Origin of the sequence: Legionella sp. D16C41, assembly GCF_048541585.1 — a bacterium.
Lineage (GTDB): Bacteria > Pseudomonadota > Gammaproteobacteria > Legionellales > Legionellaceae > Legionella_C.
In genome coordinates this window covers 959,043-1,016,713 of record NZ_CP183303.1, presented here as the reverse complement: position 1 = coordinate 1,016,713, position 57,671 = coordinate 959,043, and the positions used below count along the sequence as shown (strand labels likewise).

Below are 57,671 nucleotides of genomic sequence, written 5' to 3'. Positions count from 1 at the left end.
AAAGCAAATGAATTTTCTGATAGTGCCCGCTCTGTACCAATCCAATTCTTGTGTTGTAGCGGGGTTATAGTTTTTTGCGTAAAGCGCCAGGATTTTATTTGTTCCCAAGCAATTATAGGAATAAAGCGCCATGCTGAAGGATTCGTGGTATTTACCATACCCGCAATTCGATTAAGGGGCAGTGGCTCAAAACCACATAACTGCCCTATTGAAACACAAAAAAAATCAGCAATAGGCTTTAAAGTGTTAGCCCGGGGATCAGTAGTTCCGCCTAATAGTAACCGATTAATAGTTGTTTGCGGTAATTGAGTCTGTCGGGCTAGCTCTGCTTCAGTAATCCTGCATTCTTGCATCAATGATTGAATAATACTGCTAGCTTGATTTAACTTCTTCTGATTATTCATCGCTATTTTTATCAGTTTAATTTTTATGCATGATAATAAAAATGGCTAATATTTGCAATATTATCAGCCAAAAAACGTTAAAATGAACGTTTTAACGTTGACATTTGTTGCACTGATCATCTACGATACAGTCCTCTGTAAATAAATGGCTTTTAGTTGTGAGCAATAAAATAGTTATTATAGGTGCAGGAATTTCAGGGTTAGTAATGGGAATTTTGTTGCGTCAGCAAGGATTTCAAGTAGAAATTTATGAAAAACAGGCTGATATTGCGCCCATAGGCGGCGGATTAGGTATTTGGCCTAATGGTGTTGAAGTGCTTATGACACTTCCCTGCAAAGAAAAAATTAGTTTGCTCCCCGCAACTATTACGTATGATATATTTGCTGACGCAGCTGGCCATAAATTAATGGACGTACCTAGAGAGCTTTTCTTACAAGTGAATGGCTATCCTATTATGAATGTCTGTCGAAGTGAGCTGCATCAGCTTTTAGCGCATGAATTTGGTATAGATAATATTGTATTTGGAGCAAAATGCATCAAGATTCAGCAAAAAGATGCCAAAGTAACAGCCTATTTTGATAATCACCGTGAAGTTAAAGCTGATCTTCTTATCGGTGCGGATGGCACTTATTCTGCTATAAGAAAAATCATCTTTCCTGAAACTAAATTGACTTATTCTGGTTATCTTCATTTCTTAGGTGTCTTAAGATATCCACCATCGCAACAGATAGCACATAATTTTATTATTGGAAAAAATCGTTATTGTTTACAATTTCCTATCTCAAAAAATCGTCATATTTTTTATCAAGTACTTCCCTATAAACAAGGAGAAATTCAGCATTTAATTAATCGTCAAGAGCGCCTTTGTTTGTTTAGGGGCTGGTCAGCAGAAGTTGACCAATTATTAGATGCCTATGAGCAATCACTTACTGAGGCCGATTTTAATCAGCATTTTTATTGCGAAGAGGCCTATACTATGTCTAAATTACAAAATTGGCATAAAGAGCGCGTTGTTTTAGTTGGTGATGCAGCTCATCCCTTAGGTAGTATTTTAGGTTTAGGTGCCGGCTGTGGTTTAGAAGATAGTTATTGGCTAGCTGCAAACCTAAAAAATAAGAGTTTTTCAGAAGCTATTACCGCCTACGAACAAAGGCAAATCCCAAGAATTGCTAAATTTTATCAGCTTGAAAAAGCAATGACAGATTTTATTCTTAATGCTAACGATGAAGAATACACTCACTTTATTTCTGAGTTTAAGAGAAAAACACCTTTTGAAGCTAATCAAGAACTCATTAATGTTTTAAAAATTAGTTAATAATTTAAAGTAAAACCTGGGTGTAAGTTTACACCCAGGTTATGAATTACTAATAATCTTCACATTGAATATAACAGACTCTATTATCCCATTTATTTCTATAACATGATTTCATACATTGACGACCATGCTTCCAGAAATATACATCAGGATACCAATACACATCATGCCAACCTGGATACCAACCATGTCCGAAGTGTCCATGATGTCCTCCACCCCAACCACCATAGCCACCATGTCCGCCATGTCCGCCCCAACCGCCACCTTGGCCGCCGTAGCCACCATGGCCACCCCAATTACCACCTTGACCACCATTACCGCCGCCCCAATTACCACCTTGACCCTGTCCACCTCCCATTTTTCCACCTTGGCCACCATTTTGCCAGCCGCCACCTTGTCCTCCACCGCCTTGACCTTGTCCGTTTCCTACTTGCCCACCTTGGCCACCATAACCACCCCAATTACCACCACCGCCTTGTCCTCCACTGCCTTGACCTTGTCCACCGGCTTGCCAATCAGCTAGTATTAACTTGCCTGTTTGTAGCGTATCGGTAGAAGCAAACAACATCGGTGATACTGTCAAAGCTATTGCGGCACCTAAAAGCTTCATTCTTTTGAAAGTTGACATAATCACGCTCCTTGTATAAGAAATAATTGTTATAAGCGACAGTATAAGTATAAGCAATTTGACTAGTTTGCACAAAATTTATAAATGCAGATCTTTTCTCAATCATATAGGGACTGGATTTTTAGGTATTAAAAATTTATTAAGCCTAAGGCTTCAAGGCTAAGATTGACTAAAAATATTGATCTTTAGAAAAGATTAATCAGAAAAATTCTTCGCAGCAGGTTACTACATAAATTAGAAATTTAATTTGGCTATCCACAATTACTTGAAGATACGATAGGTAAAAAATTGGCCTAAACTATGCTTATTTATCTGGATCGGTAAAATTACTTAAAATACCTTCATAAAAAAACTTATTACTGACGGAGATATCACCTGAATATGGATAATTAAAACTTAATGCGATAGCTAGATTAAAGCCTAAAACGATAGAAAAAAATAAGACAGGGGCTATGTTTAGAAAATTCTTCTCTCCACGCATTAAACCTAATATCACAACAAGTATTATTGAACCTATAATAAGTGCTGAGTTTAGTTTATCGGGGATTATGCTCTCTAGGCGAGCCAATCTATTTCTTCTTGTTTCTGAAACAGTTTCAAGATTCCTGACAATTTGTGCGTAATATATCCTTTCTAAATTTGTATGCGGATCAAATGATTGTAACGTTACAAATAAATTATAAATAGTCTCCCAAGCCTGACGGTTATCTATTCCCTGTTTTAATGTTTCCCATTCATGTACCCGAGCTAAATGAATATAATTGCGAAGCTCTGTCATAAGTTTTTCTTTAACAGGCTCTGGAAAAACATTAACATCACGCACTATTGCCGCTAGGGCATCTGCTTCCTTAGCTAAATCATCTTGGGTTTTCAATAAATAATTCCAGGAATTAATAATAATAAAAGCAAGTAATACAGAGAAACCTGCACTTAATATACCAATTAAAGAGTTAGATAATGATCGATGCTCTTTATCGACAGGAAAAGTAATTAATCGAGTAGAAATAACTGCCGATAAATACGTAAGTATAGTAAGAGTCGAAATACATAATAAAACCAATTCCCAGAAGTGAAGTTCATTGATTAATTCCCGGACCATCCTGTTTCCTATTATTAGACTTCATTACTTTAAATAGTTTAGTGTAAAATTATAGTAGTGTAGAATTTAGCTTTTCATTTATTGATAGCGAATTTAAGAATTTGCATTAACACCTAAACACTCTATATAGTCAATCTCTTCTATTGTAAGCTCGAAATCATTGAGATTTAAATCATCTCTCATATGCTCAGCTTTAGTAGTACCAGTTAATGATAAAATATTAATTTGTTGAGCAAATCGAAAAATAATTTGTGGAATAGATTTACTATATTTTTTGGCTATTGAATACATAACTGGAGTTAAAAGGTAAGAAAGGTTGGCGGTAAGTAATGAAAATCCCTGATAAATAATACTGTTCCTTTCGCAAAATAGCCGATTTTCTTTGTCCCATTGGGTATTAGCAAAGCAGCGATTTTGGACAAAAGATGGTTTTATGGAAACCGTGTTATAGAGTGTTTCTAGTTGTTTATTGTTGATATTTGAAATCCCTAAGAATTTAACTTTGCCCTCTTTTACTAGTTCTTCCATAGCTTGCCAAATTTCTAAATCATCCTTAATAATTCCTTGTGATAAAGACGGGCCGTGAAGAATGTAAGAATCAATATAATCCGTTTGTAAATGATTTAATGAGCTTAAAAAAGATTGTTTAACTTGCTTTGTTAAAGAGTCAAATTCATTATAGGGCTTTCGTTCATCTTGGCCTTGTGCTAGCGTAAATTTAGTTTGAATAAATAAGTCTTGCCGAGTTTTTTCGCCAGTTTTTAAAAATTGTGCAAGGCCTGCACCTACGCCTTCTTCATAATAATGTTTACGCTGATTAGCGGTATCAATACCATTAAATCCTAGTTTTAAAGCTTGAAAAACAAGCGACTCAGTTTGTGCTTCTTTCCAGGCTGTGCCGTATAAAATTGAGGGTAACTTTAAAGCATTCTTTGATTTTTTTTCATGCATTGCTATTGTCCTTTATTAGACCTACTTAAACAGCTGACTTAAGAATTAATGCATTATATATCAATCAACTTCAGAATGATTTAATTGATCTTTATATATAAAATATACAAAAGTTAAATGATAAGTTTATGCTATGGAATGAATCGTGACAAACACTTCAAGAAAATGATAATTTAAATACACAAAAATTTTAGTTCTAATTTAGCTAATATTGCTACTTAAAAATAAATATTAATTTATAATTTTAAGCACCTGACTGCAAAATCTCCTATAGTGGTCAAAAGGATTGATTTTCTGTAGACCATTTTACACCTATGTTTATATATGCTCTACAGCCCTCAAAAATCAACCCCTTTGTCTTTCTCTAGAGATTATAAGACAGAAGTTTAACTTAATAAGTAATAATATTATTTAACTTATTTAAAATATTTTCTGCCATTAATAGGACTATTTATACACCGGTCCCAAATCCTTGCGTTTTTTTAGATCCTGGCTCTTCCATAGAATTAATATGAATAACATCTTCTTTTAATTCCTCTAAAAGAGTCTGCGCTGGATGCTGCTCAGGCTCTTTAGATTTTTTCCTAAAAATAGTAAATTTTTCCTTTTTTTCAGGCTTTGGTAACTTTGCAATTTCCTCATCAATTTGCTCAATAAACATACTCTTACGTTTACCAATAAAATCAGGTGGAACTGACGATATTTCTACATAAAGTCGGGCATTTTTTAGTGATATCCTTAAACTATCTAAGATAGTTTGAATTCTAGGCTCTTTTTTACCTTTGTTCTCCCACTTTGCTATAATTTCTGAAACTTTCTCTATATAAAGAAGTATTGCTTGGTGGCTTTGTGAGTTTTTAGGATTTAAATTACGTCCTTTAACTATATCGTCAAATTTTAGTTTTTGTATATCTGGTAAACATAGCTCTTGTATTTTTAGAGGTAGACCTTCGTTATCAACTTTATCAAGCGAATAACCATTATAATAGTATGCATAATTCTGAAAATCGCTATAAGCTTTTCCTTCCGGAGTGCGAGAACGACTAAGAATATCCATAAATCGAGAAGTTATAGCAATATTTAGAGCACCAACCATCTGATTGGCAAAATCCATTACTTTTGTTTGATTTATTGGCTTTCCATAAAACACTTCTTTAAATTCATCTGGCTCTATTTCTAGTACTTTCGCAAAAGTTGCTAACATACCTTCGGTTAACTGTCCATAATAAGGGTTTACATTGCCAGTAGATAAATATTGATTACAGTCAATAAATTCATGCAATAAAAAGCCAATTTTATTAAGCGTATAATCATAAAAATTTCCTTTCTTAATCTCTTCTAAATACTCTATGGCAAATTCATCAATAGATTTTGTATCTAGAGAAGGTAAATCATTAAAAATACGGCTTAATTCTCCTACAGCTTTGGTTCCATATGCTTTCTGAAAGCGACTTTTTGATTCTGGATCAATTAGAATAAATTCCTGTAAGTAAGCCGGTATACTATGCATACCTTTATCACCAAAAAATCTTTTCTTATGCATTTCATAAGTATAAATTTCTGCCTTGTTTTCCATATAACTTCCCCACAATATTTAAGATTAATAAAAAATTTAATTTACTTTTGGTCCGCCTAACTCTACAGTCGAGGGATTTATCGCATTATTATTGATATCTTCTTTTAGCTTTTGTAAATGTGAAATGGTTTGCGCTACATCTGACTCTGTTTTTTTCTTAGTAAAAATAGTAGGTAACTTGTCTAATATCCGACTTAAACTGCTTAATTGATTAGTTTCGCAAATTTGTACAAGACGATCTTTAGCGTTGATATCTACACAAATAAATTCCTGAATGTAGTCAGTCACGTTGTATTTTCCAGGATCCTTAATAAATTTTTGCTTATGTTCTTCATACGTATACTGCTCTGTTTTTGTTTCCATGCTATCCTCAGTCAAATAAGCTAAACGCTAAAAAAATTATGTGGATTTACGATTAATTAATAAACGATCAACTTGTTTAATTAGTAAACAAAATTTTACCATAGAATTATTAAGCAAACCTTAATAAAGTTTAAATTTTATACATTTTGAACATAATTATTAAAGCAAGAAACTTTGCTGAAAGCGCTGTTCGAAAGACCTACGTACCACGACTTGTTTGCGGTATCCAGTCCACGGCTACTTTACTGGATCCTACGAACAAGCCGCAGGACGTAGGCTAACGATAGAATAGGGTGCTCTGATAGGTTGACCTTAAGTCATCGCACCTAAATAAATAAAAGACCTACGTACCACGACTTGTTTGCGGTATCCAGTCCACGGCTACTTTGCTGGATCCTGCGAACAAGTCGCCGGACGTAGGCTGAGATAGATTGGACTTAGGTTATCTCATCTTAAGATAAAAAAGGCCTACGTACCGCGACTTGTTCGCGGTATCCAGCAATCAAACTGTCACGGTGAATCCGGCGGACAAGCCGCAGGACATAGGCTATAGTAGAAAGTTACAAAGAAATTTACATTACTCATAGTGCTGTAAATTTCCACAAAATCTATCAATTACAAAGACTTGTACTATACTAATTAATTATTATTTTCATACCATGGATGGCTATGTGGTTAGTGTGGGTTGCTTTATCTCGTCCTTATACATTCATTGTCTTAGCCTTGATTTTACTCATCATTGGACCTTTAGCTATTCTACGTACTCCCACTGATATCTTTCCAAATATTAATATTCCCGTAGTTAGTGTCGTTTGGAGTTATACCGGGTTGCCACCCGATGAAATGGCTAATCGTATTACCGGTATTTTTGAGCGCGGAGTTACTACAACGGTTAATGATATCGAGCATATTGAATCGGAATCGTTGCAGGGAGTTAGTGTTACTAAATTATTTTTTCAAAAGGGAACAAATATTGCGGTTGCCTTAAGCCAAGTTACAGCTATTGCCCAAACTATGCTTAGGCAATTTCCTCCTGGCACCTTACCTCCTTTAGTGCTTAGTTATAATGCCTCTACAGTTCCCGTAATGTCGTTAGTCTTATCGAGTACAACGTTACCTGAGCAGCGTTTAAATGATTTAGGTAATAATTTTATTCGCACTCAATTAGCGACAGTTCAGGGTGCTGCGCTTCCCTACCCTTATGGTGGCAAAGTCCGACAAATTCAAGTTGATCTTAATCCAAAAGCGATGCAAACCTATGGTGTTACACCGCAAGATATTAATAGAGCCATTAATGCACAAAATCTCATCATTCCCGCCGGAACAGAAAAAATGGGTATTTATGAGTATTTAATAAAACTTAATTCTAGTACGCTTAAAGTTGAAGAATTAAATGATTTACCGCTTAAAAAAATTCCTGGTGGTATTTTATATATTCGTGATGTTGCTCATGTTCGCGATGGATCCGGACCTCAAACTAATATTGTGCGAGTAAACGGTCAACGCGCAGTAATGATGTCTATCCAAAAAACAGGAAACGCCTCTACCTTAGATATAGTTAATCGCATTAAAGCACTTTTACCACAAATGAAAGAAGCTTTACCGCAGAGTTTAAATTTAACTATGTTTGGTGATCAATCCATTTTCGTAGTAGCCGCTATTCAAGGCGTTATTAGAGAAGGGGTTATTGCTGCAGCCTTAACAGGACTAATGATTTTAATTGTCTTAGGCAGTTGGCGCAGTACCTTTATCATTACCCTATCTATTCCTTTATCCATTTTAGCTTCTTTAGTGGTTTTATCAGCACTAGGTGAAACGATTAATATTATGACTTTAGGAGGACTTGCCTTAGCAGTTGGTATTTTAGTTGATGATGCAACAGTCGCAATTGAAAATATTAATTGGAACTTAGAGCAAGGTAAAGACATTGAAAAAGCTATTATGGATGGTGCAGAGCAAATTGCTATTCCGGCCTTAGTTTCCACCTTGTGTATCTGTATTGTCTTTGTGCCTATGTTTTTTATTGGTGGAGTTGCCCAATATTTGTTTGCACCCTTAGCAGAAGCGGTCATTTTTGCAATGCTCGCATCTTATATTTTATCGCGTACTTTAGTAGCTACTTTAGCTAAATACTTGTTAAAAAAACATGACCCAAATGCTAAACCTCGTAATTATTTTGCTAAATTTCATCAAAAGTTTGAAGCTCGCTTTGAGCAATTTCGTGCATTTTATCAGCTGAAATTAGCGCAAGTTTTAGAACATCGAATTTCTTTTATTCTTTATTTTTTAAGCTTCCTGCTAGCTTCTATTTTATTCTTATGGGCCTGGTTAGGTGAGGATTTTTTTCCAACCGTTGATGCCGGCCAAATTAAACTACATTTACGTGCTCCAACAGGAACTCGGGTAGAAGAAACAGCCCGATTAGTCGATAATGTTGATACCTTAATTAGAAAAGTGATTCCTCCAGACGAACTAGAAAGTATTGTAGATAATATTGGTTTGCCTGTAAGTGGTATTAATCTATCTTATAGTAATTCTGGAACTATCGGACCTGCTGATGCGGATATTTTAATTTCTTTAAAAAGCAATCATCAAAACTCATTTGACTATATTAGACAATTGCGCCCGCAATTATTGAAAAATTTTCCAGGTGTAACGTTTGCTTTTTTACCTGCTGATATTGTCAATCAAATTCTTAATTTTGGCTTACCTTCACCTATTAATATTCAAATAGTTGGCTTAGATAAAAAAGCCAATTATCAATATGCTAATCAACTTCTTGCTCAATTTAAACAAATTCCAGGTATTGTAGATGCCCGCGTTAAGCAAGCTACTAATTACCCTACTTTATTTGTCGATGTTAACCGGAGTCGCGCTGAAGATCTAAACTTAAGTCAGGCAGATATTGCAACTAATTTATTAATTTCTTTATCAGGTAGCTTTCAAACCTCCCCTTCATTCTGGCTAAGCCCTGAAAACGGCGTTTCCTATCCTGTGGTTACTCAAATACCCCAATATAATATTATTTCTATACAAGATTTACTTAATATTCCTATTGCAAGCTCTAGTAATCAGAATCAACAAATTTTAGGCGCTGTTTCAACTATTAAGCGCATGATCTCTCCTGCAGATGAATCACACTACAATGCCCAGCCAGTGATTGATATTTTTGCAGCCATTGAAGGACGAGATTTAGGAGCCGTTACCAAAGCAATTAATAAAGTTATTACAGACACTAAAAAAAATCTACCTAAAGGCTCTAAGATTGTGGTTCGTGGCCAAGCGCAAACACAGGAGCAGGCCTTTACGGGACTATATTTAGGGTTGGCTTTTTCAATTTTATTAGTCTATTTATTAATGGTAATTAATTTTCAATCTTGGGTTGATCCCTTTATTATTATTACAGCGCTACCAGCCGCTTTAGCTGGAATTGTTTGGATATTATTTCTTACTCAAACGAGGCTAAGTGTCCCTGCTTTAACCGGGGCCATTATGTGTATGGGTGTTGCAACGGCAAATGGTATATTAGTTATTAGCTTTGCGCGGCAATATATGCGTGAAGGAGGGCATGATGCCATAGCTTCAGCACTTGAAGCCGGGAAAACTCGTCTTCGGCCGGTCTTAATGACCGCCCTTGCTATGATTATTGGGATGCTTCCTATGGCATTAGGTTTGGGCGAAGGTGGTGAGCAAAATGCGCCTTTAGGTCGAGCTGTTATTGGTGGGCTTTCTTTTGCAACCGTTGCTACTTTATTTTTTGTACCAGCTGTTTTTTGCCTAATTCACGGACGCAAAGCTAGAACAGGCACATAATTATGAGTAACCAAAAAAGTCGCTACCGGATAATTTTAGTCATTACCTTGCTCTTTATTATATTAGCTATAATGTTATTTTTTCGGATACAGGCAGAAAAAAATTTACGTCAGGAAACCAAAGCGCAAGCATTAGTTATCGTAAAAACCATGATTGCTAAATCAGGGCCGGCAAATGAAGAAATTATTTTACCCGGTAATGTTTCCGCGTGGCATGAAGCAACAATCTATGCTCGTACAAGTGGTTATATCAAAAAATGGTATGTTGATCTTGGTAGTCATGTAAAAGCTGGCGATTTACTCGCTGAGATTTCCTCTCCAGAAGTAGATGCGCAGTTACAACAAGCAGAAGCTAATTTACAAACAGCGATTGCTAACCGTAATTTAGCTGAGGTGACGTCTGCGCGCTGGCAAAGCTTAGTCAAACAACATTTTGTAACGCAGCAAGCAGCTGATGAAAAAGCCAGTGCTGTTAGAGCACTTAGCGCGGTGGTGGTTGCAGCTGAAAAAAATCGCGATCGCTTAAAAGAATTAGTAGGTTTTGAACGGGTCATTGCTCCATTTGATGGCATTATTAGCTCTAGATCAACAGACGTAGGCGCCTTAATTAATGCCGGTAGCGGCAATAGTGTCGTTCCTTTATTTCATCTTGTGCAACCAGACCCACTTCGTATTTATGTACGTATTCCACAAAATTATACAAGTAGTATCAAACCTGACATGAAAGTCTCATTACAATTTTCTCAGTACCCAGGCAAATACTTTCCAGCAAAATTACTAGAAACTGCAAATGCTATTGATCCTAATACGCGGACTTTATTAGCACAATTTATTACAGATAATAAAAAAGGAGAATTATTAGCTGGTGGTTATACACAAGTTCATTTAACTATTTTTCATCCTCATCCTTTAATCCGCTTGCCTGTTAATACTCTACTTTTTAGAGCAGAAGGCTTACAAGTAGCCACCGTAGATAAAAACAATAAAGTTATTTTAAAATCTGTCACCATTACGCGAGATTTTGGTAATGAAGTGGAAATCGGAAACGGCTTACAGCCGGGCGAGCGTATAATCCTTAATCCACCAGATGCGTTACAAAATGGCCAAGAGGTGAAGCTTGTGAATTCGTCACAATAAAAAGCAACAGAACGTGATAAGAGATAAGTAACAGTTTACTTATTTTTAAATAAATTTTTAATCAAGGTTTGCGGGCTCTTAGGCCCGATTTACTTTAACTATTGAGGGCGAGGATCTTCTTTTAGAGTCTTATTTTCTTGATTAACACCATTTTTTTGGCTTGAACTAAAAATACCTGTAGAGGAAGGCACGCCTTGATAAGTTGGTGGCATACGTGGCAAGTAGTTAATATCTAATTCTGGTGGTGTACGTTGAAAGTCACTAGTATCTAATGAGGAGTGCCAACTTGGCGGCGTTGCTTCAAGCTTATCAAAGCTATTATCTTCTGTTGCTTGGTTAGTACCAGGTATAATAATGGGCTGTGTTGCATCTTTGCGCGGTAAATGTGGATCTAGTCCTGGATCATGTTCGGGGGAATCATTCTTTTCACTTACTAACCCTTTTTCTTTAATTTTATTACTTGTATATTTTTTGTAGCCCAATTTACATAATTCCACGCATAATTTCACCAAGGTTGGAACAAAGCCTATAGCCGCACCAACCCCTGCGCCAATCAATGTACCGGCGCCTGGGAAGAAGATAGTTCCGATAAGGGCACCAATACCGGCACCCAGACCCATACTACCAAAGGTGCCAAGTGCCCAACCAGCCACGGAGTAACCTTTAACTCGATTAATAATACCTGAAGCCACCGAGCTTACGGCAAGACCGACACCGGCACCGAGAGCGGTTCCAAGGACCGTACCAACACCAGGAAAAACAACCGAGCCAATGATAAAACCTATCGCGGCCCCTAAACCGGCACTTCCTGCTAAAGTCAACCCGGTGCTAGCTCCAGCGCCGAGTTTAGTATTGCTTTTCACTAAATTAATTATCCCGCTGGCCGCAAGCCCCAGACCTGCGCCCAAACCCGCACCAAGCCCAAGACCAATAAGCGTACCTACACCAGGGAAAATAAAGGTGCCAATAATAGCACCTATGGTCGCGCCTAAACCAGCACTTCCTAATAAGGTCAATCCGGTAGCCGCTGCGGCACCGACTTTAGTCTTGCTGGTAACTAAGTTACCCAGCCCACTGGTGATGAATCCTAAGCCTGCACCCAAACCCGCACCAAGCGCAATACCAATAACGGTTCCTACACCGGGGAAAATAAACGTTCCAATTAACGCACCTAGGCCTATACCCATGGCCGTATTGCCTAACACAGTGACCGAGGTACCTAAAACAGGCGAATTTTTCCATACGTTATAAAGACCAACGCCTGAAAAGCCAAGCATGCCACCTGCCCCTGCGCCAATTCCTGCACCAATAGCCGCACCAAGTGCTGTGCCTACGCCTGGAATTGGGAAAACAAAGGTACCAATAATGGCACCTATTGCTGCGCCTAGGCCAGCTGTACCTAATACAGCTAATATTTGATAGAGTATATTTCGCCAAGTAATTTGCTTTTCTTCTTCCTTTAGCTTTTCTTTTCTTTGATTTTCCTCTTGAATTTCTTCTTTCCTTGGATTCTCCTCTTCCTGAATTTCTTGTACTACTTTAATTTCTTCTTGCAGATTTTCCTCTTGATTTTCTCCTCTCCTTGGATTTTCTTCTCTCCTTCGATTCTCCTCTTCTTGAATTTCTTCTTGCTGCTTTTCTTCTCTCCTTCGATTTTCCTCTTGCATTCCCTGTATTACTTTAATTTCTTCCTGCGGATTTTCTTCTTCTTGCAGAATTTCTTCTTTCTGCGGATTTCCTCCCTGGTTTTTTCCTTCCCGTGGATTTTCTTCTTCCTTTGAATTTTCTACTTGAATTTTTTCCTGCCGCTTTTCTTTTCTCAACTCTTCTTTTTCGATTTCGTCTGCAAAAACTTCATTAGTGAGTTGCTCAAAAGCTATCTCTTTTTCTTTGATACTCTGCTTTTCATCTGTACTTTTTAAATAGCTTAATCGCATATTTACTAATTTTCTAAGCTTTTCGATTCTCTCTAATAAGTAAATGCCCTCCTGTAATATTTTTAACTCATCATCCTCTCTTTTTTCAGCTTGATGGTTATAAAATCTTTTAAGCATTACCTCTCTAAATACGCCTCTTAATTCTGTAATTAAATATTTAGGTAAATGTTGTTTTAATAATTTTAAAGTATGTTTTGTTGAGAGATCTTTTTCATCATTCAGCTCAAATTCATCCCGTAAGCCCATTATAATGAAATCTAACGGACGTAGTACATGAGCTTTAATATTAGCTTCCTCAGCACCTTTTTGAGGCGCTTTAAATTCTTCAGCCTTACCATAAAAATATTTAGCAGTTGTATATTGACTAAGCTCCGGATCTTTTCTAATTTTATCTTTTAATCTTTTTCCATTTTCATCACTACCCCAAATGGCTTTTGAGCTTAGAATTGCAATTATCATTGTATTTTGATCTACAACTTTCGGCACCCCTTCTTCTAGTTCTTCTCCTACTTCACTTTTTAATGCAGTAAATAAATTTTCTACTGTGCCAATAAATCGAGCTGGATTTATACCCAGGGGGTCTGGAAATGTTTGCTTTTTATCGTAAAAGATACGTTGACATAAATTATTTATACCTTCAAATACAGGTTTTACTTTTTTTAATAGTTCTAAATCCTGCTTTTTATTTCCGGATGATGGTAAAATAACAAAGGCATCTAAATCGCTATACTGTGTGGCTTGAGATTTTGCTAAAGAGCCAGAGAAATAAACTTCCATTCCAGCTGGAGCAATTTTCCCATAGTAAGCTTTAAATGCATCATAGATCATTTCCTTATAGAAATTATTAAAGCCCATTTCCCAGACAATCCATGGAGCTAAAGTTTTAGCTTTCGTAGATTTATTACCTTCTTGAGATTCATTAACTTCTATAGATTTTGGAATTTTTGTTTCTAAAATGCTTAAATAATAATTATATTTTTTTAAAGCTTCGCCATGTAATTCTTTCTTAGGATCACTATATAATAATGGTACTGGTAATTCATACTGAGTTACTTTTTCGACTTTTAATTCCATTAAAAACTCATATACAAGCTTGATTACATTTATTATACTTTTAGATCATTAAGATAATATTAAGTTTAATTTTCGCACAAATTATAGTTTTTTCTTGGTGAAATTTAATCCTTACAGCTCTTTTAAGCTTTTGTTTAAATATTTCTTAAGTCCTTATTTTGATTAAAAAAGAGCTTAATAAATAAACTTACGAAAGTGAAAAAGCCAGTTGATTAATCCTAAGCAATATTTCATTAAACCAATTCCTTACACCAATCATCAGCTATTTAATGCTCCCTTAATAAACCAACTGTATAATTTAATCCCATTTGTTGCTGGATTTCTTGCTACATGCGGATATTTTTAATTTAGGAAGAATTAGCAAAAGAAGTTTTTGCATAGTAAGCAAGTATTCCAGCTTATTAAATATTAAGTTGGAGTTGATATTGTTATGCTTACTCAAAAAGATGCTAAAAAACTAATAAAATCGGCTTATGAAGGTTTACATGGTTTTTTTTCTGCAACTTCTACTGAATCTAGCCAATCTGAAGATGTAGCGTTATCAACTCAAATTCATCCAGTACAATCAGAGCAAAGCCAGTCTGCAAAGTTAAACGAGTTACAACAAACATCTATTGAGCAACTTGCATTTATTGAAAAAGGAGTAGAATACTTAGAGGCTTTAAGAGATAAACTTTATATTTATCATTTTGAAAAACATCCCTTTTATGAACGCATAGAGGTAGGCATTAACCATATTGTTATTTATCCTCATCCAACTCAAGCTGGCCGAAAATTACTGGCATGCATGGTAGCAACCATGTGGGATAAAAGAAATTATGATTATTTTAATGTTTATAAAGATTTACTTGAACCAGGCACTGAACAAGGCGTTGAGTTCGTTTTAGATCACGCAGGTAATAAATATTCAAATCCTGTTTTTAATTCCTCTTTAAATAGTGCCGCCGAACATCCTCATTTTCATCCAGTAAAGTCTGGTGGTTACCATACTCATTATAGTTACGGGTGGCAATTTTCAGGCCTTATGGCAGTTCATTCTATTTTAGCATTAGGCGAAGTTTTTTTAGAAGAAAGTGAACCTAAAGACTTATTTAAGCAAGAAACTGTTGCCTGTTTAGAACATTTTAGCCGCTATATTGCTACCATTTTATTAGCTACCCTTCCATTTGATAAGCTGCAAAATGAAAAAGTAATGCAGGATTTAAAACTTACATTAGACTTTATTTACAACAATAATCTTTTTAAGCTTGTCGATAGTAAATTCTTAGACCATATTAAAAGTATGCAGATTACAAGTCAAACAATACAATTAATTAGAAGAAACTACACAGCTATAAAACACGATGACTTAACTAATATTCTAAGAATCTTTATTTATGATTTAAAGCATTTTGCCAATAATTTTGAACACATGCTTAAAGTTGAATTTACAAGCACAGCCTCACTATATCGCTTTGGTGATCAACAGTCTATCGAAGAGCTCTTTAGACTTGCATGCTGCCTACACCATCCTGATACCTCTATTGAGTTTATCGACTATGACATGCTAAAAGAAAAACTTGATAGCCTTGACCAACAATCCAATTCTGTCCAAAAGCAACAAGAAGTGGAATTCATTTTAAATGAATTAAACTTAAGGGAACTTAGACATCAAGCTCATTTAGATAATAAAGAGCAGCTAAAACAGTTACGATTAGAATTTTACAAACTATTAAATAGTAATGGAAGTTCAGTAGCTGATTATACTGAAGTTGATGAAGAATTGGTTGGTTTTCGTGAAAGAGTAGCAGCGAGGCTGCATAATAGCAGTTTAGCATTTACTAGTGCTGAAATTAAAGAAGATAAGGAGCATGTAAAAAACGTCAGTCGACCAAATACCCATAACGCGCTAGCAGAAATAACTAAAAAACATAGAAAAAATCAACGCGATCAAATTGCTGCAAAGCTTTTTCTTGAAACTGTACTTTATGTTTCTGCCGAAAGTGTTAAACAAGGCGAATTAAATTCTAATATTTGGCTAACTCTTTATGATGAAATCATTCATCTTACTTCATTAATTAATGAGCCTCTCAAAACAACTTGTAAAATCCATAGTGTCCTAGAACCAAACGCAAAGCTTAATTTTTCTCTTATACTTCCTTCAATTACTATCGTAAAAGATATTATGGAATTAGATGGTGGTAGTAACCATCCTAATGAGCCTATAGATGATAATTTAGTGCCAGAATTAAAAATAGCTGCCCGTTGGGTTCCAGCTAAAGAATCAGTTTTATCACCTTTTAACCCTAACAAGACTTGTAAATTGGATACATTTCAAATCCTTAGCGACATTGAAGAAATTGATTTTCCCGTTGTAGATCCTAGAACAGTTAGTAAGGCACTTCTAACAACATATGGCGTTTCCTTACATTCTATATCAGAAGAATTAAATCATCAGGATAATGTTACCTTATATGCAACTGAATACGAATTTAATGAAAATTATCTGAAAAATTATATTTTAAATGAAAAATGTGGCGGTGGCCTTCCGATTCAAATGAAAAATTTTAGACATTATTTTATTCCTATGGAGTCAAGCTGTCGAGGCGGACTTATTATAGGGCGCCAAGTCGAGCAAGATGAATGGTCTTTTATTGCCCTTGAAGTACCATATGGCTATGTATTACAAATTGAGCCAGGGGTTATACACAGTGATGCATTTTGTAAAGGTAGATACACCATTACTTTAGCAGCTCCAACTGAAGAAAATATAGCTTTAATTAAGAAAAATTGTGATGCTATACAGCTGGTTAATCAGCATTTAGCTGAAATTGATAATGTCTCTAAGCTTCTTTCAACATCGCGTAATTAATAATCCTATTACGAGTAAATAACAGGTTATTTACTCGTAATGTATCCTCTCATATCGTTAAAATTTTATTTTGAAGTGGCGTACCAATTTTTCCCTGCCATAAGCTTATTCCACCATTGCTCAGTTGTTTCATGAGTCATTATCGACCAATTGGGTGGGTTGGCTACCAGCGCCTCACCCATTAACCTTGACTTAACTGTCTCTTCAGCTATAACGCTTGCCTGATATTTTTTCCATTCGGCAATCATAGTACTACTTAAATTTTTACTTTGATTATCCTGTAAAAGATTGTAGATTTTAATAGCATCGCCCAAGGCTTTAAGCACTCCTGAGCCGCTATGTGGCCTTAATGTTACGGCCGCATCTCCTACAAAAATCACTTTATTAGTAGTATAAGCTGGCAATTGGAAATCAAAAACAGCTTGAATAAAAGGCTCTGCAGTTTTATTAATAAGCGTTGCAATCGATTTAGGCAATACTTTATTTGCAAATGCTCTAATGTAGGCAATTTGAGCATCTGATAAACTTCCTAAAGGTAGCGATTGTGCATGTTTTTTACCATTTTTATCAATTAATAAATCGTTTAATGGTTTCTCTGGGCTTTCATAAATAACCCAATTTAATAAAACTTCACCGGTAGCTTGATAATTTTCAGTTGGAATTTTATATAAAATAAGATGACCACCCGGATAGAAGTAATAATTTACTTCCTCTTTAAATAAGTCTTTATTTTCTAAGTAAGTTTCCTTTAAGAGGCCGCGCCAAGCAATATAACCTGCATAATTAAGTCGAGAAGAAGGTAATAATTGCGAACGTACAAAAGAATTAATTCCATCTGCGCCAATAATAAATTGCGTTTGGTAGCTATCTTTTGAAGTCTCTATAACAAATTCATTATCTGTATGCTTAATTGCAAGCGCTTGGGTCTTTGCGCAATAATATTTTTCTTTAACGCGCTTGCGTAAATTTCTATAAACACTACTCCACTCAACTGCTCTAGAATTAATGGGCTGTGTCCAGAATATAGCCTCCTCTCCATTATTATCTTTTCTAATAAAATGACGCACTTTCAAGGGTATTCGAGAAATATCTTCATCAAATAAATCAAGCGCTATACATTGATCGATTAAGCTTTCAGATAAGCTGATCCCAGCGCCTTGATTCTTAAAGTTGGTAGAACGCTCTAAAATCACAAAGTCTACATCTAATCGCTGCAACAACGCGCCAAGTGCACATCCTGCTACAGAGCCACCTACAATGACGATATCTTTTTTTATCATTGTATTTACCCCTTTATATAAGTTCTACTTTAAATATAGATAATGTTTAGAACAATACTCTATTTAATAGGTCACTTCGCTTTGGTTTATTAATTGTAAATTGCTTTGCTGCCTCTTGCTACGCTCACAAAGTGCTATGGCATTTAAGCCAATAAAAGCACCTATAACATAATAAAGTGCTGGAGCGAGTAAATTATTACTTTTATGAATTAGCCATAGCATAACCATAGGCGCTGTACCACCAAAAATAGATAACCCAAGATGATAGGCAACCCCAAAACCGCTGTAACGATATTGTTTAGGAAACAAAGATACCATATAGGCATTAAGTGGTGCATAAGTTAAAGCAATTAATACAGACATCAATAGCAACCCCCTCGTGATATTTCCTACACTACCTGTCGCTATAAAGTAAAAAATAGGAATACTTAAGAAAGCCATACTAATGATACCAATAATACTAACTTGTATATGCCCTACTTTATCAGCAAATAATGCTATAAACGGCTCTAAGAGCGCATCTAGTGCTAAAGCACAAATAATAATTATTGACACTAAACTCAAAGGTAAACCAAAGTAGGTTGTTAAATAAGTTGTCATAAAAACATAAGTACCAAAAGTCATAATACCCACAAGCCATGCCAGGCCCATAACACCTATCATAGCCAATGGCTTTTCTTTTAATGCGGTAAGAAAAGGCTTTTTTAATTTTTCATGTTTTGCAAGAATTTGAAATTCAGGTGACTCTGACACATATTGGCGCAAGAAAAAAATTAATAAACCTGCCACTAGAGCAATAGCATAGGCTAATCGCCAACCCCAAACAGGCATGAAGGAAGCAGTAAAAAAAGAAGCTGCTAAGCCTGCTAGCATAGAACCAATACTGTAAGCTGAGCTTGTTAAAGAGCCATAGAAAGCTTTCTTATCTGATTTGGCATGCTCTACTAAGAAAATAGTAGAGCCACTAAATTCAGCACCAGCAACAAATCCTTGCATCATACGTAATAAAGTAATTAGCAAAGGCGCTACCAAACCAAGCGTATTGTAACTAGGTATAATACTTATCAAGGCAGTCGGTATAGCCATTGCGAGAATACTTATAGTTAAGGCCCGCTTTCTACCGTAATAATCGCCTAAATAGCCAAAGACCAATGAACCAAGTGGTGCTAGTAAATAACCAACTGCTAATACCCCAAAGGTACTTAGAAGAGAAATAAAATGATTATTACCAGGAAAGTAAGTTTGCGCGATAACTGGCGAGAAATAGCCTAAAAGCGCAAAATCATACCATTGTAAAACAGTACCTAGAATGCCCGCTATTAATGCTTTATTTGCAGCTGATAATTTCATGGTTAAGGATAAATCCCAATATCATACTTATTATTAAGCCAATAGCAACCATAAGAAGTATTGCTTACTCATAACAAGACTATTCTATTTAAACAACGAATTTCCCTTCTCCCCATGGGGAGAAGGTGTCGCGCAGCGACGGATGAGGGGAAATGAAATTTATTCGCTCTGTTCTAAAAAACGTAAAATGGTTTCTAACACTACCTGTACATTAATAAAAATATCATTATTCCAAAATCGCAAAACGTTATAACCCTTTGCTGTTAGATAAGCGGTGCGTTCTTGATCATATTGAGCTCTGTCCATATGTTGTCCGCCATCAATTTCAATAATCAACTTTTTATTACGACAAATAAAATCGACAATGTAACAACCAATGACATACTCTCTAACGAATTTATACCCGCCTAATCGTCTATTTCGCAAAAAGTACCACATGCGGTTTTCTGCATCGGTCATTTCTTGCCTTAAAGCTCGAGCTCGATCCTTCATGATTCCTCTAAAAAATTTGTTTTAATATCGATTTACAAAACCCTCATCCGTCGCTATGCGACACCTTCTCCCTGCAGGGAGAAGGGATACTTATTATTTAAATGAAATAAGGTATTTTTTACTTAAAAATAGCTAATGCTTAACATCTTTAAAGCCACCCTCATCCGTCGCTGTGCGACACCTTCTCCCTGCAAGGAGAAGGGATGTTTATTATTTAAATGGAGCAAGGGTATCTTACTTAAAAATAGTTAATGCTTGCCATCTTTTCTTAATAAATAATCCTTTGTTATAATCTGCTTTTTATGAAAAATTCTCAGACTTATCTATTAGTGCATGGGGCATGGCATGGAGCATGGTGCTGGGAGTATGTCGCTACAGCACTTCAAGCTAAAGGGCAAAACGTTCTTACTCCGGATTTGCCAGGTCGCGATTTAGACCCACAATACTTTCATACTATTAGTTTACAAGATTATGTTAATAGCCTTATCGAAGTTATTCAGCAACAAACACAACCGGTAACTTTAGTTGGTCACAGTATGGCAGGGTTAATTATTTCTGTCGTTGCTGAAGCTATTCCAGAAGCTATTCGCGAACTTGTATATGTTGCCGCTTATGTGCCGCAAGGCACTCAATCCTTATTTTCAATTGCACAAAGCTCACAATCTAATAATTTAACACCTTATTTAATGATTAACGAAACTGAACAAGCTATTAGCCTTAACCTCTGCTATGACTTAATAAGTATCTTTTTTAATCGCTGTAATCTTACAGATATGCAAAAAGCCATGGCTAGAATTAAATCCGAACCATTAAAACCCCTCACTGAATCTATTAATGTTGGCACTAACTTTTCCCGTATTGCTAAGCGCTCCTTGGTAAGTCGATATGATCAAGTCTTGCTGCCAATTGATCAATTACGTATGAGTAAAGCGGTAACTGATAATATTGTATACTTAGATGCAGATCATGCGGCTTATTATTCAGGCGCTAAACAAATCATTGAATTTTTATTAGTTTAAGAGAGTATTTTATGCTTAAAAAAATTTTAAATAGCTATAATGTAGCTACAACTGCCCTACTAGCAAACTACTGGAAATATGAGGCTAAAACAAAAGAAAACTGGCAAAAATTAACTCAAAAACAAGGTAATCGGCAGAACGATTTATTTAAAGATTCAATTATGGAGAATTTTATTAATGAGGAAATCAAAGAAGAAGCAGATGCCCGCTTAGATAGACGTATGCGTTTACCTCTTGCCACTCGAACCCGCTTTTTTAGACATACTATATCTAACGCCGTTAAACATAACGACGTTAAACAAATTATTATTTTAGGTAGTGGCTTTGATACGTTAGCAACTCGTAAAGAAAAATACAGTAAGCAATTTGGGGTGCAATTTTTTGAAATTGATCAACCACAAATTTTAAAGGCGAAAGAAGCGATTTATGCCGAAAAATATCTAAATAAAAATGCTACTTATATTGGCCTTGATTATATTAAAGGTAACTTAATTGAAACATTAAGTAATCATGCAGTTGATTTTACGAAACCCACCCTTATCTTATGGGAAGGTAATACTTTCTATTTAAATAAAGAAGACGTAATAAGAATCTTAAATGAATTAGCAAATAAATTTGCGCACTTAACTATTACATTTGATTACATGCATGACGTTATGCAAACTAAAACTGAGCAACTTGATTCGGTTGCTAAAGAAAACTCTCTCGAAAAAACTTTAACTAATTTTGCTAATAAACAATCACCTTTTAAAGCCTTTTTCGCGCCTGATGAAATTGTAAGTGTTTGTGATAAGCTAGGTATTCGATGCATAGATCATAAAACTGCAGCAACACTTGCTAAAGAATATCATGTTGATGAAGAACCTTATTATACGGCTGAAACATATTCCGTTGCGACATTCCAAAAAGGTTAGAAGTTAAATTATTTTAAAGCAGTAATCAATAATCGTAGCCTGGGTGAAACAAAGTGAAACCCGGGTTTCGGCCCGATGGGTCTGCACCTAGGCTACATTTGCTACGAAATATTTCATTTGCATCCTATACAGCGCTAATATTTATACTTTCAAAGTTACATTATAATTTATGACTAATTTTAAAATTTTTATTCGTGAACCTAATTATCAAGATGAGGCGCAATTTTTACAGGTTATGCAAGATAGTGCAAAATTTCATTATCCCTTTGTTAGCGCTCCTAAAACATCTAACGAGTTTCAACATTACCTAGAACAATCTAAACAAGACAGGCAACAATCTTTTTTAGCTTTTAAAAATCATGAAATTATAGGTGTGTTTAATATTAATGAAATTGTTCGTGGCATATTTCAAAGTGCTTATCTGGGTTATTATGCTTCAGTTAAATTTGCAGGTAGTGGCCTTATGAGTCAAAGTTTAAAGTTAGTTTTGGTAGAAATATTTTTAAATTTAAAACTGCACCGGATTGAAGCCAATATTCAACCAACCAATTTAGCCTCTATTTACTTAGTACAAAGAAATGGCTTTTTTAAAGAAGGTTTCTCACCTAGGTATTTAAAAATTAATGGTGTTTGGTGTGACCATTTTCGCTTTGCTTTAACTTACGAAGATTGGCTTTCTAACTATAAAAATTCTAGTTAATAATGTTAAAATTAATTAAGTTTAAACAACCTGCCCTGCTGCCCAACCAGAAGACCATGCCCATTGAAAATTATAACCGCCTAGCCAACCAGTTACATCTAAAACTTCACCAATAAAAAATAAACCGGGTACCTTTTTAGCTTCAAATGTTTGCGAAGAAATTTCATTACAATCTACCCCTCCCAAAGTCACCTCTGCCGTTCGGTAACCTTCAGTTGCATTAGGTTTAATTGACCAATTTTGTAGAATTTCTGCAATAGTTTGTAATTGCTTGTGATTAAATTGTTTAATAGGTTTTTCTAAAAGGTAATTCTCATAAAATACTTCTAAAACACGTTTAGCAATGTAACGTGCTAATATCGTTTTTAAAAAACTATCAGGCAGCTCTACCTGAGCTTGCAGTAGTTCGTTATATAAATCCATTTGTGGTAAAAATTTAATATGAATTGGCTCACCTGGCTGCCAATATGAGGAAATTTGTAGAATTGCAGGTCCACTTAAACCACGATGCGTAAAAAGCACATTTTCCTGAAAAGACATTTTACTAGCACTTACCAAGCCTTCTATAGAATTGCCTGCAAGCACCGATAATTGTGCTTTATCTTTATCATGCAAGGTAAAAGGCACAAGGCCGGCCCGAGTAGGATAGACATGCAAACCAAATTGAGCTGCCAGCTGATAACCAAAAGGACTAGCGCCTAACGTTGGAATAGATAAGCCGCCACTAGCAACAACTAATGAGTCACATTGATAAGTAGCCTGTTGGCATTTGATGATAAATTGGCTACCGGCTTTATTAATAGAATTAATTGCTTGGTTAAGATGAATAGTTACGTTATTTTGCTTACATTCTGCTAGTAGCATATCAACAATTCGCTGTGATTTTTCTTCACAAAATAACTGTCCTGCTGTTTTTTCATAAAAGGCAATCTTATGTCGTTTGACTAATTCAATAAAATCCCATTGCGTGTAACGACTTAAAGCTGACTTACAAAAGTGAGGATTATGAGAGATAAACTGCTCTGAACTTGCATATAAATTAGTAAAATTACAACGCCCACCACCAGACATTAAGATTTTCTTACCAGGTTTATTACTTTTATCAAGAATTAAGACCTGTCGATTGCGCTTACCTGCTTCAAGACCACACAACATTCCAGCCGCACCTGCACCAATAATAATAACATCGACCTTAGTCATAATCATGCTAGCATTAAATCAATCTGGCCATATTGTAGCATAATAGATTTAATCTAAACGGTGACTGGCAATAAAATTAGCAAATATAATTTAAGCAATATTGCTAAAATAAAATTCACTGATTATGATAACTTATTGTATTTATTACCTGGTTGCTAAGAATGGATTTATCTGCTGCGCAAATTGAGTTTTTTGATGATAATGGCTACTTAGTTATTAATAATTTTTTCTCTAAAGCTACTTGTGAAAAACTTATTGAGCGTATTTATTGGCTATTAGATAATCAACAACATGAAATACCTCTTACTATTTTTTCAACCAAAACCAATGAGCATGCCCAAACTGACTATTTTTTAAACTCAGGTGATAAAATTCACTTCTTTTTCGAGCCCGATTCATTTAATAATGAAGGCCATTTAAAAAAGCCTATAGAAAAGTCACTGAATAAAATAGGCCATGCTTTGCATGATTTAGATCCTATATTTCAAGAATATTCTTATGATTTAAGATTAAAAAGCATGTGTCATCAGCTTGGTTTGCAAAAACCAAGTTTGCTGCAATCTATGTATATTTTTAAGCAGCCAAATATAGGTGCTGAAGTAGATTTACATCAAGATAGCACTTATCTGCATGCAGAAAATAGTGAAATTTTAGGTTTTTGGTTTGCTCTTGAAGATGCCACTATAGAAAATGGTTGTCTGCAAGTTATTCCAAGTCCTACTTCAACGCCATTAAGCAAAAAAATGATTCGTAAAGGCAACGATATTTATTTTGAAAATTATCATCGTTTAATTTGGCAAGAAAAAAGTTGTATACCGCTAGAAGTAGAACAGGGAAGTATTATCTTATTGCATGGCCGTCTACCACATAAAAGTAATGCTAATCATTCAGAACGCTCAAGACATGCCTATACTTTACATGCAATTGATGCAGCCTTCCCCTACCCTAATTCAAATTGGTTACAAAAACCTGATGGACTGGCTGAATGGAATTAAAAGTTTTGCTAACTCTTTAAAATTCACTGTGTTAGTAAAGCTTCTGTCGAAGCTATTACTATAAATTATCATCTTCATTTTCACCGTAGAATCCTGGCCTGGGAGCTTTCTTTGGCTCTGGTGGCTCTGGTAGTGGTTTATCTGATAGCTTATAAAATCCTATCCTGGGAGCTTTCTTTGGCACTGGTTTATCATCTTGCATAGAGGAAGAAACTAACTTTCGAAGCTTTGTTAAGTCCGCTACTTCTATATTAGTGATAGCATTAATTAAAGTTGCAGTATGAGGAGGTAATTTAGAATCTGTTAGTTTGTTAGCTTCTTTTTTTAATTCATTGAGAATATCTTCAGAATCTTTACCATTTTGATTGGCAATTTTATAAAATTTCTCATAGGTTGCTGACTTTTCATTCTTCCAGAAACTAGCAGTAGTAGGATGTGTAATTTCTTTCACTAGATTAATTATGTCTTTAACTAATCTCTCCCGCATTTCCTGTGGTTTAGCTTTAAAACTATCCTTTTCAATACTCTCCCTTATATCCGGTGGAATTTCTACGGGCGGGTTTAGGAAAAGCTTAAATTCTAAATCTTCCGACTCTTTAACAAGTACATTTTTAAGTTCAGAGAAATCATCACTAAACTCAAAAACACATAAAAACTCATTAGTGGTAGCCCCTTGCAACGTATCTTTCTGTTCATCTGTTATAAACTTGATATTTATACCCCCATGTCGGAGTGAAGAAACAGTATACTCTAACTTTTTAGCAAAATTTTCTGAGTTTAAATCTACTCCAACATATACTAACCCTTCTTTATATGCAGGCATAACAATAACTCCAAATGGGAATTAATTTAATTATAGCCCAAGGAATAAATTTGTAGGTTCAAGTATTTGATAAAATTAAACTTTTTTCTCATTCATAGATAAGAAATTTTAGTTTTTTCCAACTTACATCTACAGACTGGTAGTACATCAGCAATAAATTTGATGAATTACCTTCTATTCTATATTTCTTCTAATTTCGACTAAACGAATTAAAGTCTGTAAGTAAGCAGCAAGGTTCTCCTCTGCTGCAATAGCTATTTTTTTACGTTTTCTCAATATAGCAACTAATGTTTTATCTAATTTTATATGGATATCATCAAGTTCACTTATGTCAGAATCTTGATATAAGATAGCCACTTGTTGTTCAAGGTTTTTTAAATTAATTTTAAGTTTAGCTGCTGTATATTCAGCCTCGTCTTGATTAATAGCATTGATAATATTTTTTAAAGTAAGTTGGAGTAAAACAGTAGACCTAAATGCATCATGAGATTTTTCAAGCCTTGCTTGCTTATCTTTATTTAGTTTTTCATTAGTTAAGGTATCAATTAAACTGCGACATAACCAAAATAAATTAGTTAAATCATATAATGTTCCTTGAGTACGTGAAGTTAAAAGAACAACACAATTATGAAATAAGTAAGTTTTTAATTTTTTAAACTGCCTTTGTAGCATAGCCATCAAATCAGTTCGCCAAATTAAATTACCTACAACAAAGCTTGCAAAAATCCCAATTATAACGCCAGCTAAGCGCTCTAATGGCGCAGCAATTTCTACAGGAGGGCTACTGGTTTGAGTTAAAGTTATTAATACAGCAACATTAGCCTGTAAGCCTAAATAAGAGTAAGCTGTTGACTTGAATGACAGATAACTAAATCCCCAAGCAGCAAAAAAAATAATAAGAATTAAAAGGTATAAATTTAAAGGTAGCCAATACATAATAGCAAGTGGAATACCGCCACCAATTAAAGCGCCTAAAAAACGCAATATACCCGTATTTTTCATTTCAAATAAATTCTTTTTAACTGAAATAATAATACTGCTAATAATACCTGCGAGCCCACCAGGCCAATCACTAATTATCCATAAAGCCAACGCTAGCAAGGTTGATAACCCCGCTTTTATACTGTGAATTAATACATCAGGATCATTTCGCAACTGCTGCTGGGTATTTATTATATTGTGGGTAGTAATTTGTCTTCTTCCACCAAGCAATATTTTTTGCAAATCTGTGATTATGATATTTGTTTGGCGAAAGAAATGTGCTACTGCTAATTCATTTTTAGAAGATAAAGGTGGCAAGTCATTTAACTCAGCAATTAAAACAGGTAATTCTAATTTCACTTTTAAATTATCATTCAAAAAAGCCTTTTGTAAATTAGTTAAGTCTTGCCGTGCTTTACTAAATAATTTATCTGTTAAATTGCTAAATTTAGATTTGCGTCTTTTTCCTGTTACCAAGTTTAAAGAATTAAAATAATTAATAGCCTGATTTAAATCAGAAAGGGCGGCAATAAAAAAGCGAAACTGATCAATCTTATTTTTGTCATTATCAAATTCCCTATGCATAAAGCTAATTAACTCAGATGCTTTACGAATTTTCTTTTTTATTTTTAAATTTTCTTGGCGAAAAAGTAAATTAAGCTTCTCATCAGAAGTTTTATACAGTTTATCTGCCTTATCAAATAGCGCATCAATAGCGTTAAAAAGACCATTTATTTCTTTAGCGACATCACTTGTAATACTGTTAGGAAAAATAAATAATGCCACTACCCCTGAAACAACAACACCAATTCCTATTTCAGCAGGTCGCCAAATAGCCACACTAAATGCAGATTGTGGATCCATCGCCAATTGACCTACCACAAAAAAAGCACCTATTCCACCTAGTAAATAAGCATATGCGTATTTACTAAAGTTATAATAATAAGTTGCAGCAGCAATAATAAAAAAATTAACTAGGATATAAAGTAAAAAGCTATTAACAACAAAATGGGTAACATAAAAACCAGCCCAAACACCAACAAATGTTCCAACTAGCCGCATAATTGATTTATCAATAATATTACCGGTATAAATATTAGCTACCATGGCCACTGTCATTCCAGCCCAATAGGGTTTGTCTAAATGAAATGCAAAAGCAATAATAATAGCTAACACTACACCAACAGCAGTCCGCAGCGCTGCTCTATTTTCTAAAGAGCGCGGCCAGCACTGTTTAAAAATAGCTATTGTATTCATCGATAAGTTACCGTAGTTGCACTAGCACCAATACGCAAGGGATACTCAGGACTTACATCATCTAGATAAATACGTACTGGAAATCGCTGCGCTATTCGAATCCAATATTCAGTAGGCTCCATATAAACTAAAGACGATGGCGCACCACTAGCTTGTACTCGGTTGATACCCCAGCCAATACTTTTTACATGGCCATGAAAGGTTTTACCTGGATACATATCCAACCAAATATCTGCTTTATCGCCTGGTCTAATTAGGCGAATAGCTGTTTCGCGATAACGCGTTTCCACCCACCATTGACTTGTATCAATAAAAGCAAATAGCCATTGACCTGTTCTTATGTATTGCCCGACCCGAAGATTAAAATTTGTAATTAAACCATCAGTTGGTGCAACAACAGTAGTATGTTCGTATAAATAAAGAGCCTTATTATAAATTGCTTGTGCTTCTTTAATTTCATTATCATCAAAATTTTGTTGCGCTATTTTAACATTATGCGTTGCTGCAAGTACTGCCGCTTCTTGTTCTTTTACACGCGCAATAATATTAATTAACTGAATTTCAGCTAAAGCGCCTTGGCGAGTTAATTGACTAAAACGACGGTAATGGTCTTGACTTAAGCTTAGAAAGGCTTGACTTTGCTTTAACCTTTCTAGTGCTATTTGAATAGCTAGCTTGCGATTTTCATAACGAACTTTTGCAAGATTTAAAGCCGCGCTGGCTTTATTAAGTGCATATAAATAGGGCCTAGGATCAATCTCAATAAGTTTATCACCTTTTTTAACTGCCTGATTTTCTTGCACATATAAAGCACTTACGGGTCCTGACACTAAAGAGGCAATATTAATAACATTTGCTGATACAAAAGAATCATTAGAGCGAGTGTCGTAATAGGCAAAATAGCGATAGCCCAGAAACGCTAGAGCAATAATGACTAACGTGATCAAATGCGGCCAATATGGAAATTCAGCCAATTGTTCACGATTCATAAGTTATCCCTAACTAGATGAGCTTAATATCCATAAATTTATTCAAGCAAGCTTTAGCATTTATATTTCTGTATTTTATTCCATAATATATTTTTAGCAAAATTCATACCATTGTATGGCATGTCACTAAATTTTAAGTAAAAGGAGTTTTTCGAATTGTCTTTTGAGGTAGTCAGAACAATACTATGTAAGCCATTGTATTAAAAAGCTTTTAAGACATCACAAAAGTATAAATTAGAAGGTATTTTCTAAATAAATCAATATTTTTTACAATAAGATTGGTTTTTATTCATATTTTCTTAAGTTTTTTTCGGTAATATTTGATTAAATCAAAGAATATTTAGCATCCTTAATTTAAAAATTTATGAGAAAATCATGCAAAGTAATCAAGAAATTCAACAAAAACTTGACCAAGCTAAAGAACAGACTGCAACAAACTCTATTATTAGCAGCGAAATTAATGATGAAGATGAACTCCTTTTAACAGTCAATCAAAAGCTAGCGTGGCAGTCTTTTTTGTTAGTTAATGAAGAAGGTTATATTTTTAAAGCTATTACTGAAAGTAAAAATGAAAATTTTTTAATGCCACCAAAAATGGAGAAAATTAAAGATAAACCTTACTTTGCTTACGCCTTTATGGAAGTGGAAGTGACCATGCAGGATACAAAGAAAGCACACCTTCTTATAATAAAGCCTCGGGAAAAAGATGGAACTAGTAAGCATAACGATCTTTATGCAATAGGAGCCAATCTTTTAAAAAAATATTATTTCGATAAATTAGGTATAAAGGAAATTAGAGATAAAACATTAAGCCAAGGCGGCTATGCTGTCACCGGTGAATGTGAAGATGTATCTATACTTTCAAAAAAAGATTTTCAAAGAAAGGAGCCTGTTCACTTAAGGGATTTAAATATTAGATTTAATACTAAGGGTACAATAAGTGAAGCCTATAAGCCATTTACGACAGTGGCTAATCAAAAAGACTTAACTCCTGAGCAAGTAAAAGAAAAGAGACAGGAGTATGATACTCTAAAAGGAGAAAACAAAATAAATTTGTGCCCAGAACTACATACTTATATCCCAGATGAAAATTGGGTTTTACATGAAGATTGGGACGTGGATTTAAATTTAAATAGCCCTACAAGAAAAAGGCTAAATCCTTTAAAAGAGCAAGTACTTCAAGAAGATATGTCATTAGATAATGCTTCACTTTTACAGTCTAATACTTCTAATCAATCTTTGAATAATAACCAAGAGTTAGATAACCCCTCAGATAATTTTAAACAAGTGATCAAAAAAGACGATATTACTTATAGCGCTTTAAGAACCCATGGTTTCATGGGCATAGGAAGCCGTAACAATATAATAACAAAAAGACAAAGTTCACGATCAGCTCCTTACTCTATAAATAAAAGACCTAGTGATGATAAATCAGAGACACGGGAGACAGAGAGTAACGCCTCTCAAAATAGTTGCAACAATTCTTAAGGAGTAAACTAAGAAAATTATTATTGCTTGCATAAATTATTTTCTAAAAAATTAATAAAACCATTTAAGTGCTAATATTAATCCTGCAAACTTGATTGCATTATTTTGCAAAACACTTTAACTGATTTTATCTTAGCAATACCGATACACATTTAGCGAAGTGACCTTACTTCCACTTTACGGTATAAAAATATTTATCCCAACGTAATTCTGCGGTAGTACTTTCAGATATTGAGCTTACGCCCGCAGGCGTTCCAGTATAAACAATATCTCCCGCTTTTAAGGGGAAAAACTGACTGATATAAACCAATAAATTTTCTGGATGCATCATCATATCTGTACCTTTTGCGCATTGCTTGAGCGTATCATCAAGAAACAATTGAAATTCCACCTTCATATAATCATGAAATTGCGCATAGGGAATCCAGGGACCAAGGATAGCTGCATCTTTAAAGACTTTTGCTGTAGTCCATGGATGTCCTTGCTTTTTTAATTTTGTCTGGCGTGCTCTTAAAGTCATGTCAAGACCAAGCGTTACGTCTGCAATAGCTCTTCTTGCCTCCGCAATTGTCATCCGATACCCGTCATAAGCTAAACGGAGTACGATTTCACATTCAGGTTGTACTTGAGTGTCTTCATAGGGATAAACTACGTGGATTTGCTCACCCCAACCAGAAATTTGTCTAAGAACACTTGCTGGCTTTAAAAAAAGTACCGGCTTTTCTGGTACCGCATCACCAAGCTCTTTAGCGTGTTCAAGATAATTTTTTCCTACACAAATTATTTTATCAATTGTCGGTTGTAAGGTTACCATGTTCATCCTTCTTGTATTTCGCTGTTAAGTATTACTTAAGTGTTAGAATAATAACTACCGCTGAGATATTAAAAACAGGACTTTGCACTGAAGTTAAAACAAAGATTATTTAGTAAATATAAAAACTAGCTCGTTTAATTAGAAGCAATAATCTTTGCAAGTAGCTAGCATTTTGAAGACGCATAATTAGTGTCTCACTCACTAAAGTAAGATTTATATCTTTTATTTTTCTTCAATACGACTAAGCTTTTTTGTAATAGTTTAGCGTACAGAGTCAGGCAATAAAGGTAATAATCATACAAATAAACTAACTAATTAAATGAAGCCCTGTATTTAGAGACATGAAATAGTTTACAAATTCAAGCAAATCTATACTACAAACTTATAAAAAGTCACTATGGAAAATATAATTATTATTATTCCCATTACTAATTCAATATAATGGATTTGATTAATAAAAATACTTTTAAGTTTCTTATCACAAAAGTAAGCTATCAAACTAAACCAAGCAAAGGTCGTTAGGCCAATACTTATTAAGGCAATAAATTGAAAATATTTATCAAGGCTCATAAATAAAGGCAAGATAGAAGTAAAAAATAAAGTAATCTTAATATTGGTTAAATTCGTAATGAAGCCCATTAAAAAAGATTTACTTAATGGCGTAGGAGCAGCTTGATGATACGTAAATCTTTTTGAATTATAAAATTTACGAATTAAACTAAACCCAATATAAAATAAATAGATTAGTCCTATAGATATAAAAAGAAAATAAAATGCTGGATAATTTTGATAAAGAGTAGCGCCTAATAAAAAGCTAATCATACCATTTAACAACATGCCAGTAGCAATACCACTGGCACATAAAATTCCCTCTTTTCGCCCGCATGTAAGGCTTGTATTCATTGCTATAGCAAAGTCTGGTCCAGGCAAAGCTACAAAGCCTAAATGGAGAAACAATATGCTGGCTAATATAGAAAACATCGCATTATTCCTTGCAATAAAAATTAAACTACACTCTCTACCAAAGATTCATGATGTTTATTTATTTTTACATTGTTATTACATAAGTTTTGTTTTATGTAAGCGATTGCTTCTTTAGCTTCTTGTTTTATTTTAGGAGCCAGTTCAAATTGTTTAGTATCAATACACTGCGTTGAGGAAAGTATATTATTAATAATATCAACACAAGCTAAAACACCTTCCTTTTCCATACCATGATATGCAATAGTATTAGTACCAAACCTTATTCCACTAGTTACAAAAACGGAATGCTGATCTTCTGGGATTCTATTTTTATTTACAATAACACGGCATTGTTCTAATGCTTTTTCAGCAACAAATCCTGTCATCGCTTTAGAAGAGAAAATATCTACAAGCACCATATGAGTATCCGTGCCACCAGCTATAACTTTATATCCTTTTTCATGTAATGCATCAGCTAAATATTTTGCATTTTTTTGTACTCGTTTCATCATAGGTAAAAAAGTTCCATTACCTAGTATTTCCCCAAACATGACAGCCTTAGCTGTAACAGAAGCTAAGTTAGGTGCGCCTTGAATCCCAGGAAAAATACTACTTTGCACAAGGTTAGATAATTTTTTACCATTCACCATAGTATCAGCGTCTTTACCCATCAAAATTAAACCACCACGCGGGCCATATAATTGTTTCGAAGTACTCGTAACTACAAAATGAGCTTCATCGATTGGACTAGGGATTAATTCTGCAGCAATCAAGCCTGCTATATGTGAAATATCAGCTAATAAATAACTTTCTGTTTCATCAGCAATTTCACGAAAAATTTTATAGTCAATCAACCTAGGGTAAGCGCTAGCACCACAAATTATAAGTTTTGGTCGATGCTTTTTAGCTAAAGCTCTGACTTCATCATAATCAATTAAACCTTCTGAATTAACGCCATAAGAAATTGCATTAAAATATTTACCTGAAATAGAGGCTTTCGCGCCGTGTGTTAAATGCCCACCCGCATCAAGATGCATGCCAAGGATGGTATCATTAGCATTGAGTAAACTAAAAAGTAAGCCATTATTTGCGATTGCTGCACTTAAAGGCTGAACATTAGCATAACGTGCTTTAAAAACTGATTTTGCTCTTTCAATAGCTAAATGCTCTATTTGATCGATTACTTCACATCCAGCATGAAAACGATTACCAATATATCCTTCTAAAGTTAAATTGGTAATATCACTAGTGCTAGCTGCAATAACTGACGGATAAGCAACTCCAGATGATGCAACTAAAATTAGAGAATTATTTTGTCTTTGATGCTCTTCATCAATTAGCTTAAATAAATGATGATCGCTTTTTTCTAGTAATTCAAAACAATCTTTTATATAAGGTAAAAATCTATTTTCCATCATAGTGCTCTATTTTTATTATAATTTTTTTAAGTCTATGCGATTAAAAATGACTGCGTCAAGGAAATAATGGATTAATTATAAAAAGAGTGAATTTATAATTGGCGGAATTTGAAAATTTCAACCACTAGTACTTGCCATTTATAGTTAAAGTATCATCTTTATTGAAAATTAAATTTAGACAAAATATCTTTTATAAGAAGATAATTTAAGTTCCGTCACTCTTTTATTATAAGGATGTTTAATATGCCTACTGTTAAGCTTGCTGATTATAAACCTTCAGACTATCAAATTAATCACACTAAGTTAAAAATTGAACTTGATGAAGAAAAAACGATAGTCACAGCAACACTTAAGATAAAAAAAGAAAATCAGGATTCAGCAGAGCCATTAATTTTAAATGGTGGTGATTTTGATTTAGTTTCTATTTACCTCGATGGTAAACCGCTTAATCAAACTGATTATAGTATCGAAAATAATAACCTTAAATTAAAAAATACACCTCAAGGTAATTTTGAAGTAAGAATAGTTACCGCATTAAACCCTAGTAAAAACACTAAATTAGAAGGTCTATACAAAGCCGGTGATATTTTGACAACTCAATGCGAGGCAGAAGGATTTCGTAACATCACTTATTATTTAGATAGGCCTGATGTCCTTGCACCCTTTACTACCGAAATTCATGCCGACAAAAGAAAATTTCCTATCTTATTATCAAATGGTAATTTAGTTAATAAAGGTACTGATGAAAATAATCCTAATAAACATTTCTTTATCTATGATGACCCTATTCCAAAGCCCTCTTATTTATTTGCAATGGTTGCAGGAGATTTAGCATTACGTGAAGATAAGTTTATAACGCGCTCAGGAAAAAATATTCAATTAAAAATATTTGTTCCCGAACAAGATTTAAATAAAACAGAACATGCCATGGATGCGTTAAAAGCGGCAATGCGATTTGATGAAGAACATTATGATCGCGAATATGATCTTAGTATTTATAATATTGTTGGCGTGCCGCAATTTAACGCAGGCGCCATGGAAAACAAAGGCTTAAATATTTTTAACAATTCATCCCTATTAGCCCACCCTTCTGTTTCTATAGACACCGATTTTGAATGGGTATATGGGACGATTGGCCATGAGTACTTTCATAACTGGCGCGGAAATCGAGTCACTGTTAAAAATTGGTTTCAACTCAGTTTAAAGGAAGGCTTTGCTTCAATCACCGAACAAGAGTTTTCGCAAACCTTATTTAATTCTATGACTTCAAGAATTGATGACATTATTGCTTTGCAAAATAGGCAGTTTAAAGAAGACGCAGGTCCATTAGCACACCCTGTATTGCCTACTGAATATGAAACACCTGATAATATTTACTCAATGACTATCTATCTTAAGGGTGCAGAATTACTAAATATGCTTAAATCGTTATTAGGTAATACAACCTTTAAGCACGGATGTTCGATTTATTTTGCTGAACATGATGGTAAAGCGGCAAATATTGAGGATTTTATTGCAGCAATGGAAAAAGCGTCTAATAAAGATTTATCACAATTTTTACTCTGGTATCATCAAGCTGGAACGCCACAACTTGAAATTGAAGATACCTATGATGAAAAGAATAAAATTTATCATTTAAATATTAAACAGTCTTATCCTCCTACTACCCAAGATCAACCAGCAAAAAAACCCTTGCTTATTCCTATTGCCGCAGCATTACTTGATAAATCTGGTCAAGAAATTCCTTTGCAATTACAAACCGATGCAAAAGAAGAAAAAAGTACAACCCGTATTTTAGAATTGACTCAACCCGAGCAGCAATTTTCTTTTATTGGCGTAACAGAAAAACCTACACCATCACTGCTGCGTAATTTTTCTGCTCCAGTTAAAATTATAAAATCACCTATTACATTGGCAGATTACAAATTTTTATTAAAATATGATCAAGATCCCATAAATCGCTGGTTTGCTGCGCAAAATCTTGCTAGATCTGCGATTCAAGCTAATATTGTTAATTTAAAAAATGGCCATTCACTCAGTGTAGATCCCGAATTAATTAGTGCACTTCGCGCGGTTTTAGTCGATAAAAGTATTGAACCAAGACTTAAAGGCCAGCTCCTTTCTTTTCCAGCAACCGAAACCCTTTTTGAACTTATGCAGCCCGCAAAGCCGGACTTTATTTATCGTGCACACCAATTTTTGGTAGAAACATTTATTGAAGCTTGTTATCCGGAATTAAAATCGCTCTATCAAGAAACAACAAAAATGCTATCAAATTCTAATTATGATCCTCAAGCAGCAGGGCTTCGCATGCTAAAAAATACTTGCTTAGACTACCTGGTGCAATCTAATCGAAAAGAAGCAGTAGAGTTATGCATTAATCAATTAAGATTAGCTAAAAATATGACTGAGCGATTGGGCGCTTTATCCCCTCTAGCAATTTATCATCACCCTTCACGTGAATCAGTATCTCAAGCTGAAATGAAAAATTTTATTCAACAATGGCAAAATGAACCACTTGTCGTTGAACATATATTAAATCTTTATGCCTTGTCAGATGCCGAAAATGCCCTTGATCAAATTAAAGAAGTGATGCAAAGCCCTTTATTTAAAAAAGATAACCCCTCCCATGCAAGAGAACTAATTCGTAGTTTTTATCTGTATAATCCACTGCGCTTTCATGATAGCTCAGGAAAAGGCTATCAATTCCTCGCAGACTGTATTATTGAAATCGATGCAATCAACCCGTCGACTGCAGCAATTTTAGCGCCTGCATTTAGTAACTGGAAAATGCTAGATTCACCCTATCAAACAAAAATGCTTGAGCAATTATTTAGACTTTACAAAATAACAACACTTTCTGATAATGTAAAAGAAATAATTAATAAGAGTATTCAAGACGCGCTTGAGATGAAAAAATTCAACGCACAAAAGCCACTTAGTTTTTTTTCGCAATCCCCTACCCCAGTAACAAGAAGTACAGTAGAGGAAAATAGCATAGTATGCACATCGCCTATGTAGCAATCTTAAACAACCGTGTGGTTTTAAGATAGCTACAGTTAATGTAAACCTTAAAGGGTAAACCGCCACGTTCGTAACAAGAGGTTTACCCTACTTAAAATTATTATAAATAATAGGTTTTATAAAAAAGCTGTTTAAAGGAGTAAACAATGCAAAATATCAATTCGACTTGGCTCATTCCTATAATCATCATAGCAGGTGCTCTACAAGCTTGGGGGCCACCTATAAACGGTGCATTAAATAAAGCAATAATTAACCCTTGGCTTGCAAGTCTTATCTCCTTTTTGCCTATTGTATGCCTTTTATTTTGTCTGCTTTTATGTTTACCAAGTCCCTTACCTAGCTTAGAGAGTATATATAATATGCCTTGGTGGGCACCGCTTGGTGGATTAGTTGGCGCATTTGCAGTTGTTGCAGGATTACTTTTTGTGAACAGAATAGGTGCTGGAACTTTTGCAGGGCTGACCATAACGGCTAACCTTTTAATGTCGCTGCTGATAGATAAATACGGCTGGTTTGGCATCCAAGTTCACGAACTTAGCATTGGAAGAATAATGGGTGGCGCGTTAATGATTATTGGTATAACTTTAATTTCTAAATATTAAAGTTTTATAATCTTAATTTTCATTTTTAAAAGGCTATAACTAAGGTAATTTTTAATCTGAATTACGCAGCTGGTTTGAGAGAAGAAAAAGTACTCATAGAAATATTTAAAATTTTTTTAGGCAATAAAACTTTTAATTAAATATATCTTACAAAAAATTTAGCTAAAAAATTAACTAATCAATGGATTATTAAATAAAATTTTGTTCTATATTTCTATGGATTATAGGGATAGAACAAAATTTTATTTTACATTTTTACTTCAAGCTAGATTATTCTTTAATAAAATCATTAACTGCTTTTTCTGCTTCATCTTTACTGTAGCCATAGTGCTTTTGAAGCTTTCCATAAATTTCTTGATGATTTCCTTCAATAACCTCATAATCATCATCAGTTAATTTACCCCAAACTTGTTTCATTTTTCCTTTCAACTCTTCCCATTTTCCTTCAAAAATATGTTTATTCATTAACGTCTCCTTTATTTAATTTCTCTTCTTTATCTCATTTTGTGACAAATTTGTCAAATAAAATTGAATATTTAATGTCAATAAATTAGAGAGTTAGAAATTCATTATAGGTCTTATAAATTTAGCAAAAACATATAAATCAAAATATATAATGCACCTTCTAAGTTGTTAGTTTCTATTTGACTCCTATCTTAGATAAATTATTAAATCACTGATTTAAGATAAAAACAGCTTGACTAATATTTTTCTTTAAAAGAAACTGTGTTATTCATTTTAAAAATGAATATTAATTTTGAGCGTATTTAAAAAATATAAATAATTCAATTATTGAATTTTTTGATAGGCTTTATTACTTTCACTTTGGCTTTGTAGTTACAAAGTTTGCTTTAAGGTTAACAAGAATATGAAAACAATGAGATTAGTAGGCTTAACTGCCTTATTTGCATCACACATGGCTATTGCCGCCCTTCCATGTGATGGGTTTGAAATAAAATTAAAAAATAATTTAGCAGATGATTTACTGGTGACAACCATTAAATTACATGGTGGTAAGTTAAGTCCTGGTGGCATCCAAAAGTTAGATAGTAAAACAGAACAAGTTTTTACAGTAAATAATACTACTAATCTACCAATGACGGGCGAGCTTGTATTCCATACAATTACATTACCTAGCAAAACGGTTAAAATTCATTTTGATTTAGCAAATAATGGTTTAACCTGTAATCACACAGATACTTCACCTGCAAGTGATTACTCAGTTTCTTCAAGTCGCTCATTAAATCAAGTTAATTACACAATTTATAATCGTTAGTAATGATTTTTAACTGCGCAAGAGCTAAATTATGCTTTTGCGCAGTTGCGATAAACTAATAAGTTATTGCAAAGCTATTTTCTTATGAAGAAGATTTAAGAATGGGGAGCTGCTTGCTTCAACAATATCAGAAGCAATGTAGTCTAAATACATAAACATTCCTGCTATAGCAATTTTTGATTCTTCATCTTGAGCAATTAAGCTCTCTAATATTTCTTTTAACCCTATTTGACTCGCTTCAAATCCTATATATTCAGGATTGCTCATAACGTAGGCATCAACAGCAATTCCAGTTTTTAGATTAAGTGTGAAGGAGAAAACCGCATCCGTAACTATTATTGAATTTCGGCGCATATATTCAGGAAGTTTATTAAGATCAATTTTTGTTGAAACTAATGCTGTTAGCCCTACGTAATTTCCATCCGAACCTTTAGTGGTTGAAGTAATTACTCCCTTAATAGAAATTGCATCACCATACTCATCTGTATATTCCTTAACGGTTTCTTCCAAAAGTTCTATAGCACCAGGAATCATTCTATTACTTTCCTCAGGTGATAATAATTTGGTGAAATCAAGTCCAATTGAGCCTCTAAAAGTAGTAATTGGAGACTGGCCATTATCATAGTTATAACTTAGATTATCTACTTTAAATTCAAAGATATTTTTGGAGCCAATTTTATTATAGAGTCCATTTAAAGCAATTTTTTCTGCATGGGTGTTATTAAATTCCACTGCATCAAATTTGAGTTTTGCACTAGTATTGTTATTTTGAAATGGCGCTAAAATGTTTTTAATTTCTGCATTTAAAAGATCAAGAGTATTATCAGTTGCAAATGCACCAGATACCAAGCAAAAACTAAAACCTAAAGAATAAAAAAGTTTTTTCATAATGAAACATCCTGTTAATGTTGTTTAGTAGCTCTTATTTTTTGAAAAAGAATAAAGCTCCAAAATTAAATGATTTTATAAACGGTGGGCGCGCATTTTGACATTTTTTGGTAATAAAAAGAAGCTCTGCTGCAAAAATTTCTAAGCTTTTAATTATCAGAATAAATTATTAATTAGTGTTACACAAAAGCGTAACTGCAATATTAAATAATTCGCTAATTTTTAGGTCCGTAAAAAAGATCATACCTGAGCAAGGATACATAACACTTTATATTATAATTAAGATAACTCACGCTAAATTATTAAAATAACTAAAAGCCTCAACCTATTAGCACAAGATAGCGTTAATTCTTTATAAATTTTAAATTACTAAACAATTGCTTAAAGGAAATCTATGAATAATATTTCAGCAATGAATCTCGGAAAGGTTCCTGAAGTTATGCTTACTTTCTGGCTAATTAAAATCATTGCGACTACATTAGGTGAAACGGCAGGTGATGCTGTTACAATGTCGATGAATTTAGGATATATCATTGGCACTGCTATTTTCTCCACTATTTTTATAGTTGCTGTAAGTGGGCAGATAGTTTCGAAGCAGTTTAACCCATATCTTTATTGGACTGTAATTGTTGCAACTACAACCACAGGTACCACGCTAGCTGATTTTGCAGATCGTTCTTTAGGAATTGGATATGCTGGCGGTTCGGTGCTATTACTTGCTTGTCTTTTAATATCATTTATTCTTTGGTATTACTCTCAAGGCTCGGTATCACTAAGTACGATTACCTCCAAAAAAGCTGAACTATTCTATTGGATAACAATTATGTTTTCGCAAACTTTAGGTACTGCATTAGGTGATTGGATAGCTGATAGCGGCCTTGGCTATGAAGGCGGCGCGCTTGTTTTTGCTGCGGGACTTGTAATTGTCGCTGTTGCTTATTATTGGCTAAATATATCGCATACTTTTCTTTTTTGGACTGCGTTTGTTCTTACCCGGCCACTGGGAGCAACGTTAGGAGACCTTCTAGACAAACCTATTGAACAGGGCGGGCTTGCTCTAAGCCGCTATTCTGCTTCAGCAGTTCTTATAATAATCATTCTTTGCTGTATTGTGTTTCTGCCGCAAAAAGCAGAAAAAGTATCCTTTGTAGATGATAAATAAATTGTAATTTTAGTAACAAGAACGGCCTCGTTAACTGAAATATTAAAGTCACTCTACCTCATGTCACTTTAGATGATAAAAAATTAGCGGATGACATTGCCAAAGAGCACACCTATACTTTTAAATTTTAAGGTAATGAACTTAAGCCTTTATTGCTAGATTACAAGCGCTGCCTAGTTTGTCAAAGAAGATGTCATTCTCCCTTTTACGAGAATGACATCGATTATAGATTAGCTAAACCTTCCCATCTCTATTCGAGCAGTTTAGACATAACAAATTCACGCACATAATTACGTTCGTTTAATTAAAATTAAAGGAGTTAGATGTATCATGATGGTGCGAACTCATATCTTGATGAGCAAAACTTGAAGCATTATGGTGCGAACTTGTATCATTAAAAAACGACGAGTGCCCATGCCCATAAGATGAACCTGTATCATGTGTAACATGGTGTGCCTGAGAACTTGTATCATTGTGATGACTAGAATGGTACGTAGTTGTAGGGTGGTTATGATGATGAGAAGGCTCAGAGATTGTCGAATTGTAAGTATGATGGCTATGAGTAGGATTACTCGTTTCATAGCTATTGGATGTTGACGAGATATTCGCATCATGATTATTATGGTGATTATGATGACCATGATGATTATGATGATGACTTGTTGGGTGGCCAGAAGTACAAGTATCTTGGTTAGTCAAAAACGTCTGAATGTAGGCTGCATCTGTCATTAACCTAAGTATATTAGATGTATTACCCGATGTTGACACCGGTGCGCGATAAGGCGCCGGATTTGGTACTGAGGTTACGATTATCGTGTCCGGCTTAATTTGCAGTTTTTCACTCTTAACTTTTTCTTCGTATTCCTCTATCTTCATAGCGCATGTTGAATTACCAAATAGACGGTGATATTTCTCATCCTTCAACGGCGACAGTTTAGCAACTTGTAGAAGACGCAACGCTTTATCATAGTCATGTCGCTCAACATAAAGTTTCGCAAGATGAATCACTCCCTTTGTAAGATGTCTTGCATGCAGCTTTGCCATATCGCTCTTAAGGCTATGCAGTTCTTCACTAGACAATTCTCGTGATAAGTTAGTTAAAGCGTTATTAATTTCTTGTTTTAAAGCTGTAAAATCTTTTTGTGTTTTCATTATGAAAGTTCCTTTTTGAAAAATGCATCAAATTCATTAGCAAAATTAAACTAAGGTTTAAAGTTCGAAACATGAGTGTCGTCATCTGAACTCATGAATTGCTTTAAGATGTCATCGACGTTACCTGTAAATGTTGACCCTTTAAATGTTTGTTTTATTTCAACACTTTGATTAACCGTTCCTGTAATTAAGGGTTTGGAAGAATCTTTTAAATTCAGATTTTTATTATTCTTAAGCTCTTCTTCAGAAACTTTCTTTCCATCTATTCGTATAGTTGATTCATAAAATCTAGGTTTGTACATCATTACTCCTTTTGTAAAAAAGCGAATATTATCATTTTTTGGTGATTAGCTCTCTACTTAGATATTATTAAATAGGCAGCTCGCTACAAAAATATTAAAAAGACTAGAAGTAAAAGTAATATGCAATTTTTAGAATTAGATTTTATGTCTTCCTCTATGTTAACTTAGTAGAAAAGAAGGAGCCTTACGTTAATGAACAAGCGAATCTTAAAAAATACTTTAGTAACTATATTAATGACCTTTTCAGTTTCAGGCTTTGCTGAGCCACACCGAGCTAGTGTCTCTAAAGAAGAAGTCAATGGGACGTTCGCTATGCCCTTTCCTGCCCCACATCAAGATGTTGCAAACACGTTGACTATTCATGCGTTAGGAGGTGGAAAACTTAAAATTTCTTTTAACCTAATCTATCCTTATGAAGTCAATGGCGAACTTCAGGCTAATACAGGTGAGCTATCCGGAGTGGCTACTATTGAAGGCGACACCGCTATTTATTCCTCTTCGGAATATGGTACGTGTAAAATTACCATCACTTTTGTCAAACCAGGTCAATTAACTGTTAATCAAGAAGGAGCTGATTTCGATTGTGGATTTGGCCATAATGTTTATGCCAATGGTACTTATTTTAAAAAACAAAAGTAAGCAATAGATTCGCTAAAAATTCTCACCTTTAACCTAATTGTAGAGAAATCATCGAATTATTAACTTTAGAAATAGTATTTAGCTATGCTAATAACTTTAAAGTCAGGTACAAACTTAAATTTTGATAAGCCCTAAGTAATACTATATCTGTCCTTTTCAGCGCTTGCATGTTAATTTTATTAAAGATGTTTATGAAAGCCAGGAAGACTTATGAAAAAGTTATGGATGCTATTTGTATTGAGTTTGTGCTGCTTTTTTGTGTATTCATCATTTGCGTATTCTGAAGAAGACGTTATTAAAACCGTTATAGAAAGGCTACCTGTACCGGTTACAGTCAATGTCTCTAATCAATATTGGATTGAAACGATTTCTGTTTGTAATACTACCCCAAATCCTATTCCGTTAACCGATATCGAATTAGATTTCAATTATTCTGTACCTATGCCTACTAATATATGGGGACAGCCCTGGGCTGCATGGCGTGTTGCTAGCCAACAAGGAACTAAAGTTATCCTCTTAGGTGGATCGCAATCTGCATTACAACCTGATCCTACTTGTCGCAACCCACTCACTATACAATTTAATGCTGCACCCGATTTGCCAGCTCCGACTGGGCCTTTTGTATTTTTGGCAGCAGGCGTGGTGCCGCCAAGTAATACCGGCAATTTAACAATTACCGTACCAGTTGCCCCAGAAGCGGGATTAAGTACCCCACAAATCACTGTGACCGGGATGGGTCAAACATTAAAGCAAAACGTCAATTGGGGTAGTCAGTGGCAATTAACTAATCTTGCCGCAGGTACTTACACTATTACTGCAACTACTGTTAGTAATGGAACGCATTCATATAAAGCTAATCCTATAAATATGGCCATTAACGCACGACAAACTGCTCAAGCAACAATACAATATACCCTCATTCCACCGGCTACCACTGGCAATCTAGCTATTAATATACCAACACAGCCAGAAGCAGGGTTAAATAGCCCTCAAGTCACTGTAACTGGCATGGGTCATACCTATAATCAAACTGTTAATTGGGGAGCACAATGGAAACTGACCGATCTTGCTGTAGGTACCTATACAGTGACTGCTTCTTCAGTAAGTAATGGGACTAATACCTATCAGGCTACCCCCATTAATATAGATATTACCGCTCAAACAACTGCTCAAGTAACCGTGGTATATACCAAAAGCCAACAACCCAATGAGTATGGCAATGGGGCTTGGGTCTATGATGCTACCTATGATGGCAGTGGTCACAGAACCGGTATCCAACCCGGATTATTTGCTACAACTATTAATCAATATAACGCCATAGCAGGTGTAGGACATAAACTTACACAGCTATTTACTTACGGCGGAGATATGGAAATGAATTGCAAGGGCTCTGGTGGAAGCTCTCCTACCACGCCCTGTACTGCAAACAATATGAATGCTTCTTATATAGCTCAATCCACTGCAGCTTACCTTAATGCTACAAGTAATACTGCTAATCCTGTTGTACTGTATCCTATTTTAGATGGCGTGGTAGGCGGACCCTACCTTACAACATTTAACAACCTCACCCAAGCTGAAGCAAATATCTATGCAGATAATGTGGCAAGTCTCTATTGTGCTGATGATAACGTTTCAGGGGTTTCATTTGATCTAGAACCATTTGATATTAACCAACCAGGACAAGCTTTTTTCTTTGCACAAATTGCTAAGAATTTCGCCGGTCAACATAACGGACCAGGCCAACCAGATCCTTATCACTGTGTAGATGTAGCGCATCCAAAAGGCCGTATATTTTCTGTCTTTACCTCTGCATCGCATGTCAATAAAGCGCTTGCAACTATTTTGAATCAGTATGGAAATGGTTATATGATTGACTCGTTATATGACTTAGGTTCTAACCCTGGTGGCGTTCCTAATTCATTGAGTAACTATACCAATTATGTGAACGCTGAAGTGGTAAGGATGATCACTAATGCGAAAACCTACAAGGTAAAATATCAATTTGGTATCCCTGCTGCAGCTTCTGTGCACGAATTCGAAACCGTAAACGGAGTAAGTTCTGGAGTTAAGCAACTTGCCTATGTCCAAGCGGCCATCAATGCCATCAATAATAATAATGCAAGACAAGACTCACTATTTCTAGGTGTAGATATTTGGGGTTGGAATCAGATAATGATTTGGAATGGTAAACTATTTACTCCCTCTACACCTAATACGGCCGTACTCAATTATTTAGCTTCATCATTATAAATAGTAAGCCTGGGTGAAACGCAGTGAAACCCAGGTTTTAGCCCTGCAACTATGATGCAAGAGGTCTATTGAAAAGTGTGCACATCAATGTTTGCAAGCTATAACCAGATTATATTTAAATCAAGATCCATACAGGGTTATAGAAGATTCTTAGTTTTTAATCTTTTAAGCCGATTATGTTTTTTTAGAAACTAATATTTAAGCTCATAATAAGGTTTCTTTCATCTTCTTGCGCGCACGATTTTCTTTTTGCGAAAAAAGAAACAGGTAATTTTGCTAATTTCATTTCAAGGTTATCTACTTTATCCGAAAAATAAAACTGATTAGCTTTATGCGGTTTAAGTGCTTGAGTAGTACATGCAACTTCTTGTACAGTGCAGCGCACTGAGCCACCTGAACTATGCATCATTTTATAAGGCACTTCAATAATATCCATAACTCCGTTAGTTACGGCTTTTAACTGAGCTAACTGCCTAGCTGTAAAGGAAATCGTATGTTTCTCAATGGCAAGATCTTCATTATCCGTTAGACTATTTCTATCGCCGTTAACAAACATTTTGAAACGGCCATCAGTTACACTTTGCAAAACAGCAGCGTTAGTAGCGAAAGCTAACGCCTCAGGCTTATTGATTAAGATAAGTTTATCCTTAGGATAAATAGTGCGAATTAATGCTCTGCTCTCAGCTGCCATTGTTTCTGTCTCAGGAACAAGTATGGGCCATTCATTATTATCTAAAATATAATTGCCCCCGGCATCCCGTACATACTCCCCTTCGTAAATAACGGCTGAATTATTTGGTAGGGGCAAAAAACAACAATCTAGATGATAAAATTGCTCTTGTAGCAATTTTATTGGTAAAACAAAATAACCACTTATCTTAGCTATTGCTTTACCAGTTTCTGCATCACTACGATATCCTTGTCCAATAAAAAATAGTTTTTTACCTGGCATTTGACGGATATCTCCTCCCTCAAAAATTAATTTATTACCTTGCGAAGAATGTAAAGGGTAAACGTGTGCGTTAATATTTTCGGCTTGCGCAATTGCCAAACGCTCTTCCCCTTGACGTTGTTTATTTTTAAAATGGGAAGGAATAAATAATAAATCACCATTTTTAGTGAAATATTGACCTGTGTCTGTAGCAAAAATTTGATCGGTATAATAAGAAAATTTTTCTGCTTCTATTTTAGCTTTATCTTCTAAAATGATATTTACTGCAACCCCATTTTCTTTCAATGCTTTGAACAATCCACGTTGTTCTTTGTGTGCTTGTTTAGCTACTTTTTGTTGATATTCTTGTTCTAACACCTTTCTTTTTTGAGCCAAATTTTCTGGTGTGACACCTGCTTGAGTCAGCTCTTCTTCAATCTTTTTAGCTCTCAGCTCTACAGTTTTTTTCATATCTAAGTTATCAGCCGTTGCAATTGCAAAATGACTTGTAAGCCGGATTATTGCCATTTTGGCTGTTTCTGCGGTTGGAATAGAATTAAGGATAGTTGAAAGCTCGGCTACATTATCAATATATGGCATCATCTTACCAAGAGATAAATTTTTTGATTATACGTTTTGTCGATAGCCCCCTTCAACTACTAAGTGACCCCATCTTGTTAAGTTGTTTGAATGGGATAAAATAACTATATTACAGAAACTACAACAGCAAGGTGAGAATAGACTTAAAACCTTGTGCAACTACAATAAACATTTTAGATGCTTAAATTAACCTATTGTTTGTTTTACAAATAACTAATTAATATTTTAGTAAATTAATTTGATCATAATTTTATTATTATGTATAATAAATGATCAATTATTAAGTGGGTTAGCTTGTATGTCTAAGCTTCAAGCAGAATTAAATTCTTATGCTGATAATATAGATAAATTTGAGTTTATATATAAATGTTTCACAAGGCTTAAGGAAAAAGTTGATAAGGTGCTGCTCTTTGGCAAATCTAATAGCCCAACTGCTGAGAAAACGGCTGATCTTTATTATAAAAATAATAATAGAAATCAGTTTTTTCCTATTAACTACTCGCAAAGAGAACTTGATGTTCTTCCTGCTGTGATAGCTGATAACCTTCGTTTCAATGATGAAGATTTGCAGGCTGGGCAACAAACTAGTGAACCGTATGCACTTTTTTTTAAGTATTTTAAAGATGCTTATCTTTATGGAACAGGAACATGTGAAAATTATGCAATAGTTGGAGCTTATATGCTAGCGACTGAATTTAGTGATATTAAGTTATCAATAGAAACTCTATATTCAGATCAAAGTCATACCTATATTAGAGTCCATACAACGCCAGAATATATTTTTGATTTCTGGGGCGATTTTGTATGCGAATATACTGATACCCTAACGTGGAATGAATGTGCTGGCGAGTTCTTTCCACGCAATAATCAATCTTCTACTGAAACTAATATTATATTTCTTAATAGAGCACAGTTAATTAATTTAGCAGAAAATATCTTTTCAGAAGAAAATGAAAAACGACGACTTAATATAATTAATCAAGTTAACACCTTACTAAATAAAGAGCAGCAACTTGAAAAAAATACGCTAGAAGCTTATCGGATAGGATGTTGATATCTATTTTCAATCATCTCGCTTAGGCAAGTAGAGTAAGTAAAATGATTTATGCAACGATTTGCTTTTTAGCGCTGGAACACTTAAAAATTAAACATGGTTAGTTTTGAAATTAAAATCATTTAGTTTATGAATGATATAAAATCTTCAAATTTTCCACCGGCGCTGCGAGGGATTAAGTCCACAAAGTTAAAATAGACATTAAAAGGATAATTAAAAATTATTTTTAGTTTATCTCGAATTATCTTTTCCTCTGACGATGTAAATGAACTAGCTCTCACCACATTAATCTGTAGTTCTGTTAATGACGTTTGTACAACCTGGAATTGAGAGCAAGAAAGAAGATCCATCAACCGGACACCCTGACTAGCAAATGCTGGCCAAAATCGTTGTCCGTTTGGCATTTGCAACATATTTCGTTTTCTTCCCAAAATTCGTTTCAATACAGGAAGATTTCTTCCACATTGGCAGGTGTCACCAGGAATAGCATAATCGCCAATATCATAGCGGATTAAAGGTGAAGAAAAATTATGAAGTACAGTTACAACAACTCGCCCAGGTTGATCAACAGCGCAGGGTTTATTATTTTCATCTAATATTTCGACTAAAATATTTTCAGATTGAACATGATAATAACCACTAACAGGACATTCTAAGGCAATATATCCACACTCTTTTGAAGAATAGTTATCTATGAGAGGAACTCGAAGTACTTCCTTAACTAAATCACGTAATCCAGGTTCCACTATTTCGCTATGAGTATGCACTTTCTTAAGATTAGGCAGTTTTTTTCCATGTTTGGCTAAATATAAAGTGATTTCTCTTAGCGTAGAAGGGTTGCAGTTTAAGTAGTGCGGATTTATTCGTTGAAGCCATATGGCCTCTTCTTCTGGAGTACATAAAGTAAGATGATAGCATGGCCCAGTTTCGACAATAGGATAAGTAGCGGGGCTCCAGCATAAAAATTTAGTCCCTAAAGGCGGAAGAGCGTCTTTATTTTCTGTATAACGAATACTAGCAAAGGAGTTATCAAATTCATCACCATGCCAGAGATGATTTCTAAGTGAGATAGCATTCCAATAAAACTGCGTAGCTATATTACCTTTAACAGTAACTGGTTTTCCCGTTGACCCACTAGTAGATAATAACTCTGCAGGCTCATGACCTGCAGGAACTTGTGTTGCGAAAATAGCTTCTTTTGCTTGTTGAATATCTTCTCGCGTTAACAAAGGAATGTCTTGCCATGCTTCTTTCAACGCTTCCCACGCTTGGAAACTAGGTAATTTCGCTAATTTTTGCTGATAATAAGGAACCAATTGCCGTGAAAAATTTAATAAAACTAACAATTGGCTAAACTGATTTTTCAGAATTTCCGTAGGTGGAAGTTTTTCTGAATAATTAAAATAATGAAGTTGATAATACAACTGAGCACCCATAGGATGAGGAGCAGGAGGCCAGATAATCCCTGGTATCGCACTGCTCAGTTGTAAAGGGGATAACATCATTTATCTAAAGCTCATAGTAAGTCTGAAAACATTATAAACAATCAGTGGATAATGCTACACCAAAGAATAACCCTTGATTATTGTAATTAGATGTTCGAGGTAAAAATGTACTTAGTGAACCCTCTCCACCAATCACGCCAGTTGAAGGACGTTCAATAGCGTCAAAATAAGTTTCAGCTTGCCAACCAACTTGAAAATCAATTACAGCGCGTTTACCAGTACTTAAAAGTCCAATAGGATACTTATAATCTAGCCCTACTCGAAGACCTAATTTCGGTACTTGTGTTAATCTATCATCAAAGTATCTGCTTGAATCACTAGAGCGCTGCGCTGAAAGATAAAATTCTCTAGATCCAATTAGTAAAGCTGCATTAGCACTCGCAAATACATTAAGTTCCTGATAAAGATTATAAAACACATCACCTTCAATACGTGGTCCTACCCCATGAAAAACACTGGTGTTAGTAAACCCTCGATTTACCGTTACTGTGTCTGTTGTAGCATACACTAAAAATCTTGAGTCAATTTCAGCATAATCAGCACCTATTCCATAACGAATCAACCAGCCATTATTAAAAAGAGAGGTATGGGCAATAACGCCAGAAACTTCATCATAATCAAATCTAGCTCTACCTAATACTGATGTCCAAGCACCTTGAGGTAACCAGCGTGGTTCTACAGCAAATTCTTCACTAGGAAAAGTAACATTGTGATCACTGGTATGAAGTCTTTGCCATGAGACCGTGAGATCATTATTGTTATAAAATTTTATGCCACCAAAAAGATTAAATCCCCAATCATAATTTAAATCAACATTAGAGGTATATGTTGGGCGATTAGTAAAAACTGTTACATAATCTAAGTCATCATTACGTGGCTGTAAATAAAGAGCATTTATTCCCACAAATAAGCTAGTTTGATCACATACGCTTACAGGCCCCATAGTGCCCGCGGTAGAAAGCTGATTATTGAAAACGCCGATAATAAATAGACTTAGGGTAGTTTTTTTTAAAGAGGTCATTAATTCCTTCTCCTTTGACAATTTTCTCCTTATATGAAGGTTTGTGAATATAAGCGAGAAAATTTAAAATTGGAAGTAATCTTTTACTATCTAGTAAAATTTATAACTCATTATCCCCCCACAAAGGGGTTGATAAAGAAGGAATTATTAAATTACATTTTAATATTATTTGTAGCGGAAGTTGTTAGAATATCATCTTGCTCCTTAAGATTGAATCTTGCTTTAATTTGTTCAACCTCTTTTTTAGCTTCTAAGGAATTCCGCTCGAAATCAAGATTTGATAACAAATAACCAGACATCTTTTGTAAACGTATTTTGGCATGAAACCAATTTTTCAATTGTCCTTGCGTGGCTTGCCAAATATTTTTTCCTTGGCGCATTATAATCAAAATTTATTAACGTTATATTAAGAATAAATTAAAACCATTTATTGCTTTTGGCACCAGTTAAGAAATATCTTTTCCACGCCACTCCTACTTTCTCCGACCTGTTAGCAGAATATAACGTAGCGCTTAAATCACTGGATCCCGTGGACAAGCCACGGGACGTTGGCAAGAAAGAGAGTTTTTTCACCTAGGTTCTATTTTCATCTAGTACAAAGCTTTTAACTTTATAGAGAAGATTGTTAGGAAGAATCAATAAGCAAGTAGCCTGGGTGAAACGACGTGAAACCCAGGTTTCGGCCCGCAGGCCTACACCCAAGCTATATCTTGCTGAAGTTATACCCTTTAGGTTCGTAATGACACCTTTTTTTATCTATTCTTTGTTTTAACTAAACCTCATAATATATGCAACAACGCCGGACAAGCTACCGGACGTTGGCAAAAAAAAGGGGGGGTTCATCTATGTTCGAGAAACTTGTACCAATATTAATTAAAGGCTGATTTTGCAACAGATTTAGGTATTAATAACTGCTATTTTTATCTTTCTCACATTTCACACAAAGAGTCGCCAAATGTCATTACATCAAATGAAACTAAAAATGCTCATTTTGGTCACTTAATGTTCTCTTAAGCTTGTTTTCATATAATGCAGCCGTATTTATTAATCATATTATTTATTAATTAAGTTGTATTTATTATGCCAGAGCAGAAAAAGAGTGTAAGGCCTTCAGAGATTAAGACGTGGGAAGAGAAACTCGATTATATTATAGCCGAATGTGATTTGATGGCTAAGAAGCATGATAAAACTTCACAATTGAATGAATCCACAAAAAAAGTGCAGGATATGATTGATAGCAGCCAAAGCTTTATTATTGAGCAGGCTACTACATTACAAAATGGTTTAGAAAAAAAAGAAGAAGATATAAAAGACCAGATTAAAGAAAGTATTGCAGAAAAAACAAAAGAAGTAGTTGCTACAAAAATAACTGGAACATTAATTAATCCAGCTAAGGAACAGATTTATTCATTGGATAAAGGAATTAATAAATTTCAGAATGGTTTAAAAACGATATCACAGACTCTAGACACTCAAGACAAAAGTTTTTTTGCAAGAACTTTAGAAAATACCACTAGCTTTATTAAGAAACAAAAAAATAATGTAAGGAAAATGCATGAGCAGTTTAAAACGACAGGATCTATTAAGACCAACTTTCAACAACTGACAGATAGTTTCCCCGAAACTCAAGCAACTACTCAAGAGTTATTTAAAAGTCCAAGTAAAGAAACATTGGACTCTGCTATTACCTCTGTAAGTAGTACAGCAAGCTTTTTCCTACGTTATTTAAATGAAAAGTGTGAAGAAACCATAGATATTGCCAAAGAAGAAAGCAAGGTAGTTGAAAAAAGCGTAGAAAAACATAAAGGCGTTCGTCAATATACCAAAAGTCTTCTAAAAAAAGCTGACTCTTTCGTAGAACAAAATACGCAGAAAATAAATCAATTAGATAAATGCAATACTTTTTACCAAAATACAATAGAATTTAAACAGAAAATAGAAAATTCATTGCGTGATTCAGCTAATTTCTCTTCAGAAGAAATTACAGAAAGTAAAATTTCAACTAAACCATAATTACCTGCTAATGAAAATGTTGATTAGGGGTTTGATGAAGTGTATAAGTTTCTCTCTACACAGTAGCTAGTATAGTTTTTGCAAGGCAGCTAAGCCTTGCAATTTGATTTTCACATAGTATTGGCTAGTACCACTTGATTACATGGTGCATTATCTATTTCTAATTGAGGAGCTCTCTTTTTTCCTTGCCAAAATATTGCAGGGCTATTTAATAAGGTATTAGACGGCGTATTATTTTGCTCTATAGATTTAGCTTTAATAGAATTATTTACACTGATAGCGTCTTTTTCTACTTTTTGCGGTACTTCTGGAAATGCTGAAAAGGCTTCTTTTAACTCAATATTAACTCTTTTTTTATTGTTATAAGCCTGTGCCGCTTTAAAGAAAAAATCAAATAATTTTAAGCAAACTTTTTTTTCTGATTCTGCTCCCATATGACTAGAATCAGGAAATACACCATGTAAGGTAATTTCTGGATGAAATTGCATTCCAATTAAAGGCGCACCATACTTTCCTTCAACTGCCTCAATTAATTTACCATCACTTGCCCAGCCTGTTACCTTTAAATAGGATGGTTTTAGCTTATCAACAATCTGCCTATGGGCACCAAAAAAACTTCTTGTCACCGTTGATGAACTAGAAGATAAATCCTTTGCATCATAATTAAAAAGTTGACCTAAAATAGATTGCGTATCAAAAATAATTTTATCATAAGACATATAACCTTGTTGATTTAACTCAGCCGGAGTTAATGAGCGCAATGTACTATTATAATAAACAGCAATGGCTTCATAACCTCCGCAAATGCCCATTATGGGCATCCCACGTTGGGTTGCCACATGTATTAAGGCTAACTCTGCAACTGTTCTTGCAAAATCATAAATGTAATTACTATCAGGTAGTTGGTTAAATAAAGAAGGATCAATCATAGCAACATTTCCTGATAATGCTAAGCCATCGACTTTATCAAGAATTTCATTAGCCTTATATTTAGCATGTAAAAAAAGCTTTTTCCGACCTTCCGTAGTTTTATATGCCTTTTCAAATACTTCTTTAGGTATATCTTTCATCATTTCTCTGAAATCAGCATCAACAACATTACACTTTACAGAAGCAAATGACTTTTTAAGTGAAGGCGCACTTAGGCTTCCTACTTCCAGGCTATCGGTGACAGCAACTTTAATTCTTGACATAGTATAATAACAATCAAATTGGCCATAAAAATGATTGTATAGCACAATTACAATCAATTTGAATAGAAAAATGTTTGTAAGATTAAATATTAATGGGTGAGAATCTAGCAATTTGGAAACCCTAAATTTCTTAATTGGAAATAAATATTAGGGTAATAAAAAGAATATTGGCGGTATTGCACCAATGAAATTGTAGTATTATTAGTGCATTACGATAGGATTTTCTATAAATGTTAAAAATCTAACATATTTCAAATGGCGTGATTTTTATAGCGAAGTGATTATGCAATATACTTAATGGACAACCTGCTTATTTTGCAACATTGATCCATATATATGGCTTATAAATTACTTAATAAACTAGAACTAATATAATTATTGCTATAATTATTAAGTAATTATCTTTAATAAAAAAATATGAACCTATTATCCTGCTTAAAAAGTTTTATCGCTACAGTCGACTGCGGCAGCTTCACGGCAGGCGCGCGCAAGTTATATATCTCTCCGTCGAAAATCAGCAAGCAAATTACCTGGCTTGAAGAGGATTTAAAAGTAAAATTATTTGTCCGCTCAACGGCTCGGCTAGTTTTAACTGAACAAGGTCAGCTACTTTATCAAAAAACAATGCGGCTTTTTGATAAGTTACAAGAAATTAAGGCTATTAGTCAATATAACGATATTGAGCCTAAAGGAACTATTCAAGTTTACTTTACTGTAACGCCCCTTATTCCCTATCTAACTGATTTAAGTATTCAATTCATGAAAAAATATCCACAAATCAAAATCAACATTGTAGTTGGGTCAGAATCGATAGAAATATATAATTATCAATTTGATATTGCTTTTTCATTTGAAAATATAAAACATCCAAAGTTAATCTATAAAGATTTTTTTTCTATTCAGCGCCAGCTCTTTGCCTCGCCTGCCTATCTCAAACAACATGGATATCCACAAAGCACTACTGATTTATCTAAGCATAATTGTTTAATTAACACCTTATATGGCTTACATAACAATTGGTTGTTTAATAAAACGGCAGTTAAAGTTGAGGGCAATTTGTTAAGTAACAACGCAACCGTATTAAAACAAGCTGCTATTGACTCACTAGGTATTATTTGGGCACCTTTATTTTCAGTGCAACAAGAAGTATCAGAAGGCAAATTGGTTTCTATTTTACCAGAAAGTATTTCCCCCCCTATTATGATCTATGCGATTTATCCATCAGTCATGTTAAATAATAAGAATATTAACTTACTTTTAGCCTATTACTATGAGCAAGCATTAAAAGATGGCATCGTTTTTAGCTAGTTAAATAAGCCAGCCACTATATTTGACCATTAAAGATTAAACAAGTTAAATATATAAATAAATGCCTACTTCAAATCTTTATAGTCTATTAAATGCAGTGGCTCTAGGTGTGCTAAAGTCATAGAACAATCTTCTCATCTGATTAATATCGTATTTACGCCCGGCAAATCATCCCAGGCGATTAAATAATAGTATTGAATTTATCAAAACATATAGAACTAAAAGAAACGAGGAGCTTAGCAACCAGGTAACCAACCAAAGAACTAAAAGGTTAAAATTCGAGAGCACCTCACTCCAAGTAGAGTATCTTTATCAGTGGCACTCATAAAGCTGCCACCAGAGGCAAATGACCGGTACCACGCAGCGTTCGGGCTACCTTCAAATTCGGTAGAACTCCAATATAGTCCTGCAAGAGTATTAAGAATATTCGTATCTATCAAGCTGGATTGTATATTTTGTAGCACCGGCGCATTTGAAGCACCACAAGTAACGCCTCCATAACCTAATTCACAGATTGCAGGTAGATACCAGTCAGAGTAATTGCTAATACTTTGTTTGCATAAGCCGGTAGCGTAGTAAGTAAGATTTGTTGGTCCATTAGAGGCACTAAAAGGCGGACTATCTCCACTTCCCTCAGTATTATTGGTAATAAATCGGTTGTAAAAGGTGACGATGTTACTAGTATTACAAGCGCCATCGGATTTTCCATTGCACATAGCAAAGGAGGCAGGAGTAAAGGGATTAGGATTAGTATAGGTTGTTGCAAAAAATGCGGCAAATATACTGTAAGTGGGCGAACCTACCAAAGAAGTGGATAATTGATCAATACCTGGCAATAAATCATAGCTGACACCTGCTGGATTGGAGCCATTATTTCCACTATTCGCCGAGCCATTAGAGCTCCACACAATGCCATTAGGATAAGGCGAAGCTTGATCAGATGTTATAATAACCTTGCCACCAACACTACTAGTATCAGGAGTAGTGTCATCGAAAGCATATACATAACCGCCCTGATAAATACATCCATAGTTTAATACAACAACATTGCTGGAGACTGTGGTTGTATTATCGGCGCTGATTTCAATAACTCCAGGCACAGGTGCTGTTCCATCCGAGCAAGGACTAGTACCATTTGAAGTGGCGGTAGCACCAGGCGTCACGGTAATCGTACAACTGCTACCTGCAGCCAACGTGCTGCCGCAGTTTGTTAAGCTTGTAGTACCTAAAGGCCAATTAGGTGTTGTTAGCGATAAGTTCACTGCAGGATTACTTCCTGTATTAATAATGGTAATTATACGAGCAAGCCCAGAGGAAGGCGTGCCGCTTATTCCATACTCCGTAAGCCCTGTTACACTTAAGGCTAAATTATCAGTGCTAATGCTTAATACAGTCGTATTCACAGTACAGGTTACTCCAACATTAGTAACATTGCCTCCACCCATGGTGCCGTTGCTATTAGTCACTATACAGTTTTGTCCAATTGGCTGTGTAGAGACAGTGACGTTATAAGGCGCGCCCTGCGCAACAGGGGTTGAAAAGGTAAAACTCCCATTACTATTGATAGAGAGGGGGTCTACACCATTGTTTTGTAAAACAACAGTGCCAGACAGGCCAGAGACGATGCCACCCACCATATAAGCATTGGTTGCACAATTGACTTGCACATTAGTAACGTTTGAAATTTCAGCTGTTCCAATACCATTACTTACAGTACAGGTTTGGGTACTAGGTTGATTCAGTACTGTCACATTGTACGTACTACCTTGTGCAACAGGCCTCGAAAAGTTAAAGGAGCCATTGTTCGTAACTATTAAATTGTCAGTGCCGTTGTTTTGTAAGGTAACAGACTCAGATGAAGCCAAACCCGTTACCTGCCCTCCAATTGTGCGAGTATTGGTTGAACAATTCACGGTAATATTAGTGATATTAGCGTTCGTAATAATGCCTGTGCTATTGGCAACTGTACAGGTTTGATTGGCAGGCTGGTTTTGTATAGTTACAGCATATGTACTACCTGGTAAGAGTTCTGTAGGAAACGTAAATTTGTCATCAGCATTTAAGGTTAGTGTCACGCCGTTATTATTAGCTAATACGATTGTGCCTACTAAACCAAACACTGTTCCACCTAAAGTATAGGCCGCATCTGGGCCACGGGTAATCACTAAACGATGTAGGGGGCTTGGCTGGTAACATTGATTTAGGTTGCCCTGACTACATACCATGGGTCCTCCTAATATATTTTCTTTTAAAGCGCTGCCATCAATAATTAAGCTCAAAATACATGATTGTTGATAGTCTAATACAAATGGATTAGGGCAATGCCCTACACTAGTTACTTGCCTAACACCAGGTATTGCTTGCATCACTAAGCTATGTAATCTTCTAGATTGATTGGTCACTTGATAGCTTACAGACACGCTGTCATTGGCTGCGACAGTGAGTGTTGTAGCGGTTAGGGGTGTGAAGATCAGCAAAGGTGTTCCTGCGTGCATAACTGTCATGGCTAACATCAGGCATGTACCTATAATTAATTTTTAATAACTTGTATAACATTCATCTAAAATCCTTATACGATGTAAGTTAGCTTAACAAGGAGCTAGGTTATATTATTTTTATAGGAGCATTTTTAAAAATAAAATTTTTTAGGTTAGTAGCACTGTTAGATTGATAGCCTTTTAAAAGATTTTTAGTAAAAGATTATTAAAGTCTTACTAAAAGACTGTATTTGGAACATGTTGGGCGAATATCGGCTTTAAAATAAGCATTTGGAAAGCTAAACTGCGTTTTTCAGCATAATATTCAACCAGGTTTCACTCCTTCAAAGCCAATTTTTTGCTAAAGTTTAAGCTATCCCCTGAGCTATTATAAGGGAAGCTATTTTGGTCTACAAACTATTTTAAAGCTACAAAACGTAAGC

At 34.8% G+C, this 57,671-nt stretch carries 45 protein-coding genes (1 of these 45 only partly in view); 18 read left to right on the top strand and 27 right to left on the bottom strand.

The features are described from left to right. A protein-coding gene (locus ACNVED_RS04435; RefSeq protein ID WP_419420556.1) for a helix-turn-helix domain-containing protein crosses the window boundary here: on the bottom strand, nt 1-404 show its 5' portion. 259 nt of this gene lie to the left of the window's left edge; only the first 404 of its 663 coding nucleotides appear in the window; its start codon is at nt 402-404; the stop codon falls past the left edge of the window. Between the two features lie 158 nt (nt 405-562). Here ACNVED_RS04435 and ACNVED_RS04430 point away from each other — a divergent pair, with 158 nt between their 5' ends. Further along, entirely contained in the window at nt 563-1,720 is a 1,158-nt protein-coding gene (locus tag ACNVED_RS04430; RefSeq protein ID WP_419420555.1) for an FAD-dependent oxidoreductase, read from the top strand. Nucleotides 1,721-1,769: 49 nt separating this feature from the next. Here ACNVED_RS04430 and ACNVED_RS04425 read toward each other — a convergent pair whose 3' ends face one another. The 5 genes from ACNVED_RS04425 to ACNVED_RS04405 form a co-directional block, all read right to left on the bottom strand. After that, a complete protein-coding gene (locus ACNVED_RS04425; protein WP_419420554.1) occupies nt 1,770-2,348 on the bottom strand; it encodes a hypothetical protein in 579 nt (192 codons plus the stop codon). Nucleotides 2,349-2,652: 304 nt separating this feature from the next. Continuing rightward, on the bottom strand, nt 2,653-3,447 hold the full coding sequence (locus ACNVED_RS04420) for a hypothetical protein (protein ID WP_419420553.1): 795 nt from the start codon (nt 3,445-3,447) through the stop codon (nt 2,653-2,655). A 93-nt stretch (nt 3,448-3,540) separates the two neighbouring features. Beyond that, nucleotides 3,541-4,398, bottom strand: coding sequence for an aldo/keto reductase family protein (locus tag ACNVED_RS04415; protein WP_419420552.1), 858 nt, complete (start codon nt 4,396-4,398; stop codon nt 3,541-3,543). 451 nt (nt 4,399-4,849) lie between these two features. Then, nucleotides 4,850-5,974, bottom strand: coding sequence for a hypothetical protein (locus ACNVED_RS04410; RefSeq protein ID WP_419420551.1), 1,125 nt, complete (start codon nt 5,972-5,974; stop codon nt 4,850-4,852). A 36-nt stretch (nt 5,975-6,010) separates the two neighbouring features. Beyond that, nucleotides 6,011-6,337 (bottom strand): hypothetical protein, encoded by a 327-nt coding sequence (locus ACNVED_RS04405; RefSeq protein ID WP_419420550.1) that lies wholly within the window; start codon nt 6,335-6,337, stop codon nt 6,011-6,013. Between the two features lie 669 nt (nt 6,338-7,006). On the opposite strand from ACNVED_RS04405, the gene ACNVED_RS04400 reads away from it, so the two are divergent. Next, the gene (locus ACNVED_RS04400) at nt 7,007-10,150 is read left to right on the top strand and encodes an efflux RND transporter permease subunit (RefSeq protein WP_419420549.1); all 3,144 of its coding nucleotides are present in this window, start codon (nt 7,007-7,009) and stop codon (nt 10,148-10,150) included. A 2-nt stretch (nt 10,151-10,152) separates the two neighbouring features. Continuing rightward, complete coding sequence (locus ACNVED_RS04395) at nt 10,153-11,286, top strand: efflux RND transporter periplasmic adaptor subunit (protein ID WP_419420548.1); 1,134 nt, start codon at nt 10,153-10,155, stop codon at nt 11,284-11,286. A 98-nt stretch (nt 11,287-11,384) separates the two neighbouring features. Here the strand turns inward: ACNVED_RS04395 and ACNVED_RS04390 are convergent, their stop codons facing one another. After that, a complete protein-coding gene (locus ACNVED_RS04390; protein ID WP_419420547.1) occupies nt 11,385-14,297 on the bottom strand; it encodes a hypothetical protein in 2,913 nt (970 codons plus the stop codon). A gap of 430 nt (nt 14,298-14,727) precedes the next feature. Between ACNVED_RS04390 and ACNVED_RS04385 the strand changes: the two genes are divergently transcribed. Next, nucleotides 14,728-17,148 carry a hypothetical protein gene (locus ACNVED_RS04385; RefSeq protein WP_419420546.1) on the top strand — a complete coding sequence of 807 codons (2,421 nt, stop codon included), beginning with the start codon at nt 14,728-14,730 and terminating at the stop codon, nt 17,146-17,148. Between the two features lie 65 nt (nt 17,149-17,213). Here the strand turns inward: ACNVED_RS04385 and ACNVED_RS04380 are convergent, their stop codons facing one another. From ACNVED_RS04380 to ACNVED_RS04370, 3 genes are all read right to left on the bottom strand, one after another. Continuing rightward, nucleotides 17,214-18,428, bottom strand: coding sequence for a hypothetical protein (locus tag ACNVED_RS04380; RefSeq protein ID WP_419420545.1), 1,215 nt, complete (start codon nt 18,426-18,428; stop codon nt 17,214-17,216). A 63-nt stretch (nt 18,429-18,491) separates the two neighbouring features. Next, entirely contained in the window at nt 18,492-19,778 is a 1,287-nt protein-coding gene (locus tag ACNVED_RS04375) for an MFS transporter (RefSeq protein ID WP_419420544.1), read from the bottom strand. A gap of 159 nt (nt 19,779-19,937) precedes the next feature. Then, nucleotides 19,938-20,270: an endonuclease domain-containing protein gene (locus ACNVED_RS04370; RefSeq protein WP_419420543.1), complete on the bottom strand. Its 333-nt coding sequence runs from the start codon at nt 20,268-20,270 to the stop codon at nt 19,938-19,940. 302 nt (nt 20,271-20,572) lie between these two features. On the opposite strand from ACNVED_RS04370, the gene ACNVED_RS04365 reads away from it, so the two are divergent. The 3 genes from ACNVED_RS04365 (at nt 20,573) to ACNVED_RS04355 (ending at nt 22,903) form a co-directional block, all read left to right on the top strand. After that, nucleotides 20,573-21,289 carry an alpha/beta hydrolase gene (locus ACNVED_RS04365; RefSeq protein ID WP_419420542.1) on the top strand — a complete coding sequence of 239 codons (717 nt, stop codon included), beginning with the start codon at nt 20,573-20,575 and terminating at the stop codon, nt 21,287-21,289. An 11-nt stretch (nt 21,290-21,300) separates the two neighbouring features. Beyond that, nucleotides 21,301-22,203 (top strand): class I SAM-dependent methyltransferase, encoded by a 903-nt coding sequence (locus tag ACNVED_RS04360; protein ID WP_419420541.1) that lies wholly within the window; start codon nt 21,301-21,303, stop codon nt 22,201-22,203. 169 nt (nt 22,204-22,372) lie between these two features. Continuing rightward, complete coding sequence (locus ACNVED_RS04355) at nt 22,373-22,903, top strand: GNAT family N-acetyltransferase (protein ID WP_419420540.1); 531 nt, start codon at nt 22,373-22,375, stop codon at nt 22,901-22,903. Nucleotides 22,904-22,924: 21 nt separating this feature from the next. Here ACNVED_RS04355 and ACNVED_RS04350 read toward each other — a convergent pair whose 3' ends face one another. Then, nucleotides 22,925-24,103 carry an NAD(P)/FAD-dependent oxidoreductase gene (locus ACNVED_RS04350; protein ID WP_419420539.1) on the bottom strand — a complete coding sequence of 393 codons (1,179 nt, stop codon included), beginning with the start codon at nt 24,101-24,103 and terminating at the stop codon, nt 22,925-22,927. A 161-nt stretch (nt 24,104-24,264) separates the two neighbouring features. Between ACNVED_RS04350 and ACNVED_RS04345 the strand changes: the two genes are divergently transcribed. Further along, nucleotides 24,265-25,098, top strand: coding sequence for a phytanoyl-CoA dioxygenase family protein (locus ACNVED_RS04345; protein WP_419420538.1), 834 nt, complete (start codon nt 24,265-24,267; stop codon nt 25,096-25,098). 58 nt (nt 25,099-25,156) lie between these two features. On the opposite strand, the gene ACNVED_RS04340 is transcribed toward ACNVED_RS04345, so the two are convergent. From ACNVED_RS04340 to ACNVED_RS04330, 3 genes are all read right to left on the bottom strand, one after another. Then, complete coding sequence (locus ACNVED_RS04340; protein ID WP_419420537.1) at nt 25,157-25,921, bottom strand: hypothetical protein; 765 nt, start codon at nt 25,919-25,921, stop codon at nt 25,157-25,159. Nucleotides 25,922-26,095: 174 nt separating this feature from the next. Next, nucleotides 26,096-28,159, bottom strand: coding sequence for an FUSC family protein (locus tag ACNVED_RS04335; RefSeq protein WP_419420536.1), 2,064 nt, complete (start codon nt 28,157-28,159; stop codon nt 26,096-26,098). Continuing rightward, entirely contained in the window at nt 28,156-29,148 is a 993-nt protein-coding gene (locus tag ACNVED_RS04330; protein WP_419420535.1) for an HlyD family secretion protein, read from the bottom strand. The genes ACNVED_RS04335 and ACNVED_RS04330 overlap by 4 nt, the downstream gene beginning before the upstream one ends. A 375-nt stretch (nt 29,149-29,523) precedes the next feature. Between ACNVED_RS04330 and ACNVED_RS04325 the strand changes: the two genes are divergently transcribed. Beyond that, a complete protein-coding gene (locus ACNVED_RS04325) occupies nt 29,524-30,636 on the top strand; it encodes a hypothetical protein (RefSeq protein ID WP_419420534.1) in 1,113 nt (370 codons plus the stop codon). A 166-nt stretch (nt 30,637-30,802) separates the two neighbouring features. Here the strand turns inward: ACNVED_RS04325 and ACNVED_RS04320 are convergent, their stop codons facing one another. From ACNVED_RS04320 to glyA, 3 genes are all read right to left on the bottom strand, one after another. Continuing rightward, complete coding sequence (locus ACNVED_RS04320; protein ID WP_419420533.1) at nt 30,803-31,450, bottom strand: fumarylacetoacetate hydrolase family protein; 648 nt, start codon at nt 31,448-31,450, stop codon at nt 30,803-30,805. A 369-nt stretch (nt 31,451-31,819) separates the two neighbouring features. Then, the gene (locus ACNVED_RS04315) at nt 31,820-32,431 is read right to left on the bottom strand and encodes a LysE family translocator (protein WP_419420532.1); all 612 of its coding nucleotides are present in this window, start codon (nt 32,429-32,431) and stop codon (nt 31,820-31,822) included. A gap of 23 nt (nt 32,432-32,454) precedes the next feature. Next, nucleotides 32,455-33,831 carry a serine hydroxymethyltransferase gene (gene glyA, locus ACNVED_RS04310; protein ID WP_419420531.1) on the bottom strand — a complete coding sequence of 459 codons (1,377 nt, stop codon included), beginning with the start codon at nt 33,829-33,831 and terminating at the stop codon, nt 32,455-32,457. Nucleotides 33,832-34,074: 243 nt separating this feature from the next. Here glyA and pepN point away from each other — a divergent pair, with 243 nt between their 5' ends. Together pepN and ACNVED_RS04300 are read left to right on the top strand one after the other, a co-directional pair. Beyond that, a complete protein-coding gene (pepN, locus tag ACNVED_RS04305; protein ID WP_419420530.1) occupies nt 34,075-36,852 on the top strand; it encodes an aminopeptidase N in 2,778 nt (925 codons plus the stop codon). Between the two features lie 149 nt (nt 36,853-37,001). Next, nucleotides 37,002-37,457, top strand: coding sequence for a DMT family transporter (locus tag ACNVED_RS04300; protein ID WP_419420529.1), 456 nt, complete (start codon nt 37,002-37,004; stop codon nt 37,455-37,457). Nucleotides 37,458-37,727: 270 nt separating this feature from the next. Here ACNVED_RS04300 and ACNVED_RS04295 read toward each other — a convergent pair whose 3' ends face one another. Continuing rightward, nucleotides 37,728-37,922: a CsbD family protein gene (locus tag ACNVED_RS04295; protein ID WP_419420528.1), complete on the bottom strand. Its 195-nt coding sequence runs from the start codon at nt 37,920-37,922 to the stop codon at nt 37,728-37,730. A 403-nt stretch (nt 37,923-38,325) separates the two neighbouring features. Here ACNVED_RS04295 and ACNVED_RS04290 point away from each other — a divergent pair, with 403 nt between their 5' ends. Further along, entirely contained in the window at nt 38,326-38,733 is a 408-nt protein-coding gene (locus tag ACNVED_RS04290; RefSeq protein WP_419420527.1) for a hypothetical protein, read from the top strand. Between the two features lie 63 nt (nt 38,734-38,796). On the opposite strand, the gene ACNVED_RS04285 is transcribed toward ACNVED_RS04290, so the two are convergent. Then, nucleotides 38,797-39,621 carry a hypothetical protein gene (locus ACNVED_RS04285; RefSeq protein ID WP_419420526.1) on the bottom strand — a complete coding sequence of 275 codons (825 nt, stop codon included), beginning with the start codon at nt 39,619-39,621 and terminating at the stop codon, nt 38,797-38,799. A gap of 394 nt (nt 39,622-40,015) precedes the next feature. Between ACNVED_RS04285 and ACNVED_RS04280 the strand changes: the two genes are divergently transcribed. Next, nucleotides 40,016-40,783: a hypothetical protein gene (locus ACNVED_RS04280; protein ID WP_419420525.1), complete on the top strand. Its 768-nt coding sequence runs from the start codon at nt 40,016-40,018 to the stop codon at nt 40,781-40,783. A 300-nt stretch (nt 40,784-41,083) separates the two neighbouring features. On the opposite strand, the gene ACNVED_RS04275 is transcribed toward ACNVED_RS04280, so the two are convergent. After that, nucleotides 41,084-41,935 (bottom strand): hypothetical protein, encoded by an 852-nt coding sequence (locus tag ACNVED_RS04275; RefSeq protein ID WP_419420524.1) that lies wholly within the window; start codon nt 41,933-41,935, stop codon nt 41,084-41,086. 50 nt (nt 41,936-41,985) lie between these two features. After that, entirely contained in the window at nt 41,986-42,237 is a 252-nt protein-coding gene (locus ACNVED_RS04270; protein WP_419420523.1) for a hypothetical protein, read from the bottom strand. 192 nt (nt 42,238-42,429) lie between these two features. Between ACNVED_RS04270 and ACNVED_RS04265 the strand changes: the two genes are divergently transcribed. Together ACNVED_RS04265 and ACNVED_RS04260 are read left to right on the top strand one after the other, a co-directional pair. Then, nucleotides 42,430-42,876, top strand: a complete 447-nt coding sequence (locus tag ACNVED_RS04265; protein ID WP_419420522.1) for a hypothetical protein — start codon at nt 42,430-42,432, stop codon at nt 42,874-42,876. Nucleotides 42,877-43,086: 210 nt separating this feature from the next. Next, complete coding sequence (locus ACNVED_RS04260) at nt 43,087-45,126, top strand: hypothetical protein (RefSeq protein ID WP_419420521.1); 2,040 nt, start codon at nt 43,087-43,089, stop codon at nt 45,124-45,126. A 184-nt stretch (nt 45,127-45,310) separates the two neighbouring features. Here the strand turns inward: ACNVED_RS04260 and ACNVED_RS04255 are convergent, their stop codons facing one another. Beyond that, on the bottom strand, nt 45,311-46,657 hold the full coding sequence (locus tag ACNVED_RS04255; RefSeq protein ID WP_419420520.1) for an arginine deiminase-related protein: 1,347 nt from the start codon (nt 46,655-46,657) through the stop codon (nt 45,311-45,313). A gap of 298 nt (nt 46,658-46,955) precedes the next feature. On the opposite strand from ACNVED_RS04255, the gene ACNVED_RS04250 reads away from it, so the two are divergent. Next, nucleotides 46,956-47,711 (top strand): hypothetical protein, encoded by a 756-nt coding sequence (locus ACNVED_RS04250; RefSeq protein WP_419420519.1) that lies wholly within the window; start codon nt 46,956-46,958, stop codon nt 47,709-47,711. 122 nt (nt 47,712-47,833) lie between these two features. On the opposite strand, the gene ACNVED_RS04245 is transcribed toward ACNVED_RS04250, so the two are convergent. From ACNVED_RS04245 to ACNVED_RS04235, 3 genes are all read right to left on the bottom strand, one after another. Then, complete coding sequence (locus tag ACNVED_RS04245) at nt 47,834-49,216, bottom strand: phenylacetate--CoA ligase family protein (RefSeq protein ID WP_419420518.1); 1,383 nt, start codon at nt 49,214-49,216, stop codon at nt 47,834-47,836. Between the two features lie 31 nt (nt 49,217-49,247). Beyond that, entirely contained in the window at nt 49,248-50,258 is a 1,011-nt protein-coding gene (locus ACNVED_RS04240; protein ID WP_419420517.1) for an Lpg1974 family pore-forming outer membrane protein, read from the bottom strand. A gap of 131 nt (nt 50,259-50,389) precedes the next feature. After that, on the bottom strand, nt 50,390-50,617 hold the full coding sequence (locus tag ACNVED_RS04235; protein WP_419420516.1) for a hypothetical protein: 228 nt from the start codon (nt 50,615-50,617) through the stop codon (nt 50,390-50,392). A 700-nt stretch (nt 50,618-51,317) separates the two neighbouring features. Between ACNVED_RS04235 and ACNVED_RS04230 the strand changes: the two genes are divergently transcribed. After that, nucleotides 51,318-52,250, top strand: a complete 933-nt coding sequence (locus ACNVED_RS04230; RefSeq protein ID WP_419420515.1) for a hypothetical protein — start codon at nt 51,318-51,320, stop codon at nt 52,248-52,250. Between the two features lie 110 nt (nt 52,251-52,360). On the opposite strand, the gene ACNVED_RS04225 is transcribed toward ACNVED_RS04230, so the two are convergent. Next, nucleotides 52,361-53,443, bottom strand: coding sequence for a gamma-glutamyl-gamma-aminobutyrate hydrolase family protein (locus ACNVED_RS04225; protein ID WP_419420514.1), 1,083 nt, complete (start codon nt 53,441-53,443; stop codon nt 52,361-52,363). 417 nt (nt 53,444-53,860) lie between these two features. Between ACNVED_RS04225 and ACNVED_RS04220 the strand changes: the two genes are divergently transcribed. Continuing rightward, nucleotides 53,861-54,751 (top strand): LysR family transcriptional regulator, encoded by an 891-nt coding sequence (locus tag ACNVED_RS04220; protein ID WP_419420513.1) that lies wholly within the window; start codon nt 53,861-53,863, stop codon nt 54,749-54,751. A 263-nt stretch (nt 54,752-55,014) separates the two neighbouring features. On the opposite strand, the gene ACNVED_RS04215 is transcribed toward ACNVED_RS04220, so the two are convergent. Further along, nucleotides 55,015-57,264 (bottom strand): hypothetical protein, encoded by a 2,250-nt coding sequence (locus ACNVED_RS04215; RefSeq protein ID WP_419420512.1) that lies wholly within the window; start codon nt 57,262-57,264, stop codon nt 55,015-55,017. Nucleotides 57,265-57,671 lie beyond the last annotated feature (407 nt).

Bases quoted from the DNA above. Each gene is read 5' to 3' on its own strand.
- ACNVED_RS04295 (WP_419420528.1), bottom strand. From the start codon at position 37,922: ATGAATAAACATATTTTTGAAGGAAAATGGGAAGAGTTGAAAGGAAAA.
- ACNVED_RS04340 (WP_419420537.1), bottom strand. From the start codon at position 25,921: ATGCCTGCATATAAAGAAGGGTTAGTATATGTTGGAGTAGATTTAAAC.
- ACNVED_RS04370 (WP_419420543.1), bottom strand. From the start codon at position 20,270: ATGAAGGATCGAGCTCGAGCTTTAAGGCAAGAAATGACCGATGCAGAA.
- ACNVED_RS04265 (WP_419420522.1), top strand. From the start codon at position 42,430: ATGAACAAGCGAATCTTAAAAAATACTTTAGTAACTATATTAATGACC.
- ACNVED_RS04220 (WP_419420513.1), top strand. From the start codon at position 53,861: ATGAACCTATTATCCTGCTTAAAAAGTTTTATCGCTACAGTCGACTGC.
- glyA (WP_419420531.1), bottom strand. From the start codon at position 33,831: ATGATGGAAAATAGATTTTTACCTTATATAAAAGATTGTTTTGAATTA.
- ACNVED_RS04420 (WP_419420553.1), bottom strand. From the start codon at position 3,447: ATGGTCCGGGAATTAATCAATGAACTTCACTTCTGGGAATTGGTTTTA.
- ACNVED_RS04345 (WP_419420538.1), top strand. From the start codon at position 24,265: ATGGATTTATCTGCTGCGCAAATTGAGTTTTTTGATGATAATGGCTAC.
- ACNVED_RS04260 (WP_419420521.1), top strand. From the start codon at position 43,087: ATGAAAAAGTTATGGATGCTATTTGTATTGAGTTTGTGCTGCTTTTTT.
- ACNVED_RS04385 (WP_419420546.1), top strand. From the start codon at position 14,728: ATGCTTACTCAAAAAGATGCTAAAAAACTAATAAAATCGGCTTATGAA.
- ACNVED_RS04395 (WP_419420548.1), top strand. From the start codon at position 10,153: ATGAGTAACCAAAAAAGTCGCTACCGGATAATTTTAGTCATTACCTTG.
- pepN (WP_419420530.1), top strand. From the start codon at position 34,075: ATGCCTACTGTTAAGCTTGCTGATTATAAACCTTCAGACTATCAAATT.
- ACNVED_RS04325 (WP_419420534.1), top strand. From the start codon at position 29,524: ATGCAAAGTAATCAAGAAATTCAACAAAAACTTGACCAAGCTAAAGAA.
- ACNVED_RS04215 (WP_419420512.1), bottom strand. From the start codon at position 57,264: ATGTTAGCCATGACAGTTATGCACGCAGGAACACCTTTGCTGATCTTC.
- ACNVED_RS04250 (WP_419420519.1), top strand. From the start codon at position 46,956: ATGTCTAAGCTTCAAGCAGAATTAAATTCTTATGCTGATAATATAGAT.
- ACNVED_RS04405 (WP_419420550.1), bottom strand. From the start codon at position 6,337: ATGGAAACAAAAACAGAGCAGTATACGTATGAAGAACATAAGCAAAAA.
- ACNVED_RS04365 (WP_419420542.1), top strand. From the start codon at position 20,573: ATGAAAAATTCTCAGACTTATCTATTAGTGCATGGGGCATGGCATGGA.
- ACNVED_RS04315 (WP_419420532.1), bottom strand. From the start codon at position 32,431: ATGTTTTCTATATTAGCCAGCATATTGTTTCTCCATTTAGGCTTTGTA.
- ACNVED_RS04230 (WP_419420515.1), top strand. From the start codon at position 51,318: ATGCCAGAGCAGAAAAAGAGTGTAAGGCCTTCAGAGATTAAGACGTGG.
- ACNVED_RS04390 (WP_419420547.1), bottom strand. From the start codon at position 14,297: ATGGAATTAAAAGTCGAAAAAGTAACTCAGTATGAATTACCAGTACCA.
- ACNVED_RS04300 (WP_419420529.1), top strand. From the start codon at position 37,002: ATGCAAAATATCAATTCGACTTGGCTCATTCCTATAATCATCATAGCA.
- ACNVED_RS04360 (WP_419420541.1), top strand. From the start codon at position 21,301: ATGCTTAAAAAAATTTTAAATAGCTATAATGTAGCTACAACTGCCCTA.
- ACNVED_RS04225 (WP_419420514.1), bottom strand. From the start codon at position 53,443: ATGTCAAGAATTAAAGTTGCTGTCACCGATAGCCTGGAAGTAGGAAGC.
- ACNVED_RS04245 (WP_419420518.1), bottom strand. From the start codon at position 49,216: ATGATGTTATCCCCTTTACAACTGAGCAGTGCGATACCAGGGATTATC.
- ACNVED_RS04255 (WP_419420520.1), bottom strand. From the start codon at position 46,657: ATGCCATATATTGATAATGTAGCCGAGCTTTCAACTATCCTTAATTCT.
- ACNVED_RS04280 (WP_419420525.1), top strand. From the start codon at position 40,016: ATGAATAATATTTCAGCAATGAATCTCGGAAAGGTTCCTGAAGTTATG.
- ACNVED_RS04320 (WP_419420533.1), bottom strand. From the start codon at position 31,450: ATGGTAACCTTACAACCGACAATTGATAAAATAATTTGTGTAGGAAAA.
- ACNVED_RS04400 (WP_419420549.1), top strand. From the start codon at position 7,007: ATGTGGTTAGTGTGGGTTGCTTTATCTCGTCCTTATACATTCATTGTC.
- ACNVED_RS04290 (WP_419420527.1), top strand. From the start codon at position 38,326: ATGAAAACAATGAGATTAGTAGGCTTAACTGCCTTATTTGCATCACAC.
- ACNVED_RS04285 (WP_419420526.1), bottom strand. From the start codon at position 39,621: ATGAAAAAACTTTTTTATTCTTTAGGTTTTAGTTTTTGCTTGGTATCT.
- ACNVED_RS04330 (WP_419420535.1), bottom strand. From the start codon at position 29,148: ATGAATCGTGAACAATTGGCTGAATTTCCATATTGGCCGCATTTGATC.
- ACNVED_RS04235 (WP_419420516.1), bottom strand. From the start codon at position 50,617: ATGCGCCAAGGAAAAAATATTTGGCAAGCCACGCAAGGACAATTGAAA.
- ACNVED_RS04355 (WP_419420540.1), top strand. From the start codon at position 22,373: ATGACTAATTTTAAAATTTTTATTCGTGAACCTAATTATCAAGATGAG.
- ACNVED_RS04270 (WP_419420523.1), bottom strand. From the start codon at position 42,237: ATGTACAAACCTAGATTTTATGAATCAACTATACGAATAGATGGAAAG.
- ACNVED_RS04415 (WP_419420552.1), bottom strand. From the start codon at position 4,398: ATGCATGAAAAAAAATCAAAGAATGCTTTAAAGTTACCCTCAATTTTA.
- ACNVED_RS04410 (WP_419420551.1), bottom strand. From the start codon at position 5,974: ATGGAAAACAAGGCAGAAATTTATACTTATGAAATGCATAAGAAAAGA.
- ACNVED_RS04375 (WP_419420544.1), bottom strand. From the start codon at position 19,778: ATGAAATTATCAGCTGCAAATAAAGCATTAATAGCGGGCATTCTAGGT.
- ACNVED_RS04335 (WP_419420536.1), bottom strand. From the start codon at position 28,159: ATGAATACAATAGCTATTTTTAAACAGTGCTGGCCGCGCTCTTTAGAA.
- ACNVED_RS04425 (WP_419420554.1), bottom strand. From the start codon at position 2,348: ATGTCAACTTTCAAAAGAATGAAGCTTTTAGGTGCCGCAATAGCTTTG.
- ACNVED_RS04350 (WP_419420539.1), bottom strand. From the start codon at position 24,103: ATGACTAAGGTCGATGTTATTATTATTGGTGCAGGTGCGGCTGGAATG.
- ACNVED_RS04275 (WP_419420524.1), bottom strand. From the start codon at position 41,935: ATGAAAACACAAAAAGATTTTACAGCTTTAAAACAAGAAATTAATAAC.
- ACNVED_RS04380 (WP_419420545.1), bottom strand. From the start codon at position 18,428: ATGATAAAAAAAGATATCGTCATTGTAGGTGGCTCTGTAGCAGGATGT.